Raw genomic sequence first — 57,671 nt, 5'->3', positions numbered from 1 at the left:
CAGGAAGTCATTGCGTTCGACGTCGCTCATGGCGTCCAGCCAGCCACGGCCGGCGGCCTGCTGGAACCAGTGACGGATCGCGTCCTCGCCGGAATGCCCGAAGGGTGGATTGCCGATGTCATGGGCCAGGCAAGCCGATTGCACCACCATCCCCAGGTCGCTCGGTTCGCACCAGTCGGGCAAGGCGCTGCGAATGGTCTCACCGACGCGCATGCCCAGCGATCGACCCACACAGCTGACTTCCAGCGAGTGGGTCAGGCGTGTGTGGATGTGATCGTTGCTGGTGACCGGGTGGACCTGAGTCTTGCGCCCGAGGCGGCGAAAGGCACCCGAGAAGATGATGCGATCGTGGTCTTTGTGAAAAGGGCTGCGGCCGAGTTCTTCCGGGCTGTGCAGAGGCTTTCCGAGGCGTTCGCGGGTAAGCAGGGTTTGCCAATCCAAGGCTGGACTCTCCGTCAGGTGACTGAGCCTCTAGCTTCCGGGTTCGTGCCTGCGCCTGCAAGCGGTACTAGAGCCCGGCGGCGTCGATGTCGATGAGCAGCAGTCGCTCGCCGTTGTCGAAAAATTGCCCGGCGGTGAGGCAATACTGATTGCTGGTGGCATCGCGGTAGGTCGTGGACAGTGTCAGGCGCCGCTCTTCCCAGCCCTCGGCCAGCAACTGATAGAAATAGGGTCGCCACGACCAGTTATGACCCAGGTAGCGGTTATCTGCCTCCCAGCCGTTGTTGCGCCATTCCAGATTGGGCGTCAACTGGGTGCCGTGACGGTCGCATTGATAGAAGCGCAATAGCCATGGAAACGCCTGCAGCTGTGGCAAGGCGTTCAGCGGCGCACGGGCCAGGGCCCAGGCTTGCAGGATCGCCATCAATTCGCAGAGTTGCTGGCGCATGATCATCAGTCGACCGCGTTCGCCCAGTTTCTGCTGAACATAACGCTGGCGCAGTTGCGCGAAACGTTCGACAAAGGCGTCGGTGGCGAAGAAGTCCTCCTGCGCCCGGGCAAAGAGAAATCCTTGTACGTAACGCGAGCCGCACTCCAGGGCGAAATTGAGCTGATCTTCGGTTTCCACTCCTTCGGCAATGATCCAGCACCCGGTTTTCTCGGCCATTTGCGCCAGGGCTTTCACCACGTCGCTGCTGGGGCCGCCCAATGCCGCGGCCTGGAACAGTCGCATATCGAGCTTGAGAATGTCCGGTTGCAGGGCCAGCACGCGATCAAGTTGCGAGTAACCGGCACCAAAATCATCGATGGCGATCCGTGCCCCGGCGTGTCGATAGCGTGCCACGACGTCGGCCAGGCGCTGGATGTCGCCCCCCAGTTCGGTGATCTCGAAGACGATGCGTTGCGGATCAACGTTGTGTCGGCTCAATTGCTTGAGGCTCGGTAGAGCCTGGTCCGGCCGTAAGCGGTTGATCCAGCGCGGTGATATGTTCAGGCTCAGAAACCAGTCCGATGGCGCTTCATGCAAACGGCTCAGCGCGTTATCGCGGATCTGCCGGTCAAGGCGGCGAAGGGCGATGGCGGGTGTTCGCGGGTCGGCGAACAACGGCCCCACCGAAGCCAGTTGACCGTCGGCCTGTCGCAGTCGACCCAGCGCTTCCACACCCGCGATACGGCCTGTGGCGGTATCGATAAATGGCTGAAAGCAGGCGAGCGGTTGCCCGTCGATCACGAGGCCTCCTTAGTAAGGTCTTGTTTTTGGATTGAGCTGTTCGCCGGGTAGGCACACAGGATTGAACCTCTCGATAAAGAGGTTAATCCCGGTGGTGTTGCAAGAATGCAGCCAGATAGTGGCTATTCAGTCTTTGCGCGAAGAACCCTGCATGACCAATTTGATCAGGGGGCCCAGCGTTGTGCCGAGGCGAACCAGCCGGGTCAGGCTGCCGGTACCGCCGTTCTTGGCACCTTTACCGGTCAGAAAACCGAGCAGCGTCACGGCGGCCATGCCCCAGAGCGGGGCGTGCTTGATGCCGAAGCCATCGTGCAGGTTTTTCGTCATCCCGCGTACCCGCTGCAGGGGTTGCAGCAATTGCGCGGATTCGTGACGGATTTCCTGGCGATGCATTTCCATGCGCAGGCGTATCAGCGCCTTGCGCATTTCGGTGCGCGAGCTGTTATGGGGCAATTCAGGCAGGCTCATGGCAGCAGGCGCTCCCTATCGTTGGCCAATTCTTCCAGGGTGCCGTGGAAGGGTGAGGACTCATCGAAAATCGCTGCTTTCAGGCGCATGGCGCAGAAAACTGCAGCCAGGGTGTAGAACACACAGAGTCCGATGATCGCTGGCAGACGGTAGGTGTCCCAGAACAGAATCAGCACCAGCGTCGACAAGCCCACCAGCAACAGCAACGCAAAGACCAGCGCCAGGCCTGCAAACAGCAGCAGGCTTACGGTGCGCGCTTTCTGTTCCTGCAACTCGATGCCGAACAGTTCGACATGGCTGTGCAACAGTCCAAGAAAAGCGGCACCCAGGCGCCGCGATGAAGAGCTTGTGCCCGTCGCGGACGAGCTGGATTCACCGATAGACATATCAGCGCCGAGTGGCCAGCAGGCCAATCAGAAAACCGACACCCGCCGCGATCCCGACCGATTGCCATGGATTGGTCTGCACGTAATCTTCGGCAGCGGTAACGGCAGCCTGGCCGCGTTCGCGCAGGGAGTCTTCGGTCAGCTTCAACGTTTCGCGGGCACGCAGCAGGCTGTCGTGGATCTGGGCGCGCAGCTCATCGGCCTGATCGCCAGCCAGGGTTGCGGTGTGTTCCAGCAACCGCTCGGTGTCGTTGACCAGAGTCTGAAAGTCGTTCATCAGGATATCTTGAGCAGTCTTTGCTTTGATGCGGGCCATTGGTGATCTCCGTAATTGGCTTCTGAAGCGTTCGAGTATGAGCGTTATGTGAAGGTTCAGTACAAATGACTGGTACAACTTTTGCTATGTCATGGTGCATCAGCCCGCGCCGTTGCGCTGTTGCCGGGCATGATTTCAGGAAAACCCTGATTCAAACAATTAAAACTCGCGTCTAGGTTTCAGCCTTGTGCGCCAAAGCGGTTCATGGGGATCAATGCCTTGATCCTGCGAGCCGCAACTTGGTGCACAAATTCCCTGCGCGAACCGCTTTGGTGCCTTTTAGCCTTCAGGTCTGCCAACCCATGGAAAATCTGCAAAGCGCTGTGGACAGTCTGGTCCATAGCTCCAATACGTTGTTCATTCTTATCGGTGCGGTCATGGTTCTGGCCATGCACGCCGGTTTTGCCTTTCTTGAAGTCGGCACGGTTCGACAAAAGAATCAGGTCAACGCCTTGTCGAAGATCCTCAGCGACTTCGCCATTTCGACCCTGGCCTACTTCTTTATAGGCTATTGGATTTCCTACGGGGTCACCTTCATGCAACCAGCGGCGGTGATCAATGCGGATCATGGCTACGGGCTGGTTAAGTTTTTCTTTCTGCTGACCTTCGCGGCGGCGATTCCGGCGATCATTTCCGGAGGCATTGCCGAGCGCGCCAGATTCGTTCCGCAGTTGTGTGCGACGGCGCTGATCGTGGCGTTCATCTACCCGTTCTTTGAAGGCATGATCTGGAACGGCAACTTCGGGCTGCAAGCCTGGTTGCTGGAACAATTTGGCGCCAGCTTCCATGACTTCGCGGGCTCGGTCGTGGTCCACGCCATGGGCGGATGGCTGGCCCTCGCGGCGGTGTTGTTGCTCGGCCCCAGGCAAGGGCGTTATCGCGAAGGGCGGCTGGTGGCGTTCGCACCGTCGAGCATTCCTTTCCTGGCATTGGGTTCGTGGATCCTGATCGTCGGTTGGTTTGGCTTCAACGTCATGAGTGCCCAAACGCTGCAAGGCGTCAGCGGATTGGTCGCGGTGAACTCGCTGATGGCCATGGTCGGCGGCACCGTGGCGGCACTGATCGTCGGACGCAACGACCCGGGGTTTCTGCATAACGGTCCACTGGCCGGGTTGGTGGCGATCTGCGCAGGTTCCGACCTGATGCACCCGGTGGGCGCGCTGGTCACCGGTGTGATCGCCGGGACCCTGTTCGTCTGGTGCTTCACCGCGGCTCAAGTCAAATGGCGCATCGACGATGTGCTGGGTGTCTGGCCGTTGCATGGTTTGTGTGGTGTCTGGGGAGGACTCGCCTGCGGCATCTTCGGTCAGAGTGCATTGGGTGGTCTGGGTGGGGTGAGCCTGATCAGCCAGTTGATCGGCACCTCGTTGGGTGTGATCGTCGCGTTGCTCGGTGGTTTTGTGGTGTACGGCGGGATCAAGGCGTTGCATGGTCTGCGCCTGAGCCAGGAAGAGGAGTATTACGGTGCGGACTTGTCGGTGCACAAGATCGGCGCCGTGAGCCAGGACTGATTCACTTTTCTTCATCGTCGCTCCCGGGATAAAAACCGTGCAGCAGACGATAACGATCATGCCGTATCTGGTCGGCCCGCTCCTGTACCTGATGCGCGGGTAAACCCAGCATGATCAGGGCGTGGGAGGCGAGCATCAGGCTCGATTCCAACAGCTCGGGCACGACTTCGCTGGCGCCGGCCGCTTTCAACTCGGTCAGTTGGCTGTCGTCTCGAGTGCGCACCAGGATCGGAATCTTCGAGTTCAATCGGCGCGCTTCCTGGAGAATCAAGAGCGCGATGTCGGTCTGGTCCACGGCAATCACCAGCAGCCTGGCCCGCGCCAGCCCTACCGCGAGCAGCAATTCACCGCGCCGCGAGTCGCCGTAATGCACACAGGTTTCATCCACGGCAGCTTCCTGGACACGCACCGGATCGGTGTCCAGCGCAAGGTAAGGTTGGCGCGCGTTGCGCAACGCGCGGCCGATCGACTGACCCACGCGACCGTAGCCACAAATCACAACGTGGTTGTGCAAGTCGGCGTTAAGCGCGCTGATTTCTGCCAGTTTTGCTTCTTCGTTGGGCTTGCGATGCAGGCGTGTCGCAATGTGGGGGGCGGCGCGCAGCAACAACGGTGTCACCAGCATCGAGCAGAATGTCGCGGCCAGCAGAAGACCTCCGAAGTCGGCGGGCATCAGTTTGTTTTGCTGCATCTGCGCCATCAAGGCAAAGCAGAACTCGCCACCCTGAGCCAATGCAAGGCCGCTGCGCCAGGCGGTTTCGCCGTCGCTGCCGCGCCATTTGACCAGCAGCGCGACCACTGTGCCCTTGATGAGCAGTAACCCAAGCGTCAGGCCGAGAACCATAAGGCCGTGGCTGACAAACAGCTGCAAGTCGATCAGCATGCCGATGCTGACGAAAAACAACCCGAGCAAGATGTCGCGGAACGGCCGGATGTCCGCCTCGATCTGGTGCCGATAGTGGCTTTCCCCCAGCAGCATGCCGGCGAGAAATGCACCCAGGGCAGGGGAGAGACCGAGCAGGTGAGTCAGCCACGCGGTCAGCAAAACGATGACCAGCGCCAGCAGCACGAACAGCTCCGGGGAGCGGGCGGCGGCAACTTCATGGAACAGGCGGGGCAACAACCATCGACTGGCCAGCAACAAACCACCGAACAGCACCAAGGTCTTGCCCAGCGTCAACGGCAATGCCCAATACCAGGCTTGATCGCTGTTGCCGGCGAACACCGGCACCAGGGTCAGCAACAGCACCGCCACCACATCCTGGAACAGTAACACGGCGATGGCATTCTGGCCGTGACTGCTGAATATCTCGCCGAGGCTGCTCAGCTCCTTGCTGACTATGGCCGTAGAAGACAGCGACAGACCGGCACCGAGTAACAACGCGGGCGTCGTCGGCATGCCGAACAGCATCAGCAATGCCCCCATCAAAATCCCGGACACCAACACTTGCAGGCTACCAAGGCCGAACACCACCCGACGCAGCTCGATCATCTTCGACAGGGAAAACTCCAGCCCAAGGGAGAACAGCAGAAACACCACGCCCAACTCGGCCAGGTCTGGCAACTCTTCGCTTTCATTCACCCAGTTGAACGCCGTCGGCCCGATCATCAGCCCTACGCACAGGTAGCCCAGCACCGGAGGCAAACGCAGGCGCTGGAACAATGCAATCACCACCAGGGAGGAGGCGAGAATGATCAAGAGGTTGGCGAACACGAAAAACTCCGGTGAGGGGCTGGCTACTCAAGCGTAGAAGTAAAAAAAACCTGAGCATCACGTAATTGGCCGCTGGAGCGACTGATATGCGTCAGGGTTTTACCGCCGCCCATTGCGATTTGTGCTCAAGGGCAGAAAATTCACTGGCTCGACGGCTTTTCGGAGCAAGCCTAGAATAGGTTCTTAATTTTTTAGGTTGAGCGCTCATGCTTCCTGAATGTCAGTTGTTCGGCACCCTTGGGTGCCACCTCTGTGAAGTGGCCGAAGCCATGCTGATGGAGTTTGTCGAACGTGGTCTGCTGGTGGAGCTGGTAGATATCGCTGAAGATGAAACATGGTTCGAAGCTTACAGCCTGCGTATCCCGGTGCTACGGCGGGTCGATACCGGCGCTGAACTGGGCTGGCCATTCAATGCCGACGAGGTGGTGGCGTTCCTGCGTTAAGCGGTTTTGTGGTTGGCGATGTCCCGTTTGTCGAACTTTGCGAATGATCCCCTTGGCTTAACCGATGCTCTTCGGATACTGTATGCGCATACAGTTATTCGTAATATTGCCGTTCGCCCCTGGTTTTCAGGTTCGAGCAGGCAGTATCGGGCGTGAGAGGGGAAGATCGTGGTCAATGTCGAACAATTGAAAAACAGCGTGAACCGGATGTCGGTTGATGTTGTGCGCGAGGCGGTCCTCGAATTGCGTCTGGATGGTCTGGTCACGGAAGGAAAAACACCCTTCAACAAACTGCACTTCAACACCTGCTTTGCCGAAATCGAAGCGTTGTTCCAGCGCGCGGGTTATCACCGCCAGCTCGATGTCGTGGGTTATCAGGGCTTGTTGTACGCGCTTTATGATCCAGGCCGCTGGGAAGCGGTCGATGTGCTGCGCTGGCTCAAGGAGTTCACCGAAGCGGCGGCGCGCAAGCAGATGCCGGCGTGAGGATTCTCTTCTAGGTTCGTTCCGGCCACTGTTGGATAATGCTGGCCTGTATTGAGGGTCAGAGCGTTTGTATGTCCACTTCATCTTTTTCTGCTTCGCACAACCAGGCCAGCACGCTCTATTTGCCGCCGGGTCCGTGGCAGACCGTGCTCGATTGCCTGTGCGACCACTTCAGCGCTATTGGTCGTGAACAATGGCTGGACAGGATTGCTCGTGGTCGCGTGCTTGACGGGCACGGTCAACCGATCGCTCTGGATCTGCGTTACAAGGAAGGCCTGCGGATTCATTACTTTCGTGAGGTGCCGGACGAAAAACCGATCCCGGTGGTCGAGTCGATCCTGTATGCCGACGAGCATCTGGTGGTGGCGGACAAGCCGCATTTTCTGCCAGTGACGCCTGCCGGGGAATACGTGGAGCAGACGTTGTTGCGGCGGCTGATCCGTCGCCTGGATAACCCGAATCTTGTGCCTTTGCATCGCATTGACCGGCACACGGCGGGACTGGTGTTGTTCTCAGCGAATCCTGAGAGTCGCTCGGCTTACCAGTCATTGTTTCCTACACGGAATATCGAAAAACGCTACGAAGCAATCGCCCGCGCATTGCCTGAACTCACCTTTCCACTGGTTCATAAAAGTCGGCTGGTCGATGGCGAGCCATTCTTTCGCATGCAGGAAGGTCCGGGTACCAGCAACACCGAGACGGCAGTTGAGGTTCGTGAGAAAAACGGCGATCTCTGGCGTTATGGACTTTATCCAGTGACCGGCAAGAAACATCAGTTGCGGGTGCACATGACTGCTTTGGGCGCCAGTATCTGCAACGACCCGTTCTACCCGCAGGTGCTCAAGGATGTCGAGGACGACTATGCCAATCCCTTGAAGCTGCTGGCTCAGGGTTTGCGGTTTGTCGACCCGATCACAGGTCAACCACGTGAATTCGAGAGCACCATCACCCTGCAATGGTGATCACAGTGCTTCAGGCACGAAAAAGCCCGCATCAAGCGGGCTTTTCTGTATCCGGTGGTGCCGTAACGATTACAACTCTTTAACGGTACGAACCTGATCCTTGTTGATGCGGGTGTGTTTGCCATCAAGCTGTTCGAACTCGTAGAAACCCGATTCGTCATCGTATTTTGGCGCGTCGACGGCCTGGATTTCGCGACCGTCATTCAAGGTGATCACTGTAGGCGATGCGCAACCGGCGAGGGTTGCAAGGCCCAGTGCGAGCATGAGAGTGGCGAGGGTCCGTTGAGTCATGAGTGTGTCTCCGAATATGAATTCTTTTGGTTACTGAGCTTGAGACGTATGCAACGCGCGCAAGTTCCTTCTCGTGTCAGTCTGACACAGTGTTGTGTGCACTTAACAGCTCCGGCGTGTTGAGGTTGGCCAGGCGAGGATCGTTATCGGGACATTGCAGGGCGGTAGCGCCCAATTTGCGCATGAGGCGTCCCGGACTGCGTTCGCCCTCATTCCAGGCTCTTTCAAACGCTGCCGAAAGCGCCACCGGGATGATGCACAGCAACGGCTCCCAGTGTTCGTTATGGCGCAGCATCAGCGGTTTGTCCGGATGCTGGCGGGCGGTTTCGCGCATGCTCTGGAGCAGGGCCGCATCGATGCGCGGCACATCGCACGGCAACACCAGCAGACAGGCGTGGCGGGCGGCCCTGAGGCCGGCGCGAATACCGGCCAAGGGTCCCGGGAAGTCGCCTTCATCGTCATGGACCAACTGGTCGGCAAAAGGCGCATATTTTTCCAGGTTCCTGTTGCAGGAGATGATCAGATCATCACTCAGCGCGCGGGTCTTGCGATGCAGGTGCGCGATCAGTGGCTCGCCATGCCATTCCAGCAAACCCTTGTCCTGGCCGCCCATGCGTTGGCCTCGACCACCGGCCAGGAGCAGAATGGAGCAGGGCGGCAAATGTGTACTCAAGGTCATGGCACGTCTCCATGGGGGCGGCGAAAAAACGGAGCGCTGTGATATAACACCGGGCTGTTTATCCTACAACTGGACGAGCCTATGAAAGCCAAGGCTGAAGTACCTTTCGCGCCGCTCAACATCGCGGTGTTGACGGTCAGCGATACCCGCACCCTGGAAACCGATACGTCAGGGCAGCTTTTCGTCGACCGCTTGAGCGCTGCCGGCCATCACCTGGCCGCTCGGGTTTTGCTTAAAGATGATCTCTACAAAATTCGCGCGCAAGTCGCCAACTGGATTGCCGAGGATGTCGTGCAGGTGGTGTTGATCACCGGCGGTACCGGGTTCACGGGGCGCGACAGCACACCGGAAGCGGTGAGCTGTCTGCTTGACAAGCAAGTCGACGGTTTCGGCGAGTTGTTCCGGCAGATTTCGGTCGCGGACATCGGCACTTCGACTGTTCAGTCCCGGGCCCTGGCGGGTTTGGCCAATGGCACGCTGGTCTGCTGTTTGCCGGGTTCGACCAATGCTGTGCGCACTGGCTGGGATGGCATTCTCGCCGAACAGCTGGATTCGCGGCACCGTCCCTGCAATTTCGTCGCTCACCTTAAACAGGCGGCACCCTGTGAATCCCGTGGGTAAGCCCGGCAAAGCCGGTAGCTTGATGGCGGTCGAAGTCGCGCTGGCGCGTTTGCTGGAAATGGCTGAGGCATCAACGATAGGTGAGCGTGAGCGCTTGCCGTTGGCACAGGTTGAAGGTCGCATACTGGCCGACGACCTGGTCTCGACGCTTGATCTGCCGCCCTGGCCGAACAGTGCCATGGACGGCTATGCCTTGCGCGTCGCTGACTGGACGGGCGAACCCTTAATGGTCAGTCAGAAGATTTTCGCCGGCCAGGCACCCGAACCATTGAAGCCAGGTACCTGCGCCCGAATCTTTACCGGTGCGCCTGTACCGGCAGGTGCCGATTGCGTCGAGATGCAGGAGAACGCCGAGGTTCAGGCGGACGAGCGCGTTCGTTTTATCGAGGCAATGACCCCGGGTCAAAATATTCGCCCGCAAGGCCAGGAAACTACCGTTGGCGAACTTGTTTTGCCGGCGGGCACCCGTCTGGGACCTATCGAGCAGGGCCTGGCGGCGTCGCTGGGATGTGCTGAGCTGAACGTGGTTCGCAAGGTTCGTGTCGCAGTCCTGTCAACCGGAGATGAATTGATAGAGCCGGGCCAGCCCCTCGGGCCGGGACAGATTTACAACAGTAATCGCGTGTTGCTGTGCAGTTGGTTGCAGCGCTTGGGCTGTGAAGTGATCGATGCCGGAATTCTTCCCGATGATTTAGCGGCCACTCGCGCCCGCCTTGGGGAATTGAAGGATGTCGATTTGATCCTTTCTACCGGCGGCGTGTCGGTGGGAGAAGCCGATTTTCTGGGCATTGCCTTGCGCGAAGAGGGCGAGTTGACCCTGTGGAAACTCGCCATCAAACCAGGCAAGCCGCTGACGTTCGGTCATTTTCGCGGCGTCCCCGTGATTGGTTTGCCCGGCAACCCTGCGTCGACGCTGGTTACATTTGCCTTGTTGGCCAGGCCCTATCTTTTGCGCCGCCAGGGTGTGAAAGAGGTCGAGCCATTAAAGTTTCAGGTGCCTGCAGGATTCGACTGGCCAAAGGCTGGTAATCGCCGAGAGTATTTGCGTGGACGCCTGGAGAATGGTCGGGCAATCATCTACAAGAATCAGAGCTCCGGGGTGCTCCGCAGTGCCGCTTGGGCTGATGGTCTGGTTGAAGTACTGGAAGACCGCACGTTGATCGAAGGCGATGACGTGAACTTCATTCCGCTGAGCGAAGTCCTGAGCTGATTCTGGCGAAAGTCTTGCCACGCAAGCCCGGTAGATCGTGCCGGAGCTTGCGTGTATGGCTAGCGTTTAACGAACCAGAAGTGACACGACCTGATCAAAGCGGCTGTTGGCGACCCAGCCCAGCAGCCCCAGGACCACGGCTGTTCCACCCGCAGAATAGGCCAGCCTGTGTTTGATGGATTTAACATCGCCACGGACCTCTTCCATGTCTCTTCGGATGTATTTGAGGTGTGTCTCGAGTTCAATGACGCGAGGTTCCATATCAACTCCTCCGGCGGATTTTGCGCTGTTATTGAATTCAGCCTGATGATTGGCGCGATTGCCTGCCGATGGCGCGACCTGACTGATCGGCAACCTGATGTCATGGCTTTGCATGGGCTGAAACGCTCCTTGCCTTCAAGCCCTTTGGATGGCCGACACTGGTGTTGATTGCGCTTTGTGTGGCCCTTGAAGAAGGTCTACTCATGGTTTTCACATCCCTGTGTATTGAATGTTGATGACTGATGCCGCGGACCTCAAGGTGTACCAATCGCCAAGGTTGGTCAATTGAGCCGATTCCGCACATGTTGTAAGAAAATTTCCCGCGCTGTAGGACCACAAGGCTGTACGGCTCAAAAAAATTCAAATCCTTGCGACTTTTATAGGCGGTGGTGAGGTCAACATCTCTCATACGGAGTCCAAACATGGGAGCGGCAATAATGAGTGAGCGCAAAGCGCTGTTGATTCTGCATGGCAAGCAGGCGCTCAACGAGGAGGTCCGTGCGGCCGTCGACGTTAAACGCCAGCAGGGCTGGGAGTTGGCCGTCCGACTGACCTGGGAGGCGGGTGACGCGCAGCGGCTGGTGGAAGAAGCCTTGAGCGCGGGCTATACGCAACTGATTGCCGGCGGCGGTGATGGCACCTTGCGTGATATCGCTGAGGCCATGGCAGCGCATTCGACGCAGGCCAGTCTGGTGCTGATGCCGCTGGGCACCGCGAACGATTTTGCGCGTGCCGCCGGTGTGCCGCTCGAACCCGCTCTGGCGCTGGACCTTCTGGAGGTTGCACCGCAAGCGATCGATCTGGGCGAGGTGGGCGGTCAAGTCTTTCTGAACATGGCCACCGGCGGCTTTGGCAGTCAGGTCACGGCGAATACCTCGGAAGACTTGAAGAAAGTCCTCGGGGGCGCGGCGTATCTGTTCACCGGGTTGTCGCGCTTCAGCGAACTGCATGCTGCCTACGGCGAGTTGCAGGGGCCGGACTTTCAATGGAGTGGTGAGCTTTTGGCGTTGGGTATCGGCAATGGCCGGCAGGCTGGCGGTGGTCATGTACTGTGCCCGGAGGCGCTGGCTGACGATGGGCTGCTGGATATCAGCATTTTGCCGGCGCCGCAGGAAGTGGTCGGTACGTTGAAAACGCTGCTGGCCGATGGCTTCGGCATCGACAACATGTTTGTGCGAGCTCGCCTGCCATGGGTCGAGATCAAAGTTGCGGAAGGCCTCTACATCAATCTGGATGGCGAACCTATCGAGGGCGAGAGCCTGCGATTCTCGGCGCGTCCAGCGGCATTGCGCGTGCATTTGCCGCAGAATTCGCCTCTGCTGAGCGCTTCGAAAACGGTCAGTCGTCCAGGCTGATGATTTGCTCGCGCACGGCAAACAGCACCAGGCCGGCCACGTCGTAGATCTGCAGGCGCTTCATGATCTGCGAGCGGTGGGTTTCAACGGTTTTGATGCTGAGGCCCAGGCCATTGGCGATTTCCCGGGTGGATTTGCCCCGAACAATCAGTCGCAGGATTTCCAGCTGGCGGGCCGTCAGGTTGTGTGAGTCCGCAGCCTCGGGTTGATGCTTCTGGTTACGAATCAGTGCCTGGTTGATGACTGTGTGGGCAATGGCCGGGCTCAGGTAACGCTCGTTGTTGCGCAAGGCATCCAGGGCATGTTCCAGCTCGGTGGCCGTGGTGTCTTTGAGCAAATAGCCATGGGCACCGGACTCAAGCGCCTGCATGATCAGGGCCGGGTCGGTGTGCATCGACAGGATCAACACCTTGCTTTGCGGGCGGACCTGCTTGAGTCGCTGCAAGGCTTCAAGGCCGCCGGTCTGCTTCATGGAGATATCCAGCAGAACGATGTCAGGGGACAGCTTCTCGACCATCTCGAGTAGCTGCGAGCCGTCATTGGCCTCACCAATGACCGCGTAGCCGGGAATATCCAGCACCAGAGCGCGCACGCCTGCCCTGATAAGCGAGTGGTCATCCACCAGAAGTAAGTTACAAGTCAATGCATAACCTTATTCGTACTGGCCCGTTCGAGCGCACGGGGCGCCCAGGGAAAGAGTGCTTCGATTTGAGTGCCTTTGCCCGGCTCGCTGGTCACGACCAGGGTACCGCCCAGTTGATCGATCCGTTCCACCATCCCGGCCATCCCGCGTTGCCCCTCTCGACCGGGGTCTGCGGCTGGTGCGAACCCCAGGCCGTCGTCGCTGATCAGCAGCGCCAAACCCTGGGGCATGCGTTGCAGGCGGATCAGCAGGTTATTCGCTTTGGCATGGCGAAGAATATTGGTCACCGCTTCCTGGGTGATTCGAAAGGCGGCCACCGCCATTTCTTCCGGTATGCCGGTCAGGCGTTGATGGCATTCCAGGCTCCAGTGAATTGAAGTATTGGCCAGGGTCTTGAGCAAATGCGCACGCAGGCTGGCTTCAAGTCCGAGGCTGGCCAACTGCCTGGGATTGAGAATGGCCGAGACATCGCGAACCTTGGCAAGGGTTTCGTCCAGTGTGTCGCAGAGCACCGTGCACTGGCCTTGCATGTCTTCAGGCATCCGGCGTTTGAGCCATTCACTTTGAAGTTTTGCCGCGGTCAGCAACTGGCCGATGTCGTCATGTAGTTCCCTGCTGAGACGATGACGTTCATTTTCCTGGACCTCAAGTAGACGATCGGCTAGTTCTTGTGGCTGAAATTTTATTGATTTGCTCGACAGGAAATGTTGTACCCAGACGCAGCCAAGTGCCGCCATGTTCAGCACCAGCAGACTCATCGGCACTGAAGCAGACAAGCTGAAAACCAGCAGGCTGCCGAGTGCCGAGGCGGTGCACAGCAAAAGCGTTAACCGCCGCGCATTTTTTTGGGAGGGGAGCCGTGGGGTGAATGACTTGAGGCTGGCGTACATAGCGGATGGAGCCAATGGATGTTCGCTGCGGGCAGACCGGCCATCGTGGATGACGGGTCTCTGTCTGAAATCTGTAGTGACTCGTCTCTAGCCGTGCAATCCAGGGCGGGGGCTGACAGCACCTTCAAATTCGGCCTGCACTCGTCTGGAGTCACTTTGACATTAGAATGGCGTCAACTAATGGTCGGCATAATACCATTTAAGCTACCGTTGGTCGCGTTCGGTATATATGTCTATTCAGTCAGGAATTAGGGGTTTAGGACGATAGTTCCATAATGGAAAAAGTTTAACGGAGGGAATAGTTATTTGTATCGAGCTGTCGTTGACATGAGCACACCCCAATTAATGAGCGGCATCATGACAATGATATTACGCAATAAGGCTTGGTTATCTGGCGAATTAAGCCTGCCGCTCCGAATAGGAAACAAGCGTGAAGGGTTTGGAATTAACCGGAGGCTGGAAATGACTTTGTCCGACCTGAAACGCAAAGGCTTCAATCAGGGAAGTCTGTTCACTTTCATCCAGGCTGAGTTGGCCGGTGGTCTGATCGATGAGTTCGAGTTGCCAGGCCATCAACGTAAAGCAGTCCTTCAACGCACACAGGGCCTGGTCGTGCAGTTGCATGTGGCCTTGGGCGTGGTTCAACAAGCCATGGATGTGCAGCGAAAATTCAGAAACCGCCTCCAGGGCCAGGGCATCCGCCTTACTCGCTAATTTGAGCAGGCTGCTGAGCATGCAATCGATTGCGTCTTTGTCATTGCTGATCAACTGCAGATGGCTAAGGCACTCTTCCGATTTGGCCAGGAGTGTTTCAGCCTCGACGAGGAACTCCGGAAAGCGCTGAGCCCACTGTTTAGTGTCGTTCGGCATGGTTATCTCCACAACGTCATGTCAAATGAGGGGATGTCGTGTGTGTCGACGAAGACGTCCAGCGTCCCGACGCTGCCGTGCCGGCATGAGATCGCGCTCCGGCTGGCCTGGGCGCAGGCTGGGGAACTCGAGAGGGTGGATGGCCACTTACCTGCGATCGCACACAAAAGCCTGACTCCGTTCATGCAATGAGAATGGCGTCACATTAATGGCTATTGGATATTGCGAATATCAGGTTGGGCCTGATTGTTACTAGGGGAATCCCTTACACAGGGGAACCTAACGTGCAAACCGAGGTCGCGCCGCAGGGGATGAAGCAGATGAAATCGCAGCGCCAGTAAAGCATGATGTTAATGTGACATCAATGCCCGATCATGGCATTTTGTCTCAGGGTCAAGGTCTGGCCAAAACTGCCGATAACCCTCTTTAGTGAATTCATCAGAACAAGCCCAGGAGTCATTAATGGCCGGCATTCTCGACACGGTAGACCAACGCACACAACTGGTGGGTGAGAATCGCCTGGAAATTCTCATGTTCCGGCTGGCCGGTCGGCAATTGTTCGCGATCAACGTTTTTAAAGTGCAGGAAGTGTTGCAACTGCCGAAGCTGACCCTAATGCCCCAGCGCCATCCGTTTGTCTGCGGCGTGGTCAACTTGCGTGGGCAGACGTTGCCGGTGATTGACCTGTCCCAGGCCATCGGCATGCGTCCGCTGGTGCCTGGCCCTACCAGTACGATCATCGTCACCGAGTACAACCGTTCAGTGCAGGCGTTCCTGGTTGGCGGCGTAGACCGCATCGTCAACATGAACTGGGAAGCCATTCTGCCGCCGCCGGCCAGCGCCGGCCGCCAGCATTACCTGACCGCCATCAGCAAGGTCGACGATCAGTTGGTGGAAATCATCGACGTCGAAAAAGTCCTGGCCGAAATCGTGCCGTACAACGCCAAGGTCTCGCGCGAGAAACTCGACGACCCGGTGCTGGAGCGCGCCCGTGGTCGTGAAGTGCTGTTGGTGGATGACTCCAATGTTGCCCTGTCGCAACTGCGCGACACCCTGGGCCAGTTGGGCGTGAAGATGCACATCGCCAGCGACGGCTTGAAGGCGCTGAACATGCTCAAGGCCTGGGCCGATACGGGCGTGTCGATGACCGACAAACTGCTGATGGTCTTTACCGACGCCGAAATGCCGGAAATGGACGGCTATCGCCTTACCACCGAAATCCGCAACGACCCGCGCTTGCGTGGCCTCTACGTGGTGCTGCATACGTCGCTGTCGGGCAGTTTCAACGACTCTATGGTCAAGAAGGTCGGCTGCGACAATTTCCTCTCCAAGTTCCAGCCGGACAAACTCGTCGACGTAGTGCGTCAGCGCCTGATGCTCGACGAAGTGCCGGCCTGACACGATTTAGGCTGCACACGATCAACCTGTAGCGAGCCTGCTCGCGAAGAGGCCATCACTGTCAACATTGATATTGGCTGATACATCGCCTTCGCGAACAGGCCCGACCCAAAAGGTAAACAGAGATCGGTTTTCTGCCTTTGATTCGGCGACCAAGCTCGTATAGGGTGGCATTTTTTGCCCACCAGGGAGCTGGCCATGTTGCGTCTGAGCGCGCTTTACCGTTATCCGTTGAAATCCGGCAAGGCCGAGGCCCTGCAGCAGATTTGTCTCGACAAACTGGGGCTGGACGGTGACCGACGCTGGATGCTCGTGGACGAGGCCAATGGGCGCTTCCTGACCCAGCGCACGGTGGGGAAGATGAGCCAGCTGTCGGCGTTATGGAATGCTGACGGCGGCTTGACCCTCAGTGCACCCGGGCGTCCGGCAATCGATATTGCCTTGCCGGGTAGCGGCGCTGAACTGCGGGGCGTGACGATCTTCAAAGACAGCCTGCGCGTGCCCGATGCCGGCGATGAAGCCGGCGCCTGGGTCAGTGAGTTCATTGGAAAGCCGACGCGCCTGGTGCAAATTCCTCTGGATCGCGCGCGCACCACACAAGCGGGCTATGGCCGGAATGACGATCAAGTGGCGTTCGCCGATGGCTTCCCGCTGTTGCTGATCGGGCAGGCGTCCCTGGAAGATCTCTCGAAAAATGTCGGGCGCCCGCTGGAAATGCTGCGCTTTCGACCAAACCTGGTGATCGAGGGCAGCGAGGCGTTTGCCGAGGACAACTGGAAGCGTATTCGCATCGGGGATGTTGAGTTCCGCGTGGTCAAGCCCTGTTCGCGCTGCATCCTGACCACCATCGACCCGCAAACCGGTGAGCGCAGCAGTGATCGCGAGCCTCTGGCCACGTTGCAGAAATACCGTTCCCAGGCGGACGGTGCAATGTTCGGGCAGAACCTGGTCAACGACAGCAATGGCCAACTTGAAGTCGGCATGCCAGTGACGATCCTGGAATAAACACACGAAATAAAAAATGCCCGGGTCCCAAGGGCCCCGGGCATTTTTTTGTCGCTGTGAAAACCCGGGGGTTTAGCCGCGGTATTCGCACAGGTAAGCGGTGTCGACGGCCACTTTCAGCTGGAATTTGCTGTTGGCAGGCACGTTGAACTGGCTGCCGGCGGCGAAGGTTTCCCAATCGGTGCTGTCAGGCAGTTTGACGGTGAGGGCGCCGGTCACCACGTGCATGATTTCACGCTGGCTGGTGCCGAATTCGTATTCGCCCGGAGCCATGACGCCGATGGTCGCAGGACCTTCAGCGGTGCCAAAGGCGATCGACTTGACGGTGCCGTCGAAGTACTCGTTGACTTTAAACATGGGCGATTCCTCGAAAAGGGCTAAAAAGGGCCGGCCAGTATGCACAAGGCCATGAACGCCGTCACCTCTCTGGCGGGAGAACCTGTGGCAACAGGCGCGCCGTATTGCGCGCATCTTCCAGCGCCCGATGCTGTTGGCCATTGAACTGCATGCCCGCCAGTTGCAGCGCGCCGTTGAGCCCCAGCGGGCGTTCCAGGCGCCGGGCCTTGGCAAAGCGCTGTTTGAGATTCATGTGCGGCACTTTCTCAAGCACGCTGCACAAATGCAGTCGCTGCCATTCCTGAAGCAGTTGCTTGCGGTCGTAATCGCCCCAACTGGCCCAGCCCTCCAGCTCCGATTGATGGCGCACGAGCCATTGCTCGAATGACGGCCAGACCTCACTCAGCGTCTGCGCTGCGTCGACGTTGGCCTGAGTGATGTGCGTCAGCTCCCGGCAAAACGGCGTCAGCAAAGGCCGACGCAGTGGCCGAACGAAGCACTGGAAACAATCCACCTCGCGCCCTTTTCGGTCCACCAGGGTGGCTCCGATTTCGATGATTTCCATTTCCGTAACTGGCCAGCCACCGTCATCGGTGGTGGCTTCCAGATCGATCACCAGCCAGTGAGGCATCGCAGGGTTCCTGGTATCCGCGTCCTGATAGGGCTTGAGCGTAGCCAAAGCCGGCGGATCCGCCTAGCGGCTTATTCGACCTCCAACAAAATTTGACGATTCTTGACCTGATCGCCGACTCGCACCTTCAAGCGTTTAAGCACGCCGTCGATCCCTGATTTGAGCGGGTGCTCCATTTTCATCGCTTCGAGCACCACCAGCAGTTGACCTTTGCTGACCGGGCTGCCCTCGCTGACCAGTACGTCGACGATCGCCCCGTCCATGGGTGCCTTGAGGGTGCCGGAGCTGACACTGGCCTGGCTGCTGACCAAGGCTTGGGTCCGATCGACCAGACGCAGGCTGCCGGGGCGGGTGAACAGCCAGAGTTGCCCGCCCGCGAGGCGGTAGGCATGGCGTTGGCGGATGCCGTCGATCATCAGGGTTGCCCAGTGCCCGTCGCATTGAATGACCTTCAATTCGAGGGTTCGGCTGCCGACTTGCAAGCGGTACGGTGAGTCAGGCGCTGCGTTCAGTTCCACCGGCCAGTCCTGGTCCTCCAGGCCGATTCGAAGATGCAGGGGCACGCTGGCGTTGTTTCGCCAACCGGCCAGCGGGGCGCGGTGTGCCTGCGCCGAGGCGTGATAGAACAACGCCGCCGCAATGGCCAGTTCTTCGACGCTCGGCACCTTCGGATGCAGACAAGGATGGTCGGCGAAACAGCTCGGGATAAACCCGGTGCTGAACTCGCCGCTGATGAACTGCGGGTGTTGCAGCAGGCTGGCGAGCAAGCGCTGATTGCTTTGCACGCCCAGCAACACGCTGTCCTGCACCGCCCGCAGCAGCTTGCGCCGCGCTTCTTCACGGGTGGCTCCGTGGGCAATGATCTTGCCCAGCAGCGGATCGTAGAACGGGCTGATGTTCTGGCCTTCGATCAAACCGTGATCGATCCGCACACCGTCTTGCAACGCCAGCTCCCACGCCTCGACTCGCCCGGTTTGTGGCAAAAAGCCCTGGGCCGGATCTTCGGCGTACAAACGCACTTCCATGGCATGCCCGTTGAGCTGCACTTCTTCCTGGCTCAACGGCAGCGGCAGGCCCTCGGCGACGTGCAGCTGCCAGGCCACCAGATCAAGGCCGGTGATCAATTCGGTCACCGGGTGCTCCACTTGCAGCCGGGTGTTCATCTCCAGAAAGTAGAACTGCCCGCGCGCGTCCAGCAAAAACTCAACGGTGCCGGCGCCCACGTAATTCACCGCGCGCCCAGCCTTCAACGCCGCTTCGCCCATGGCTTGGCGCAACTCGGTGGTCATCACCGGGCAGGGTGCTTCTTCGATGACTTTCTGGTGGCGACGCTGGATCGAACAGTCGCGTTCGCCGAGGTAGATCAGGTTGCCGTGCTGGTCGCCGAACACCTGGATTTCGACATGGCGCGGATCGATCAGCGCTTGTTCGAGAATCAGTTCGTCGCTGCCAAACCCGTGCAGGGCTTCGGAGCGCGCGGTTCGCAGCTGTTCCAGCAAATCGTCGGCGCTGTGCACCAGGCGCATGCCGCGTCCGCCGCCGCCGGCGCTGGCCTTGATCATCAGCGGATAGCCGATGCGTGCGGCTTCGCGGCTCAGGGTCGCATCGTCCTGTTCGGCGCTCTGATAGCCTTTGATGCAGGGCACGCCGGCCGCGAGCATGGCGAGTTTCGACAGGCGCTTGCTGCCCATCAATTCGATTGCTTCGGGGCTCGGGCCAATGAAGGTGATGCCGGCGTTTTGGCAGGCGAAGGCGAATTCGGCATTTTCCGAGAGGAAGCCGTAGCCGGGGTGTATCGCGTCGGCACCGCTGCGCCGGGCGGCGTCGATGATCGCCGGGATGTTCAGGTAGGACTGCTGCACCGGGGCCGGGCCGATGTTGACCGCTTCGTCGGCCATTTGGACGTGCAGGGCGTCGGCGTCGGCATCGCTGAATACGGCGACGGTGCGGTAGCCCAGGGCGTGGGCGGTGCGCTGGATGCGGCAGGCGATTTCACCGCGGTTGGCGATGAGGATTTTGCTGAGTCCGGGCATGGGTTGTTCCCTTGTTATTGCGGTGAATGTGATGGCCTCTTCGCAGGCAAGCCTCGCTCCTACAGGTACCGCGATTGCCGCGGGATTGGGCTCGGCACAAAACCTGTAGGCGCGAGGCTTGCCCGCGAAGCTTTTAGAGGGCCCACCCCGGTTTACGTTTTTGCACGAAGGCCATCGTCCCCTCGACCCCTTCAGCTCCGATCACCGCTTCGCTGAACCATCCGGCCGCTTCATCCAGCAACGCGTCCGAAGGCTGCCCCGCACTCGCCAACAACAGTTTTTTGGTCGTGGCATTCGCCCCCGGCGCGCAGCACAACACATGGGCCAGAATTTCATCGAGGCGTTCGGCCAAGGCTTGCGCGTCATGCTCGACGAAATGTACCAAGCCCATGCGTCGTGCCTGGGTGCCATCGAAGCGTGCGGCCGTCAGTGCCAGTCGACGCGCCTGGGTCAAACCGATGCGCTGCACCACAAACGGCGCGATCTGCGCGGGCAGCAGACCGAGACTGGTTTCCGGCAGACCGAACTGCGCCAGGTGATCGGCCAGCGCGACATCGCTGACGCAGGCCAGTCCCAATCCGCCGCCGAGCACCGCGCCTTGCAGCACCGTGATGACCACTTGCGGTGCGTGTTGCACCTCTTGCAGCAGCGCGCCGAACGCTCGGTTCAAATCGCGATAGGCGTCCGGGCCTTGAGCCCGGGCATTGGCCATGTCCTTGATGTCGCCGCCGGCACAAAAATGCCCGCCGGCACCGCCGATCACCAGCGCACGAACGGCTCGATCGTCACGCACCGCGGCGAGCACCGCACGCAGTTCGGCAACCATCTGCAAGCTCATGGCGTTGCGGCTTTCCGGGCGGTTGAGGGTGATGTGCAGCACGCCGTTATGGGATTCGAGCAGCAAGGTCTGGCAAACCGGCAGGGCGCTCATTTCTTTTTCCCCGGCAGGATGCCCATCAGTTTGCAGATGATGCCCAGCATGATTTCGTCGGCCCCGCCGCCGATCGACACCAGCCGCACGTCACGGTAAGCGCGGGCCACCGGGTTGTCCCACATGAAGCCCATGCCCCCCCAATATTGCAGGCAGCTGTCGCTGACTTCGCGACCCAGGCGCCCGGCCTTGAGTTTGGCCATCGACGCCAGGCGCGTGACGTCCTGGCCTTTGATGTACTGCTCGGTGGCCTGATAGACCAGCGCTCGCAAGCATTCGATTTCGGTTTGCAGTTCGGCCAGGCGAAAGTGAATGACCTGATTGTCGATCAGCGCGCTGCCGAAGGTCTTGCGCTCCTTGCAGTACTCGATGGTGCTGTCGACGCAGTATTCCAGGCCCTTGATCATGTTCGCCGCGCCGAACAGGCGTTCTTCCTGGAATTGCAGCATCTGCATCATGAAGCCCGCGCCTTCATGGCCGATGCGGTTGCGCTGCGGCACGCGCACGTTGTCGAAAAACACCTGGGCGGTTTCCGAACTGCGCATGCCGAGCTTGTCCAGGTGCGAACTGAGGCTGATGCCCGGGGTGTTCATCGGCACCATGATCAGCGATTTGTTGACGTGCGGTTTGTCGTCGGAGGTGTTGGCCAGCAGGCAGATGAAGTCGGCGCTCGGCGAGTTGGTGATCCACATTTTGCTGCCGTTGATCACGTAGTCGTCGCCGTCCTTGCGGGCGCTGGTTTTCAATCCGGCGACGTCGGAACCGGCACCGACTTCGGAGACGCCAATGCAACCGACCTGTTCACCGGTAATCGCGGGACGGAGGAATTCTTCGCGCAACTCATCGGAGCCGAAGCGGGCGAGGGCGGGCGTGCACATGTCGGTCTGCACGCCAATGGACATCGGAATCCCGCCACAATGAATCGTGCCGAACTCTTCGGCCGCCACGATCGAATAGCTGTAGTCGAGTCCCATCCCACCGAATTTTTCCGGTTTGGAAATCCCCAGCAAGCCGAGGTCGCCGGCCTTGCGGAAAATCTCGTGGATGGGAAAGCGCCCGGCCTTTTCCCATTCTTCGACGTGGGGATTGATCTCGTGATCGACGAATTGGCGGACCGTGCGACGCAGTGCTTCGTGTTCCTGGGTGAAGATCATTTTTATTGTTCTCCTGTGATCCGCGATCAGAATCTCGCGACACCAAAACTGTTGGTTTGCAGTGGCCGCACTTCGGCCTCATGACAGATGTCCAGCAAGTAACCGAGCAAGGTCCGGGTATCCCGCGGGTCGATCAGCCCGTCGTCCCACAGGTTGGCGCTGCCATACAGCGCGGTGGACTGGCTGTCGAGTTTCTGCGCGGTCACCTGTTCCAGCATGTCGAGCATTTTGGGGTCCGGCACCAGGCCGTCCTTGAGTTGTTTGGCCTCGGTGACGATGCGCAGCACCTTGCCGGCCTGGGCACCACCCATGACGGCGGTGCGGCTGTTGGGCCAGGCGAAGATGAAACGCGGGTCGAGGCCGCGGCCGCACATCGCGTAGTTGCCGGCGCCGTAGGAGCCGCCGACGACGATGGTCAGTTTAGGCACCCGGGCGTTGGCCACCGCTTGAATCATCTTCGCGCCGTGCTTGATCACGCCTTGCTGTTCCGACTCGGTGCCGACCATGAACCCGGTGGTGTTGTGGAAAAACAGCAGCGGCGTCCGGCTCTGGTCACACAGCTGAATAAATTGCGCCGCCTTGCTCGCCCCCTTGGGCGTGATCGGGCCGTTGTTGCCGATGAATCCACAGGCGCGGCCCTGAATGTGCAAATGGCCGCAGAGGGTCTGCTGATCGAACTCACCCTTGAACTCGAGGAAGCTCGAACCGTCGGCAATCCGCGCGATGATTTCGCGCACGTCATAGGGCTTTTTCGGATCGTCGGGAATCAGCCCGAGCAACTCGTCGATCGGGTAGAGCGGGTCTTCCCAATACCGGGCGGGCGCTACCGGCAGCCGTGAATTCCACGACAGCAGACTGACAATCTCGCGCACCTGGCGCACGCCATCGGCATCGTTCTCGGCCAGGTATTCGGCGGTGCCGGCGGTTTGTGCGTGCATCTCGGCGCCGCCCAGTTCTTCATCGGTGGCGACTTCTCCGGTGGCGGCCTTGAGCAGCGGCGGGCCGGCCAGAAACAGCTTCGCCTTGCCGCGCACCACCACCACATAATCCGAGAGCCCCGGCTGATAAGCCCCGCCCGCTGTGGCCGAGCCGTGGACCACGGTAATCTGCGGCAGCCCCATGGCCGACATCCGCGCCTGATTGGCAAAGCTACGCGCGCCTTCGACGAAAATCTCCGCCGCGTAATTGAGATTGGCGCCGCCGCTCTCGGCGAGGGTGATCACCGGCAGTTTGTTTTCCATGGCGATCTGTTGCAGGCGCAGGGACTTTTTCAGACCGCTGGGGGAAATGGTCCCGCCCTTGATCGCACTGTTATTCGCCACCACCAGCACCCGCACGCCGGACACGTAGCCGATCCCGGCGATCAAGCCGCCGCCGGCCGAGCTGCCGTCCTTGTCGTCGTGCAGTTTGTAGCCGGCCAGGCTCGCCAGTTCGAGGAACGGCGCACCAGGGTCGAGCAGCAGATTGAGGCGTTCACGGGGCAGCAACTGGCCGCGTTTGTCGAATTTTGGCTTGGCTTCGGCCGCCTTGTTCAGCAGGTTTTGTTCGAGCTGGCGGACCTGCTCGATGCCGACCAGCATGGCCGTGCGGTTCTGGGCGAACTGTTCGCTGAACGGGTCTACCTGGGACTGAATCACCGGCATGGTTTATTCCTTGTCCTTGAGCACATCAGGAAGGTAGGCGCGGTGAAAACCGTTGTACGACTCACTGTTCGTCGCCTTGTGAATCGGCCACGCCCGACCGCCGAGACTCGCGGCGCCGTCGATGCGCAGCGTGCTGCCGCTGATGAACGCGGCGGCCGGGCTGAGCAGGAACACGATCGCCGCGCTGACTTCGGATTCCGTGCCGATGCGCTTGAGCGGCACGTGCTCGCGCAAGGTTGGAATCACCGCTTTGAACGCACCTTCGTAGGTGTCCATACCGCTCGATGCCACCCAACCCGGCGCCACCGCGTTGACCCGCACCCCGGCATAACCCCATTCGAAGGCGGCAGTCTTGGTGAGGTTGTCCATGCCCGAGCGCGCCGCGCCCGAGTGGCCCATGCCGGGCATGCCGCCCCACATGTCGGCGAGCATGTTGACGATGGCGCCGCCGTGTTTGCTCATGGATTGGTTGAACACTTCCCGGGCCATCAGGAAACCGCCCACCAGGTTGGTGCGCATCACGGTTTCGAAACCCTTCTGATTGATCGAGGCCAGCGGCGACGGATATTGGCCACCGGCATTGTTGACCAATCCGTGGATCGGGCCGTGCTGGCGGATCAACTCGCTGACCAGATGCCTGACCGCTTCTTCTTCACGAATGTCGCAGGTGGCCCAGTCCGCCTTGCCGCCGTCTTCGGCAATCTCGGCGGCGACGTTTTTCAACTTGTCGGCCTTGCGCCCGACCAGCAGCACATGGGCGCCAAGTGCCGCCAGCTCATGGGCGGTGCACCGGCCGATGCCGCTGCCGCCACCGGTGACGATGATGGTTTGGCCTGCAAACAAACCGGCTTTGAAAATCGAATCGTAGGCCATGGCGACCGTCCTCTAGTTGACCTGGTCGGCGATGCCCTGGGGCACCGGAATCTGGATGTCCAGCAACTGCTGGGCGAAGGCTTTGCCTTGCGGATCGATTCGCAGGCTGGCCACGCCACCGCCGCCGAGGGCGTTCTCCAGGAGAAAATTGAAACTGTGGGTGCCGGGCAAATACCAACGCTCGACACGTCCGTGGATCGGGTCAAGTACATGGCTCATCCAGTCGACCATCACCTCAGGCGTCAGGGCTTCGGCGATCCATGGCAGATACTCGGCTTCCCGGGCCATGACGCCGATGTTGCTGTGATTACCCTTGTCGCCGGAGCGCGCGACGGCGAGTTTGATCAGGGCCACGCTGGCATCGGCGCGGCCTGTGGGTTGCGGCGGGTCGAACGGAACGGGCAAGTCATCTGGGTCGAGCACATCGACGGCGGGCAGGGCGCACGGGTGGCGTTGGCCCTGCAGATCAATTTCCAGCGTGCAGGCGGTTTTGTCGATGAGGAACGAGAACAGCCGGATCAGCGGATACACCGTCGGCCGTCCACCGACAATCCCGGTCAGTCCCGGCGCCATGCCGGTGGCGGCCTGGGCGATTTCCCGGGAGAACACGATCAATGCCTGTTTGTTCGGATGGCGCACCGCGAGTTTGATCACCACTTCGCGGCTGTCCTGGCGTTGGCCGTGGGCACCGTAAGTGGCCTCGCTGCCCAGGAGTTCGATGTTCACTTCACTGTAGGGCGCCCAGCCGCGCTGGCTGAAGATCTCCGAGGTCTTGTTGATGATTGCCTGGCCGACCCGTTCGGCCTTGGCCACGGCATCGATCCCGGCGATCAGGCAACTGGCGGTGCAGCGGAAACCGTCCGGGTAGGTCGCGCTGACCTTGTATTGATCGGTAGGCGGCAAGCCTTTGGCGCCATGCACCTGAACTGCGTTTTTACCTTGTTGCACGAGTTTGACCTGGGTGAAATCGCAGACCACGTCAGGCAGCAGGTAGGCCTGGGGGTTGCCGATTTCATAGAGCATTTGTTCGCCGACGGTCAACGGCGTGACCAGGCCGCCTGAGCCCTCGGGTTTGCTGACGATGAACTGGCTGTCGGCGCTGACTTCGACGATGGGGAAGCCAATGTGTTCGTAATCGGGCACATCGCGCCAATCGGTGAAATTGCCGCCGGTGCACTGGGCGCCACATTCGATGATGTGCCCGGCCAATGCGGCCTGGGCCAGTTTGTCGTAGTCATGCCAGGACCAGCCGAATTCATGGACCAGCGCGGCACTGACGACCGCGCTGTCGACGACGCGTCCGGTAATGACGATGTCGGCACCCAATCGAAGGGCTTCGACAATGCCCGGTGCGCCGAGGTAGGCGTTGGTCGAGACGCACATCGGCGGCAAGGGCGCGCCGCTGAACATTTCATGCAGGCCACGGCTGCTCAGCTGTTTGAACTGCGGTTGCAGGTCGTCGCCCAGCAACACGGCGATTTTCAGTGCCACCCCGGCCTTGTCACAAGCCGCTTGCAAGGCAGCGGCGCAGGCCTGTGGATTGACCCCGCCGGCATTGCTGATGACGCGGATGTTTTGTTCGGCGAGATGCCCAAGCAATGGACTGAGGACTTCGATGAAGTCGCCCGCATAGCCCGCCTGCGGATCTTTCATCCGTGCGCCGGCCATGATCGACATCGTGATTTCTGCCAAATAGTCGAAGACCAGATAGTCCAGACGCCCACCGTGCACCAGTTGCGCAGCAGCGGTTGAGGTATCGCCCCAGAACGCGCTGGCGCATCCGATGCGAATCGTTTCTGGCGCAGTCCTTTCCATAACCACCTCCGATAGAAGTGCATCGAGACTACCAAGCAAGCGCTTGGTTTGTAAACGACTGAAATATCTTCTGCCCGAGCGCTTGCTTGGTTGTCGTCGCCAGCTTAAATTGCCCGCGCAACCCCGCTGTTTTAGCGGCGGGCGGCGCATTTGATTGATCGACTGTAGGAGAGAATGGGTGGACGAGCAAAAAGCCCTGGGGGTGATGCGCGAATTGGTCGACAGCGGCCAATTGACCGACCCCGACAGCGCCCGCGGCAAACTGCTGCAAGTGGCGGCTCACCTGTTCCGTAACAAAGGGTATGAACGCACCACGGTGCGCGATCTGGCTGGCGCCGTGGGCATTCAGTCGGGCAGCATTTTTCATCACTTCAAAAGCAAGGACGAGATCCTGCGCGCGGTGATGGAAGAGACCATCCGCTACAACACGGCGTTGATGCACGCCGCCCTGGCCGAGGCCGGCAATGTACGCGAGCGGGTGCTGGCGCTGATTCGCTGCGAATTGCAGTCGATCATGGGCGGCAGCGGCGAGGCCATGGCGGTGTTGGTGTATGAATGGCGTTCGCTGTCCGAAGACGGTCAGGCGCAGGTGCTGGCGCTGCGCGATATTTACGAAGCGCTTTGGCTGCAGGTGTTGGGTGAAGCCAAGGACGCCGGTTTTATCCGCGGCGATGTGTTCATCACGCGTCGTTTTCTGACGGGGGCGTTGTCCTGGACCACCACCTGGTTTCGTGCCGGCGGCAGCATGAGCCTCGATCAATTGGCCGATGAAGCATTGATTCTTGTGCTCGAAGAGAAGTAATAAGGTGTCATGAGCCAGCAGGAAACTGGCTAAGTGGCCGAAACCGCCTAGCTTGAATGCATTGATGGGTATTTTTTGGGGAGTGGGTTGTTTTGATGTCTTCGCCAATTAGGACGGCCACGCGGCTTTTGCTGGCGTCGCTCGCGGCGGTTTGGGTATTGCCGTCCCAGGCTGCACAACTGGTGCGTGTCGGTGCCGCACATTTCCCTCCTTATACCGTGCGCCCGGAATCCGGTGCCGACACTGGCCTGCTGCCGCAATTGGTAGAAGCCTTGAATCAATCGCAGAGCGACTATCAGTTCGTCCTGGTGCCGACTTCGATTCCGCGGCGATTCGGTGATTTCAAGCAAGGTCGGGTCGACATGGCCATTTTCGAGAACCCGGACTGGGGCTGGAAGGACATTCCCCACGTCAGCGTCGACATGGGGCTTGAAGACGCCGAGATTTTCGTCGCGCAACGTGAGCCCGAGCGCCAGCAAAGTTATTTTGCCGACCTCACCGGCAAGCGTCTGGCGCTGTTCAGCGGCTATCACTACGAGTTCGCCAACTTCAATGCCGACCCGAAATTCCTCGCTCAGAACTACGACGCCACGCTGACCTATTCCCATGACAGCAACCTGCTGATGGTGCTGCGCGGGAGGGCAGACATTGCCTTGGTAACGCGTTCCTACCTGAGCGATTACCTACTGCGCAACGAGCTCGTGGCCGATCAGCTGCTGGTGTCGCAGCGCGTCGATCAGGTGTATCACCACTACGCGATCCTGCGTCCGTCCGCGCCCATCAGCGGCGAGGCGTTCGGCAAGTTGCTGCAAGGGTTGCGGGATAATGGGCAGATGCTGAAGATTTTCGATCCATACAAGATTGCAGTGGTGGCGGTGCCCAAGCCCTGAATGACACCGCAGGTCGCGCCAATTCGCGACTTCACTTAAATTTCCTGCCCCGGCTCACGTCACAGGGTTGAACTGTCGACGATTATCGTGAGCCCGACCCATGCCCAATCTGAATGACCTGACTGCCCTGGCCTTGCCCAACGGACGCCGTCTTGTAGCTGATGAAACCCAGAGTCGCCTGCACCTCAGCCTGGAAGGGCAGCCGCTGATCGAGCTGCGCCTGACCCGCGAGCCCGATGTGCAGGTGCAGGTCGAAAAGCGTTTCGACACGCCTGAAAGTCAGGCGCTCTGGGCCACCTGCTATTGGCTGTTTGCCCGTGATCCGGCGTGCCAGCACCTGACGTTTCAACTGCAGCAATCGCCTGCCGACGCCTTGGCGAGCGGTTTGCTGATTCCCACCGACACCGCCGGCCAATACCGTTGCGAACGCACGCTGTTCTGGCAGTTGCCCCAGCCGTGGCTCAGCCAGGCGCAGGCCGACACTTATCCGCAGCAAATGGTCATCAGTGGCGCCAAGCGTCATCCGCTGCGCCCGCTAAAACCACGCGGTGAAGTTTATCGTCGCTTCGATGCGCGGCTCGGTGGCTGGATTTCCCTGCGCACGCTGGACATCGATCTGGACCTGGGGCGTTTCAATCGCTGGCAGAACAGCCCGCGGGTCGCGAGTTTCTGGCAGGAGGAGGGCAGCCTCGAGCAGCACCGCGAGTACCTGAGCAAACTCGAAGCCGATCCTCACACCCTGACCCTGATCGGTTGTTTCGATGATCAGCCGTTTGCCTATTTCGAAGCCTACTGGGCCAAGGAAGATCGCATCGCGCCGTTCTATGACACCGGCGATTACGACCGTGGTATCCACATGCTGGTGGGTGAAGAAAATCACCGTGGCCCGCATAAGGTGGCGAGCTGGTTATCGGCGTTGACGCACTACCTGTTTCTCGACGATCCGCGCACCCAGCGAGTCGTCGCCGAGCCTCGCGCCGACAACGGGAAGATGATCAAGTACATGCAGGATCAGGGTTACCACTGTGAGAAAGAGTTCGACTTTCCGCACAAGCGCGCGGCGTTGATGATGCTGGGGCGGGAGCGGTTTTTTGCTCGGTGCAAGTTGGCGTGATGCTTATGGCTCAAGGTCTGCACTGACCTTGAGTGCCCCATCGCGAGCAGGCTCGCTCTCACATTGAATCTCCAGTGAACACACAATCGGTGAACACCCAAGATCAAATGTAGGAGTGAGCCTGCTCGCGATCGGGGTCACCGAAAATTTGAGCTTTTAGCGACGGGCAAAGGTATCTACACGATTGCCCGACACCTTGCGGCAGTGCACCAGCGCATCGCGAATCATGAAGTTCACCAGGGTCGGCGAGACGCCGAGTTCCTTGGCGATGTCCTTTTGCGGCACGCCGTGCAGGCGGTACATCTCGAAGGCGTAACGGGTACGGCTCGGCAGCTCCGTCAGCGCATCGGCGATGTTTTCCAGGGTCGAGAAATTGATGTGCGAGGTTTCCGGCGAAGCGCCCTGAATCACCACGTTCAGACCTTCCTCTTCCGGCCCGGAGTATTTCTGCTCCAGCGCCTGCTTGCGATAGTGGTCGATCGCCAGGTTGCGCACGATCTGGAACAGATAACTGAGCTGAGCCTTGAAGGATGACGTGATTTGCGGCGCCGATTGCAGCCGGAAAAACGCATCCTGGACCACGTCTTCAGCACGCGACCGGCAACCGGTAATCCGCGCTGCAATCTTGACCAGAATCAGTCGGTTGTCGACAAAGGCCTGAAGTAGCGGTGAATCGCACCTGCTTGTGGATACTTGTTCCGTCATGGAAATCACCTTGCTGCCAATAGGTTGGTGGGGCGGCGGGGGGTGGCCGTCCTACACATCGAGCGACAAATTATGCTGAATGATAATGATTGTCAATTGAGAAAGAGAACTAATGCTCCTCAGTGGTGCAGAGTGAGAACTGCGACACGCTGTCGCACTCGCGTGCAGCACTTGGTTCCGTTGACGATCGACCCTGCCGACTAATTATTTCAAGACGTCATCCGTTCTCATTGGTGAAAGGCGCTGGGTAAATCCCGGCCAAAACCGCACTCCCAATGCCTTGCGCAGTCGGCGAAGACCGCGTCCTGCATGCCCTTTAGTGGGCGTGACGTAAGAAAACCGATTTCATTTGCAAGCCGAATTCAGGCAGGAAACCTCATGACCGACGCGTTCGAACTCCCAAGCAATCTGGTCCAAGCCCTCCAGCGCCGAGCGGCCCTGACGCCGGATCGGGTGGCCTTGCGTTTTCTCGCCGAAACCCCGGAGCAGGCCGTGGTCCTCAGTTATCGCGAGCTGGATCAGCGGGCGCGAACCATTGCCGGTGCGTTGCAGGCCGAGGCTGAGTTCGGCGATCGCGCCGTGCTGTTGTTTCCGAGCGGCCCGGATTACGTCGCGGCGTTTTTTGGTTGCCTGTACGCCGGAGTGATCGCGGTGCCGGCTTATCCGCCGGAGTCGGCTAAACGTCATCACCAGGAACGTTTGCTGTCGATCATCAACGATGCCGAGCCGCGCCTGCTGCTGACCAGCGCCGGCCTGCGTGACGCCTTGCAGCAGATTGAAGGTGCGCCGCCGCTGCTGTGCGTCGACACCCTCGACGGTGCCTTGGCCGCCAGCTGGGTCGCGCCGAACCTGGCCGGCGACCACATCGCCTTTCTGCAATACACCTCCGGTTCCACCGCGTTGCCCAAAGGCGTGCAAGTCAGCCACGGCAACCTGGTGGCTAATGAACTGCTGATCCGTCATGGCTTCGGTATCGATCTGAACCCGGATGACGTGATCGTCAGCTGGCTGCCGCTGTACCACGACATGGGCCTGATCGGCGGTCTGTTGCAGCCGATTTTCAGCGGCGTGCCGTGTGTGTTGATGTCACCGGCGTACTTCCTCGGCCGGCCGTTGCGCTGGCTGGAAGCGATCAGCGAATACGGCGGCACCATCAGCGGCGGCCCGGATTTCGCCTATCGCCTGTGCAGCGAGCGCGTCAGTGAGTCGGCGCTGGAACGCCTCGACTTGAGTGGCTGGCGCGTCGCGTATTCCGGCTCCGAACCGATTCGTCTCGACACCCTGGATCGTTTCGGCGAAAAGTTCGCGGTGTGCGGTTTCACCACTGACAGTTTCATGGCGTCCTACGGGTTGGCCGAAGCCACCTTGTTTGTCGCCGGAACCCCGCGCGGTCGGGGCATCGGCAACCTGCGCGTGGACGATCAAGCCCTGGCCCAAAACCGCGCAGAGCCTGGCGAGGGCAGCGCGATCATGAGTTGCGGCATCAGTCAGCCGGATCACGCGGTGTTGATTGTCGACCCGGTCGCGCTCAACGAACTCGCCGACAACGCCGTCGGCGAAGTGTGGGCTGCCGGGCCTAGCATCGCCCATGGCTACTGGCGCAACCCCGAGGCCAGCGCCAAGACCTTCGTCCAGCACAACGACCGGACCTGGCTGCGCACGGGCGACCTGGGTTTCATGCGTGACAGTGAACTGTTCATCACCGGGCGCCTGAAAGACATGCTGATCGTTCGCGGTCACAACCTGTACCCGCAAGACATCGAACAGACCGTCGAACGCGAAGTGGAAGTGGTGCGCAAAGGTCGTGTCGCGGCCTTCGCGGTCACTGTCGATGGCCAGGAAGGCATCGGCATCGCCGCGGAAATCAGCCGCAGCGTGCAGAAAATCCTCGCGCCCGACGCGTTGATCAAAGCCATCCGCCAAGCGGTGGCCGAGGCGTATCAGGAAGCGCCGAGCGTGGTGGTGCTGCTCAATCCGGGCGCATTGCCCAAAACCTCCAGCGGCAAACTGCAACGTTCGGCCTGCCGCAATCGTCTGAAGGACGGCAGCCTCGACAGCTACGCGCTGTTCCCTTCGGCGGACGTTCAGGGCGAATCCGGCACAGCGTCGGGTTCCGAACTGCAAGCCTTGATCGGCCAGATCTGGAGTGAGCAACTGCAGGTCAAACAGGTTAACGCCGACGATCACTTCTTCCTGCTCGGCGGCAATTCCATCGCCGCCACTCAAGTGGTTGCGCGACTGCGTGAAACACTCGGACTGGAGCTGAACCTGCGCCTGCTGTTCGAAGCGCCAACCCTCGGCGCCTTCACTGCCGCTGTCGCTCAGCTGCAACAGGACGGCGGCCTGGCCCAAGGCGTGATTACTCCGCTGTCGCGTCACGAACCGATGCCACAGTCTCTGGCGCAAAACCGCCTCTGGATTACCTGGCAACTCGATCCGCACAGCAGCGCCTACAACATTCCCGGGGCCTTGCGCCTGCGTGGCGAGCTGGACGAAAACGCCTTGCGCGCCAGTTTCCAGCAGCTGATCGAACGTCATGAATCCTTGCGCACACGCTTCTTCGAACGGGACGGCGTGTCGCTCCAGCAGGTCGATGCGGCGGGCGAATTCAACCTGCAATTGATCGACATCAGCGAACTGCCCGCCGAGGAGCGCGAAGCCCGCGCGCTGCACATCCGTGAGGACGAAGCCCGCACCCAATTCGATCTGGAGAAAGGCCCGCTGCTGTGGGTGACGCTGGTGCGCCTCGACGACGATGACCATCAACTGCTGGTGACGATGCATCACATCATTGCCGATGGCTGGTCGCTGAACGTGCTGATCGACGAGTTCTCGCGCCTGTACGCCGCGGCTTCCCAGGGACAAAAGGCCACGCTTCCCGCATTGCCGACCCAATACGCCGATTACGGCAGCTGGCAGCGTCAATGGCTGGCGCAAGGGGAGGGCGAGCGTCAACTCGCCTACTGGAAAACGCAGTTGGGCGAAGAGCATCCAACGCTGAACCTGGCCACCGATCATCCGCGCTCGGCGCAGCACGTTCACAGTGCTGCCCGCCACTCGATAAAGCTCGCCGCGACCCTGAGCGATGCCATTCGCCAGACCGCCCAGGCGCATGAGTCGACGCCGTTCATGCTGTTGCTCGCCGCCTTCCAGAGCCTGTTGCACCGCTACAGCGGCCAGCGCGACATCCGCATCGGCGTGCCGAATGCCAACCGCCCGCGCCTGGAAACCCAAGGGCTGATCGGCTTCTTCATCAACACCCAGGTGCTGCGTGCCGACGTGGATTCGCGCCTGCCATTCGTTGAGCTGCTGGCGCAAGCCCGCCAGGCCGCGCTGGGGGCGCAAGCGCATCAGGATCTGCCGTTCGAACAACTGCTCGAAGCGTTCCCGCAGGCGCGCGAACAAGGCCTGTTCCAGGTGATGTTCAACCACCAGCAACGGGACTTGAACGCGCTGCGCCGCCTGCCGGGATTGCTCGCCGAAGAACTGCCGTGGCACAGCCGCGAAGCCAAGTTCGACCTGCAACTGCACAGCGAAGAAGACCAGAAGGGTCGCTTGAGCCTGTCCTTCGACTACGCCAGCGAGCTGTTCGACGCGACGACCATCGAGCGCCTGGCCGAGCATTTCAGCCACCTGCTGCGAGCCATTTGCGAGCAACCGTCCACCGCCATCGGCGATCTGCCACTGCTGAGCGCAAGCGAACACGACCAACAATCGTCCTGGAGCGCCGCGCCGTGCACACCGGCCAGCCAATGGTTGCCGGAACGGCTCAACGAGCAAGCGCGCCAGGCCCCGGAACGCACCGCGCTGATCTGGGACGGCGGCAGCCTCGATTTCGCCGAACTGCACATCCAGGCCAACCGCCTGGCCCATTACCTGCGCGACAAAGGCGTCGGTCCGGACGTCTGCGTGGCCATCGCCGCCGAGCGTTCGCCGCAGTTGCTGATCGGCCTGCTGGCGATCATCAAGGCTGGTGGTGCCTATGTGCCGCTGGACCCGGATTACCCGGCCGAGCGCCTGGCCTACATGCTCAGCGACAGCGGTGTGGAGTTGCTGCTAACTCAGACCCAATTGCTCGAACGCCTGCCGGCCACCGATGGCGTCAGCTTCATCGCCATGGATGCGCTGCATCTGGAGAACTGGCCAAGCCAGGCGCCGGGCCTGCACCTTCACGGCGACAACCTCGCCTACGTGATTTACACCTCAGGTTCCACCGGTCAACCCAAGGGCGTCGGCAACACCCACGCGGCGCTCGCCGAGCGCCTGCAATGGATGCAGAACACCTACGGGTTGAACGACACCGACGTGCTGATGCAGAAAGCCCCGATCAGTTTCGACGTGTCGGTGTGGGAGTGCTTCTGGCCGCTGATCACCGGCGCCCGCTTGCTGATTGCCGGTCCCGGCGAGCACCGCGATCCGCATCGCATCGCGCAGCTGGTTCAGCAATACGGCGTGACCACGCTGCACTTCGTGCCGCCACTGCTTTCGTTGTTCATCGACGAGCCGCTGACCGCCGAATGCACCAGCCTGCGCCGGGTCTTCTCCGGTGGCGAAGCCTTACCCGCCGAGCTGCGCAACCGCGTGCTGGAACAACTGCCGGCCGTGCAATTGCACAACCGCTACGGGCCGACCGAAACCGCAATCAACGTCACCCATTGGCACTGCGTCCGCGCCGATGGCGAGCGCTCGCCGATTGGCCGTCCGTTGGGCAACGTGGTGTGCCGCGTGCTCGACAGCGACCTCAACCCGGTGCCGGCCGGGGTGCCGGGTGAGCTGTGCATCAGCGGCATCGGCCTTGCTCGTGGTTACCTGGGCCGTCCGGGACTGACCGCTGAACGTTTTATCGTCGATCCACTGGGCGAGCAGGGCGCGCGTCTGTACCGCACCGGCGACCGTGCGCGCTGGACGGCGGATGGGGTGATCGAATACCTCGGTCGCCTCGACCAGCAGGTCAAACTGCGCGGCTTCCGTGTCGAGCCCGAAGAAATCGAAGCGCGCTTGCTGGCCCAGGAAGGCGTTGCCCAAGCCGTGGTGCTGGTGCGCGAAACCGCCGCCGGTGGCCAATTGATCGGTTACTACACCGCCACCGATTCCATTGAACAGGTTGATGTTCAAACCGCACGCCTGAAAGCCGCACTGGCGGCTGAGCTGCCGGAATACATGGTCCCGGCGCAGCTGATGCGCCTGGACGAAATGCCCCTGAGCCCGAGCGGCAAACTCGACCGTCGTGCCTTGCCCGAACCGCAATGGCAAGTGCGCGAACACGTCGAGCCGGTCACAGCGCTTGAGCAGCAAATCGCCGGCATCTGGCGCGAAGTGCTCGGCCTTGGGCAGATTGGCCTGCGTGACGATTTCTTCGCCCTCGGCGGTCATTCGTTGCTGGCCACGCAAATCATTTCCCGCACCCGTCAGGCCTGCGACGTTGAGTTGCCGCTGCGGGCACTGTTCGAAAACAGTGAGCTGGGCGCGTTTGCCGAACAGGTGCAACTGATCCAGGCCAGCGGCAAGACCAACCAGCAACCGCCCATCGAGAACGTCGACCGCCGCCAACCGGTGCCGCTCTCTTATTCCCAGCAACGCATGTGGTTTCTCTGGCAAATGGAGCCGGACAGTCCGGCCTATAACGTCGGCGGCATGGCACGGTTGCGCGGTGTACTCGATGTCGGGCGTTTCGAAGCGGCGTTGCAAGCGCTGATCATGCGTCACGAAACCCTGCGCACCACGTTCCCGAGCATCGACGGCGTGGCCCGGCAACAGGTGCATGCGCAAACCGGCATGCGCATGGACTGGAAGGACTTCTCGGCGCTGGAGGCCGACAGCCGTGAGCAACGGGTGCAGCAACTGGCTGACGACGAGGCACATAAACCGTTCGATCTGGAAACCGGTCCGCTGCTGCGCGCCTGTCTGGTCAAGACCGCCGAGCACGAACACTATCTGGTGCTGACTTTGCACCACATCGTCACCGAAGGCTGGGCGATGGACATCTTTGCCCGGGAACTGAGCGCGCTGTACGAAGCGTTCGTCGATGACCGCGAATCGCCGTTGGCACCGCTGCCAGTGCAGTACCTGGATTACAGCGTCTGGCAGCGCCAGTGGCTGGAATCCGGCGAGCGCCAGCGCCAGCTCGACTACTGGACCGCGCAACTGGGCCGCGAACATCCGCTGCTGGAATTGCCCGCCGACCGTCCACGTCCGCCGGTGCAAAGCCATCAGGGCGAACTGTTCCGTTTCGACCTGAGCGATGACCTCGCCGCACGGGTGCGCGCCTTCAACGCGCAAAACGGCCTGACCCTGTTCATGACTATGACAGCCGCACTGGCCGTGCTGCTTTATCGCTACAGCGGCCAAAACGACCTGCGCATCGGCGCGCCGGTGGCCAACCGGATTCGCCCGGAAAGCGAAGGACTGATCGGGGCGTTCCTCAACACCCAAGTGCTGCGTTGCCAGCTCGACGGGCAGATGTCCGTCGGTGAATTGTTCGAGCAGGTGCACCACACGGTGATCGAAGGCCAGTCCCATCAGGACTTGCCATTCGATCACTTGGTTGAGGCCTTGCAGCCACCGCGCAGTGCCGCGTACAACCCGCTGTTCCAGGTGATGTGCAACGTGCAACGCTGGGAATTCCAGCAAAGCCGCACCCTGGCCGGCATGACCGTCGAGTACCTGGCCAACGATGCCCGGGCGACCAAGTTCGACCTCAACCTGGAAGTCACCGACCTCGATCATCGACTGGGTTGCTGCCTGACTTACAGCACCGATTTGTTCGATGAACCGCGCATTGCACGCATGGCGGGGCACTGGCGCAATCTGCTGGAAGCGCTGCTGAGCGATCCGCAACAGCGACTCTGCGAGTTGCCGTTGCTCGACGCCACGGAACAGCAAAAGCTGTTGGACAGCCTTGGCGTCGAACCGGGGGAGCATCGCCTCGATCAATGCATCCATCACCTGTTCAGCGAGCAAGCCCTCGCCCGCAAAGACGCACCGGCGTTGACGTTTGCAGGTGAAACCCTGAGCTACGCCGAACTCGACAGCCGCGCCAATCGCCTGGCCTGGATGCTTCGCGAACGCGGTGTCGGCCCGCAGGTTCGCGTCGGCCTGGCGCTTGAGCGTTCGCTGGAAATGGTCATCGGCCTGCTGGCGATCCTCAAGGCCGGCGGCGCTTATGTGCCGCTGGACCCGGAATACCCGCTCGATCGCCTGCATTACATGATCGAGGACAGCGGCATCGGTTTGCTGCTCAGCGATGCGGCGATGTTCGACGCGCTCGGCGAATTGCCGGCCAGCGTCGGCCGTTGGTGCCTCGAAGAGGACGCCGCCGCGTTGGCCCATTACCCGGCCACCGAACTGCCCTTTATCAGCCTGCCGCAACATCAGGCGTACCTGATTTACACCTCGGGTTCGACCGGCAAACCGAAAGGTGTGGTGGTGTCCCACGGTGAAATCGCCATGCATTGCCAAGCGGTCATTGAGCGCTTCGGCATGCGCCCGGACGATTGCGAACTGCATTTCTATTCGATCAACTTCGACGCTGCGACCGAGCGTTTGCTGGTGCCGTTGTTGAGTGGTGCGCACGTTGTCCTGCGCGCCCAAGGCCAATGGGACGCGGAAGACATCTGCGGGCTCATTCGTCGCCACCACATCAACATCCTCGGCTTCACCCCAAGCTACGGCAGCCAATTGGCGCAGTGGCTGGCGACCCAGGGCGAAATCCTCCCGGTGCGCATGTGCATCACCGGCGGCGAAGCCCTGACCGGTGAACACCTGACGCGAATCCGTGCGGCGTTCAAACCAAGCCTGTTTTTCAACGCCTACGGCCCGACCGAAACCGTGGTCATGCCATTGGCCAGTCTCGCACCCGAACAGTTGGAAGAAGGCTTGGCCAGCGTGCCGATCGGCAGCGTGATCGGCGCGCGGGTCGCCTACATCCTCGATGCCGACCTGGCCTTGGTACCGCAAGGCGCGACCGGTGAGTTGTTCGTCGGTGGCGCCGGCCTGGCGCAGGGTTATCACCAGCGACCAGGCATGACCGCCGAACGGTTTGTGGCGGATCCATTCGCCGCCGATGGCGGACGTCTGTACCGCACCGGCGACCTGGTGCGCCAGCGTGCCGATGGCCTGGTGGAGTATCTGGGGCGTATCGACCATCAAGTGAAGATTCGCGGGTTCCGCATCGAGTTGGGCGAGATCGAAACCCGTCTGCTGGAGCATGAGTCGATCCGCGAAGCCGTGGTCCTGGCCCTCGACGCGCCGAGCGGCAAACAGCTGGTCGGCTATCTGGTGACCGAGGTCGCCGAGCAGGATGAAACGCAACAAGCGGCATTGCGTGAAGCGCTGAAGCATCACCTCAAATCGCAACTGCCGGATTACATGGTGCCGACGCACCTCATCCTGCTGGCCAGCATGCCGCTGACCACCAATGGCAAACTCGACCGCCGCGCCTTGCCAGCGCCGGACCCGGAACTCAACCGTCAACACTACGTGGCGCCAAGCAACGAGCTAGAGCTGACCTTGACCGGCATCTGGTGCGAGGTGCTGAACGTCGAGCAAGTGGGCCTTAACGACAACTTCTTCGAACTGGGCGGCGATTCGATTCTGTCAATCCAGGTGGTCAGCCGTGCGCGGCAGCAGGGCATTCATTTCAGTCCGCGTGACCTGTTCCAGCACCAGACCGTGCAAACCCTGGCCGCCGTGGCCACCCGCACCGAGCAGGTCACCGCCGAGCAAGGCCTGCTCAGCGGTGAGTCGCGTCTGACGCCGATTCAGCACTGGTTCTTCGACACTGACATTCCCGAGCGTCAGCACTGGAACCAGGCATTGCTGCTGGAGCCGACTGACGCGCTGGAACCCCATCGCCTGGAGCAAGCGCTGCTGGCGGTAATCGAACAGCACGATGTCTTGCGGTTGCGTTTCAGCCAGACCAACACACAATGGCGCGCCGAGCATCAGGCGATTTCCAACGTGCCGGTGCTATGGCAAGTTCGAGTTTCGTCCATGGACAAATGCGCTGCGCTGTTCGCCGATGCCCAGCGCAGCCTCGACCTCGAACAGGGGCCGCTGATGCGCGTGTTGCTGGTCGATGGTCCCGAGGGCGTACAACGGCTGTTCATCGCCATTCACCACTTGGTGGTGGACGGCGTTTCGTGGCGGGTGCTGCTCGACGATCTGCAAACCGTTTACCGTCAACTGGACGCCGGGCAGTCGGTCAAACTGCCGGCGAAAACCAGCGCTTTCAAGGATTGGTCCGCCCGTTTGCAGGCCTATGCCGGCAGCGAATCCCTGCGTGAAGAACTGAGCTGGTGGCAGTCGCAACTGACCGGGCCGAACGCCGAATTGCCCTGTAATCGTCCTGAGGGCGGGCGGCAGAACCGGCATGCGCAAACCGTCAGCGTGCGCCTCGATGTCGAACGTACTCGACAGTTGCTGCAACAGGCGCCGAGTGCCTATCGCACGCAGGTCAACGACCTGCTGCTGACCGCGTTGGCTCGGTTGCTGTGCAATTGGAGCGGAGAGGAGTCGGCGCTGATTCAGCTTGAAGGCCACGGCCGCGAAACCCTGTTCGACGAGATCGACCTGACCCGCACCGTCGGCTGGTTCACCAGCGCTTATCCGTTACGCCTTATGCCGGCGAACGGGCAGGGCGCCTCGATCAAGGCGATCAAGGAACAACTGCGTGCCGTGCCGCACAAAGGCCTGGGTTATGGCGTGCTGCGTTATCTGGCCGATGATCTGAGTCGTCAGACCCTGGCCGCGTTGCCGGTGGCGCCGATCACCTTCAACTACCTCGGCCAGTTCGACCAGAGCTTTGGCCCTGACGCCTTGTTCCGTCCGCTGGACGAGCCCGTCGGCGCGGCCCACGATCCTCGCGCGCCGCTGCCCAATGAACTGAGCGTCGACAGTCAGGTGTATGGCGGTGAGCTGGTGCTGCGCTGGACCTTCAGCGCCGAACGCCACGATCCGCAAGCCATCACCGACCTGGCCAACGCTTATCTTGGCGAACTGCAAAGCCTGATCGAACATTGCCTGCGCGACGATGCGGGAGGCCTGACGCCGTCGGACTTCCCGTTGGCGAAACTGACCCAGCCGCAAATCGACGCGTTGCCAATCCCGGCCGCCGTCATCGAAGACGTCTACCCGCTGACCCCGATGCAGGAAGGCATGCTGCTGCACACCTTGCTGGAACCGGGCACCGGCCTCTACTACATGCAGGATCGCTACCGCATCAACAGCGAACTCGACCCGCAACGTTTCGCCCAAGCCTGGCAAGCGGTGATTGCCCGCCACGAAGCCCTGCGCGCATCGTTCTGCTGGAACGTTGGCGAAGACATGCTGCAAGTGATCCACAAACCCGGCAGCACGCCGATCGAGATCCTCGACTGGACGCAAATTGCCGAAGCCGAGCAAGAGCCGAAACTGCAAGCACTGCTCAAAAGCGAGCGTGAAGCCGGGTTCGATCTGCTCAATCAGGCACCTTTCCACCTGCGCTTGATCAAGGTCGGCGCGGCGCGTTACTGGTTCATTATGAGCAACCACCACATCCTGATTGATGCCTGGTGCCGCTCGCTGCTGATGAACGATTTCTTCGAAATCTACACCGCCCTCGGCGAAGGCCGGGAAGCGCAACTGACCGTGCCCCCGCGTTATCGCGACTACATTGGCTGGCTGCAACGCCAGAGCCTGGCCGAGGCGCGGCAGTGGTGGAAAACCAATCTGAAAGGTTTCGAACGGACCACGCCGATCCCGAGCGACCGGCCGTTCCTGCGTGAGCATGCCGGTGAAAGCGGCGGCATGATCGTCGGTGACCGCTACACAAGGCTTGATGCTCGCGACGGTGCGCAACTGCGCGAATTGGCGCAGGCGCATCAACTGACCATCAACACCTTTGCGCAAGCGGCGTGGGCCTTGGTGCTACGGCGTTTGAGCGGTGATCGTGACGTGCTGTTCGGCGTCACGGTGGCCGGGCGTCCGGTGGACATGCCGCAGATGCAGCGCACCGTCGGGCTGTTCATCAACAGCATCGCGCTGCGGGTGAAAATGCCCGAGGACGATCAGCGTTGCAGTGTGCGCCAGTGGTTGAGTGGTTTGCTCGACAGCAACATGCAACTGCGTGAGTACGAATACCTGCCGCTGGTGAGCATTCAGGAAAACAGCGAACTGCCCAAGGGCCAACCGCTGTTCGACAGCCTGTTCGTGTTCGAAAACGCCCCGGTGGAAGTCTCGGTGCTGGACCGTGCACAGAGCCTCAATGCCACGTCCGATTCGGGCCGCACCCACACCAACTTCCCGCTGACGGCGGTCTGCTATCCGGGGGATGACCTGGGGCTGCACCTGTCTTACGACCAGCGTTATTTCGACGAGTCGACCGTCGAGCGCATGCTCGGCGAGTTCAAGCGATTGTTGCTGGCGCTGGTCGAAGGCTTCCATGGCGACATGGCCGATCTGCCGTTGCTGGGCGACGAGGAACAGGATTTCCTGATCCACGGCTGCAACCAGAGCGAGCACGATTACCCGCTGGAACAAAGCTATGTCGCGTTGTTCGAAGCGCAGGTCGCTCGGCATCCGCAGCGGATTGCCGCCAGTTGCCTGGATCAGCAACACAGTTATGTCGAACTGAACCGGCGCAGCAACCGCCTCGGTTATGCGTTGATCGCGGCCGGGGTCGGGCTGGATCAACCGGTGGCATTGCTGGCTGAACGTAACCTCGATCTGCTCGGCATGATCATCGGCAGCTTCAAGGCGGGCGCGGGTTATCTGCCGCTGGACCCGGGGCTGCCGAGTCAGCGCCTGAGCCGGATCATCGACCTGAGCCGCACGCCATTGCTGGTCTGCACGCAAACCTGTCGTGAACAGGCGGTCGCGCTGCTGGAGGCGTTCAGTTGCGCCAACCGGCCGAAATTACTGGTCTGGGAAGAGGTGCAGGCGAGCGATGTATCGGTGGCGAATCCGGGTGTTTACAGCGGCCCGGACAACCTCGCCTATGTGATCTACACCTCCGGCTCCACCGGTTTGCCCAAAGGCGTGATGGTCGAACAGCGCGGCATGCTCAACAACCAGTTGAGCAAGGTGCCGTACCTGAATCTCAGCGAGGTTGATGTGATCGCCCAGACCGCTTCGCAAAGCTTCGACATTTCGGTCTGGCAGTTCCTCGCCGCACCGCTGTTCGGGGCGCGGGTGGACATTGTGCCGAACACCATCGCCCATGACCCGCAAGGGTTGCTGGCGCACGTATCGGCCCAGGGCATTACGGTACTGGAAAGCGTGCCGTCGCTGATTCAGGGCATGCTCGCCCAGGAACGCATGAGCCTCGACGGCCTGCGCTGGATGCTGCCGACCGGTGAAGCGATGCCGCCGGAACTGGCGCATCAATGGCTGCTGCGCTACCCGGAGATCGGGCTAGTGAATGCCTATGGCCCGGCGGAATGCTCGGACGACGTGGCGTTCTTCCGCGTTGACATGGCCTCGACCCGTGGCAGTTACCTGCCCATCGGTACGCCGACCGACAACAACCGTTTGTACCTGCTCGATGGCGCGCTGGACCTGGTGCCGTTGGGTGCGGTGGGCGAGTTGTGCGTCACCGGCACCGGGGTCGGGCGTGGTTACGTCAGCGACCCGTTGCGCACCGCCCTGGTATTTGTACCGAACCCGTTTGGCGCGCCGGGGGATCGTCTGTATCGCACCGGCGACTTGGCCCGACGTCGCAGTGACGGCGTGCTGGAATACGTTGGGCGTATCGACCATCAAGTGAAGATTCGCGGTTACCGCATCGAACTGGGTGAAATCGAAGCACGCCTGCATGAGCAACCGGAAGTGCGCGAAGCGGCGGTCGGTGTGCAGGAAGGCGTGAACGGCAAGCATCTGGTCGGCTATTTGGTCGCGGCGGATGCTTTGATCAAGCCAACGGAGCGACTCGAACGCATCAAGCAACGCCTGCGTACCGAACTCCCGGAATACATGGTGCCGCTGCACTGGTTGTGGCTGGAGCGGATGCCGCTCAATGCCAACGGCAAACTCGACCGCAAGGCGCTGCCGGCGCTGGAGATCGGCCAGTTGCAGAGCCAGGATTACCAGGCGCCGCGCACCGAGCTGGAGCAGACACTGGCGAATATCTGGGCCGAGGTGCTGAAGGTCGAGAAGGTCGGCGCGCAGGACAACTTCTTCGAACTGGGCGGGCATTCGTTGCTGGCGACGCAGATTGCTTCGCGGGTGCAGAAAGCCTTGCAACGGGATGTGCCGTTGCGGGCGATGTTCGAGTGCAGCACGGTGGCGGAGTTGGCCGAGTACATCAACGGGTTGGCGGCGAGTGACATCACCGAGGAGAAGGTGGATCGCCTCAATGACTTGATGGCGGAGTTGGAGGGGTTTTGATTCTTTAGCGTCTGTGCGGGGCCTTTCGCGGGCAAGCCTCGCTCCTACAGGATTTGTGTCGTTCGCAATTTTTATGATCGACACCAGACCTGTGGGAGCGAGCCTGCTCGCGAAGGCGTCATCGAAATTTGCGCGAATTTGCGCGTTGACTGCCGCTTCGGACCGGCTCAGGCTGCCTCTGCTTTTTTTGTTGAATTCCCTTCAAAAAGGAGACAGTTAATGCCCTTTGTAACGATTGACGGACAGCCCCTTCACTACATCGATCAAGGCACCGGCCCGGCCGTATTGCTGGCCGGCAGCTACCTGTGGGACCAGGCCATGTGGGCACCGCAGATTGCTGCGTTGTCGCAACACTATCGGGTCATTGCCCTGGACCTGTGGGGCCACGGTGAATCCGGGCCACTTCCCGAAGGCACGAAGTCGCTGGATGACATCGCCCGCCAGGCCTTGGCGCTGCTCGATCATCTGGACGTTGATCGTGTCACGCTGGTCGGTCTGTCGGTCGGTGGCATGTGGGGCGTGCGACTGGCGCTGTCAGCGCCACAGCGGATCAATGGCCTGGTGCTGATGGACACTTACGTCGGCGTCGAGCCGGAACCGACTCGCCAATACTATTTCTCGCTGTTCAAACAGATCGAAGACACCGGCGTGATCGCGCCGCAGTTGCTCGACATCGTGGTGCCGATTTTCTTCCGTCCGGGCATCGATCCACAGTCGGCCCTGTATCAGGATTTTCGCGCGAAACTGGCGGCGTTGCCGTCCGAACGTCTGCGTGAAAGCATTGTGCCGATGGGGCGGATTACGTTTGGGCGGGATGATCTGTTGCCGCGTCTGGGCGAGCTGAACCCTGCCACCACGCTGGTGATGTGTGGCGATCAGGACAAACCGCGGCCGCCGTCGGAAACGAAGGAAATGGCCGGGTTGATTGGCTGCCCGTATGTGCTGGTGCCGGAGGCGGGGCATATCTCCAATCTGGAGAATCCGCCGTTTGTGACGGAGGCGTTGTTGAAGTTTTTAGCCGAGAGAAATTAGTCGATCTTGCTGGCCCCATCGCGAGCAGGCTCGCTCCCACAGGGGAATGCATTCAAATGTGGGAGCGAGCCTGCTCGCGATGGGGCCGGTGTGGTCACCAAGTCTCTGCAGCAAACTACTTGGGCCCGAGAATCTTCACCAACTTGTCCGGCGAAGGCGCGCCTTGCTGCTGTTGCAGCTCGCCCTTGTCGTCCATGTAGAAAATCGCCGGGGTGGCCTGCAATTCCAGGTCTTCCATCAACTGCATGTTCGCCGCCAATTTCGCCTGAATCGCCGGCGGCACGTCCTTCAGGGCTTTCAGCGAACTGCCCTTGCCGGATTTTTCGTGATCTTCCAGCGCCTTGCTCGGGTCCTTGGCGGCTAGCAGCGCGGCGGATTTGCCCGGGCTGTCTTCGCGAATGATCCCGACCATGATGTGCCGCAGCTGCACTTTGCCGGCATTGACCCACGGCCGAGCCTGTTCCCAGAACATGTTGCAGTAGGGGCAGTTCGGGTCGCTGAACAAGTACACGATGCGTGGCGCATCTTTTTTGCCGTCGGCGATCCAGTTGCTGGCTTCCATCTTGGCCCAGACTTCCTTGGACATCGGCGCGTAGACCAGTTTCTGCAACGGTGCACTGCTCAGGTCGTTGCCCTCGGCGTCGTACAGATTGCCTAGCAGTACATGCTTGCCGTCCGGGGTCAGGTACAGCGCGATACCGCGGTTCTGGTACTGGGCGGCGTAACCGCGCAGCCCGTCGGGTGCGTCGAACTGACCGACGATTTTCGCGCCCTTGGCTTCGATCTTCTTGATCGCTTCAGGCAATTCTTCGGCGGCCTGCACCGACGGCAGGTGCAGCAGCGCTGCGCCCAGAGTCAGCGTCAGCAGGTGGCGGAGGCGGGGCATGGCAGTTTCCTTGAAGAGGTGGCCGGTACGGCAGGAGAAGGGGTGTCGAAGTTTTCCAGGGCGCGGGCCAGGCTGGCATCCGAGAGTTCACCCAAATGGCTGCCCAGCAATCGACCGTCGGGGCTATAGAAAAGCGTAGTCGGCAATGCCATGGAACCCACGGCCTGACCCAGTCGACCGCTGCCGTCGAACAGCACATTGGTCAGGCTCAGGCCTTGGGTTTCGAGGAAGGTGCTGACGCTTTGCATGCTTTCGGCCTGATTGACGAACAGGAAGGTCAGGTCCGGGCGCTGTTGCTGGGCGTTTTCCAGCACCGGCATTTCCCGGCGGCACGGCGGGCACCAGGTGGCCCAGAGATTGATGACCAGCGGCCCACCCTTGTAGTCCGCCAGTTGCACGGTTTCGCCGGCGGCGTTGCGCAGGGCGATTTCCGGCAGGCGCGTGCCTTGTTCGTAAATACTCAGAGAGAAAGTCGCCAGCAGCCAGAATGCCAACCCGCTGGCCACGCCAAACCCCAGCGGGCGGCGCAAACCCGGTCGGCGCCAACCGCGATACAGCGCGGTGAGCAGCAGCACAATCACTCCGGGCCAGGCGAGGAAACCGCCATCGCGCAGGTCGATGATCTGCCACGGATCGTTGCGATAGTGGGCCCAGTAGGCGCCGACGAACCCGACCCGCGCCGCCAGCATGCCCAGCAAAAAAAGGCTGAACAGCGCCGACTCGGGGTTCTCTCCACCGCGCTTGGCCACCCGCCAGCCGACAAACGTCGCCAGCGCCAGGGCACTGATCAGCAGCAGATGGTTAAGCGCGATGGCAAAAGTGCCGAGGGTAAAGGTCAGCATTAACGGGCGTCTCGGGTGGTGGTCCAGCGTTGCAGGAAAGTGTCGGCATCGACCTCGCCGGTGATGCGCTGACTGCGGCGCTCCTGGCCGTCTGTGCCGATCCACAGAAAACTCGGTGGCCCCGGCACTTTATAACGGCCGAGCAGTTCGCGGCTGTCGGCATTGTCGGCGGTGACGTCCAGCCGTAGCAAGCGCACATCGCTCAGCGCTGCCATCACATGGGCTTTGCCGAAGACCTGTTTTTCCATGACCTTGCACGACACACACCAGTCGGCGTAGTAGTCCAGCAGCACCCATTGGCCCTGGGCCTGGGCGGCGTCCAGTTCCTGTTGCAGCGCTTGCGGATTGTTGATCGTGGTGAAGGCCTCATGGCCGGTCGGGCGAGCGGCATTGCCGGAAGAGGCGGAAGCGCTGTAGACCTGCAACGGTTTGAGCAAGTCATCACTGCCCCCGGCGGCCCCGATCATCAGCAGACCGCCCCACATCCCGAGCAACAGCGCACTGGCGCCGAACAGATGGGCGACGCGGCCAAAACCTTCCGACTGTTTCCAGGCGCTATAGGCGGCAATCAGCAGCAAGGCGCCACACAAACCGATCCACAGCGATTGATCCAGCACCGGGCGCAGCATCAGCAGGGCGGTGGCGAGGAACAGGAAACCGAACACGCCTTTGAGCAGGTTCATCCAGGCGCCGGGTTTGGGCAGGAAGCGATTGCCCACGGTCACCAGCAACAACAGCGGCACACCGATGCCGATGCCCATTGCGAACAGAATCAGCCCGCCATGCAACGCATTACCGCTTTGTGCGATGTAGAGCAGGGCGCCGGCCAATGGCGCGGTCATGCACGGGCCGACCAGCAGCCCCGACAAGGCCCCGAGCACACCGGCACCGATCAGACTGCCGCCACGCTGATTGCGCGACACATTTTCCAGCCGATCACGCACCGCCACCGGCAGTTGCAGCTCGAAGAAACCGAACATCGGCAACGCCAGCAGGACAAATATCGCCGCGAAGCTGCCCAGCAGCCACGGGTTCTGCAGCAGCGCCTGAAGGTTCGCACCAAGCAGCGCGGCCAGCACACCCATCGCCGCATACACCAGCGCCATGCTCACCACGTAGCTCGTCGCCAGGGCGAAACCGCGTTTGGGCGTGGCGCCGCTGCCGACGATCAACCCGGCCAGTATCGGCAGCATCGGCAACGAGCAAGGGGTGAAGGCCAGCAGCAGGCCCAGACCGAAGAACACCAGCAAGCTCCAGCCCAGCGCCCGTTGTTGCAGGCCGCTGGCCAGGGCCTGATCCGGTGCTTCGTTGGTTGCGCCCGCAACGTTGCCACCCAGGTCCACGACCTGGGTTTGCGGCGGATAGCACAATCCGGCATCGGCACACCCTTGGAAGCCCACCTTGATCTGCCCGGTGGCGCCCGCCGGAATCTTCAGCTCCAGGCCTTGGCGATACACCGGTTGTTCGCCGAAGAATTCATCACTGTGCGCTTCACCTTCGGGTAATGGCGGCTGTTGCTCCGAGGGCAGCCCCTCGAATTTCAGGCGTTTCTGGTAAAGGTAATAGCCGTCGGTAATTTGCCAAAAGAGCTGTGTTTCACCCGATTCAAGGCGCTCGGAAGTAAAGACAAAGGCCTTTTCCACCGGTAAAAATTCAGGTTTGGTATCGAACGGATTGGTCCCTGCCTGGGCCACACCCGAGATCAAGAGAACAAAAAGAAGAAACAGTCGACGCATGGGTAAGCCTTATCCCTGTGCAAGTGAGGTGCACAATGGGAGGCGGCGATTAACCGATGATTAACCGCGAGTCGACGGATTCTCAGTCTCGTAGCAATCCGGGCCAATTCACCTCATTCACCGGGTGCGGGCCAGAATGCATACGATTCATTTGCAGGTTGTAGATGATGTATTCGTTGCCAGTCAGGAAGATGTAGAAATAATTGTCGTCACTATTACTGTCTTTTTGCACGCCGGTAATAATTCGGTCGAGGTAGGGGGACAGTCCGCTCCAGACGGTCGGGGAGATGGAGGGTTGATTGTAATAGTTGCTTTTGTAGTTGAATTGGAAGTGCTTTCCGTCGCTCATGATGAACTTAAATATGTGGCCCGTTTCGTTTAGAGTCCACCACGTCACTGCGATGATACGATCGAAATAAGGAAGAATGGGAGCCCATCCAGTATTTTTCACAGGCTTTATATAACTGACTCTATCGGTGTCTTGATTATACTTGCAGACGGTCGGTGTAGTGCCTTCGTAAAAAAACAACCATGTTGCGTCAGAGTCATAACCTTCAGACTCATTGATCAGATCAGTGGTGGTTAAGCCAAAGCGTAGGTTTTTGGCATGGGAGTGGAAGTCATTCCAGTTGCCGTATGAAATATCGCTCGGGTATCCCTTTGGAACTTGCCTGTCGCCAAGGCTGTATCGAGAGTATTTATTTATGTCTTTGAAGAAGAAATGAATTCCATCTTTGCCAGAGCGCCAGTCGACGGTGACAAAGTTTTTCAAGATTGGCATGTTGTTGTTCCTTTCAATAGTTAAACGTTTGTTGGTTGTTCAAGAGCAGGTTTGTGGTCGGGTTGTCATGTTTTGGTGTTGTGAATTAGTTGCGGGCTGAGCTTATCGCTTTACGAAAATCAATAAGAGTTTTTTTTGAGGTTGTTTGTGTCGCTTTGCAACTAAGGTGAATGAATAAGTTTGATTTGGTTGGGTGACAGAAAGCCGGGCTATTCGTCATCCCTCGCAATTGACATAATTGCGCCTTAATCCACATCTGCTTGACTCGCGTTTTTACTCATGGAGCGCCCATGCACGTACTGGTTTGTGAAGATGATGAGCTGATCGCCAGCGGCATTGTCGCCGGCCTCACCGCACAGGGCCTGACGGTGGAGCACGTCGCCACGGCATCGGCTGCCCGGGCGATGCTCAAGGTGGCTGAGTTCGACGTCATGGTGCTCGACCTTGGTCTTCCCGATGAGGACGGCCTGAAGTTGTTGCAGCAGTTGCGCCACAGTGGCCTTGAGATTCCGGTGCTGATTCTCACGGCGCGGGATTCGGTCACCGACCGCGTCGATGGCTTGCAGGCCGGCGCCGACGATTACCTGCTCAAACCGTTCGACCTGCGTGAACTCGCCGCCCGTCTGCACACCTTGTTGCGACGCGTGGCGGGGCGCAGCGTCAACCTGATCGAACACGGCCGTCTGACCTACGACCCGAGCAGCCGGGAAACCATGCTCGGCGGCCAGTCCGTCGACCTTTCGCGGCGTGAACAGTCGCTGTTGCAAGCCTTGCTGCATAACCGTGGCCGAGTGCTGTCCACCGAACAATTGAAGGACAGCGTCTACGGTTTCAATGACGAACTGGAAAGCAACGCCCTCAACGTGCATATCCATCACCTGCGGCGCAAACTCGGCAATGGCATTGTCGAGACGGTGCGCGGCCTGGGTTATCGCCTGGGGCCTGCCGATGGTGGAGAGGAAATGAAAAAGTGATGAGCCTGCGTTTGCGCCTGAGCCTGACACTCGGCGCCGCTTTTGCGCTGATCTGGGCCCTGGCGGCGGCCTGGATGCTCAGCGACCTGCGCAACCAAATGATGTTTTCCCTCGACCAGCGGCTGGTGGCATCGGCGCGCATGGTCGCCGGCCTGATGGAACAATTGCCCGCGTTGCCGAGCAAGGGCGAGGGCACCCATTTCAGCGCGGAACAACTGAATATTCCGGGTGGGATGGCCTGTCAGGTCAGCTCGTTGCGCGGCGAAATCCTCGCCCGCAGTCACACCGATCCGCAACAAACCCTGGAAGCCGAGAAAATGGGCTTCCACGATCAGATGATCGACGGCGCGCCGTGGCGCAGCTTCACCCTGGCTCGCGGTGATCTGCGCATTACCACGGCGGATCGGCAGATCGAGCGTGAGGCGCTGAACATGTCGATCCTGCTGGCCGCTTCGGTGCCGGTGGGCGTCGCGTTGCTTGGCTGCCTGTGCCTGTTGTGGCTGGGGATTGGCCAGGGGCTGGCGCCGCTCAACCGGATGCGCGATGCCTTGATGCGCCGCAGCGCCGATTCGCTCGAACCTTTGCAGATCCAGCCGCTGCCCAGCGAGCTTCAACCGTTGCTGGACACCCAGAATCAGCTGTTCCAGCGCATCGGCAAGACCATCGAGCGCGAACGCCGCCTGACCGGCGACGCGGCCCACGAATTACGCAGCCCCCTGACCGCAATCAAAACCCATCTGCAAGTGGCGCGCATGACTGATGGCGCGGCCCGGGATCAGTCCCTGGCACGGGCAGAAGAGGGCGCCGACCGCATGCACCGCACGCTGGAGCAATTGCTGCTGCTGGCGCGGGTCGAGGGCAGTCTGTCGTTCGACGACGGGGTGCAATGCAGCGCCGAACAGGTGGCGAAACTGGCGATTCAGGATGCGGCCAGCGGGGATCGTCGGCGGATCAAGCTGCACATGCCAGCGAAGTTCTCCGATGCCCCGGTGCAGATGCCCGCGGTGCTGTCGATCGCCGCATTGCGCAACTTGCTGGACAACGCCCTGCGCCATACCCCGGGCGACGGATCGGTGGAACTGAGCCTGGAAACCACTGGCAGTCGCGCACGCTTTCTGGTCCGCGACCACGGCCCGGGCATTGCCGATGACGACCTGCAACACCTGACCCAGCGTTTCTGGCGCAACGGCCAGAGCACCGGCTGCGGATTGGGCCTGGCGATTGTCCAGGCGATTGTTCAGCGGTGCGGTTGTACCCTGCATTTCGACAGCCGACCGGATGGGTTGCGGGTTGAATTGACCATGCCGCTACAACCCCTCTAACCAACACCGCAACTTCCCCTGTGGGCGTGAGCCTGCTCGCGATGAGGCCATAACATCCAACATCCATGTTGACTGTTACACCGCCATCGCGACCAGGCTCACTCCCACAAGGGAGGCTGTGTTGCACATCAAATGTAACTTCTCTCCATTAGTCAGCGACTCGCCACAGCGCTATCGTCCCCGGCAGCTTTTTCTCAATGGATTGAGGTAACAGCGCCATGGATGCATCGATTCACATCTGCAAGGCAACCCCCGCCGACGCCGGCATCATCAGTCGGATCGTCGAGCGCTCCATTCGTGTCGGCTGCGCGCTCGACCATCGCAACGACCCGAGAACCGTCGCCACCTGGACCCACAACAAAACCATCGAGCACGTGCAACCGTGGCTGACCGACCAACGGTTGTACCTGAACATCGCCCTGTTGCAGGACAAACCGGTCGGTGTCGCCATGGCGGCGATCAGTGGCAAGGTCGCGTTCTGCTATGTGCAGCCGGAATGGTTTCGTCGCGGTGCCGGAGAGGCGCTGGTTCACGACCTCGAAGGCTGGTTGATCAATCAGGGACTGGGCCAGGCTCGCCTCAACAGCACCCGCACCAGCGAGGCTTTTTATCGCCATTTGGGGTACCGGCCCTGCGCTGAAATCTTCATCGTGGCCGGGCTCCATGCCATTCCCATGCATAAGGCACTGACACCGCCTTCATAGAAAGCTGATCGAGGGTCTAAATCCTCGGCGCCCTGATGCGTTTCCAGAACAGGAAAACCTTATTGAGGGGTCGAGAGATGTCAGTCGCTACCAGCCTTATGGAAGATCAGTCGGCCCGGATCGCTCCGGCGCCGGTCGAGACGCTGTATCAGTTCAACGAATCGCCGTTGCTGGCCCGTCAGAACCAGCAGGAATCGAATGCCCGCAGTTACCCGCGACGCATTCCCCTGGCGCTCAAGCGCGCCAAGGGCATTTATGTCGAAGACGTCGAAGGCCGCCGTTTCATCGACTGCCTGGCGGGTGCCGGGACATTGGCCCTGGGGCATAACCATGCGGTGGTGATCGAAGCGATCCAGCAAGTGCTGAGCGATGAGTTGCCGCTGCACACCCTCGACCTGACCACGCCGGTCAAGGATCAATTCGTCCAGGACCTGTTCGGTTTGCTGCCGACGGCGTTGGCTGCTGAAGCCAAGATCCAGTTCTGCGGCCCCACCGGCACCGACGCGGTGGAAGCCGCCCTGAAACTGGTGCGCACCGCCACCGGACGCAGCACCGTATTGTCGTTCCAGGGCGGTTATCACGGCATGAGCCAGGGCGCGCTGAGCCTGATGGGCAGCCTGGGGCCGAAAAAGCCGTTGGGCGCTTTGCTCAGCAACGGCGTGCAGTTCATGCCGTATCCCTACGATTACCGCTGCCCGTTCGGCCTCGGCGGCGCGCAAGGGGTGAAGGTCAACCTGAGCTACCTGGAAAACCTGCTCAATGATCCAGAGGCCGGCGTGCAATTGCCGGCGGCGGTGATCGTCGAAGCGGTGCAGGGCGAGGGCGGAGTGATCCCGGCCGATCTCGATTGGCTGCGCGGCCTGCGGCGCATCACCGAACAGGCCGGCGTGGCGCTGATCGTCGATGAAATCCAGAGCGGTTTCGCTCGCACCGGCAAAATGTTCGCCTTCGAGCACGCGGGGATCATTCCGGACGTGGTGGTCATGTCCAAAGCCATCGGCGGCAGTCTGCCGCTCGCCGTCGTGGTTTACCGCGACTGGCTCGACACCTGGCTGCCGGGCGCTCATGCCGGGACTTTCCGCGGTAATCAGATGGCCATGGCGGCGGGTTCTGCGGTGATGCGTTACCTGACCGAACACAAGGTCTGCGAGCACGCTGCCGCCATGGGCGAGCGCCTGAGCGAGCACCTGCGCATTCTGCAGCGGGACTTCCCGCAATTGGGCGACATTCGCGGGCGCGGTTTGATGCTCGGCGTCGAGCTGGTCGATCCGACGGGTGCGCCCGATGCATTGGGGCATCCGCCGATCTTCGGTCGCCTGGCGCCGCTGGTGCAGCGTGAATGCCTCAAGCGCGGGCTGATTCTTGAGCTGGGTGGGCGTCACGGCGGCGTGGTGCGTTTCCTGCCGCCGCTGGTGATTACCTCCGCGGAAATCGATCGGGTGGCCGAGATTTTCGGCCGGGCCATGGCCGCAGCCACCGCCAGCCTCTAAATTTTTCGCGCCGCGCAACGTTCCTTCTACATACCGGCTGCGCACGCCGCGCAGCCCACCCTACAGCGATGGAGACATAGCATGACGTCAGTATTCGACCGCGAGGACATCCTCTTTCAGGTCGTGGTCAACCACGAAGAGCAATACTCGATCTGGCCCGACTACAAAGCGGTGCCTGCCGGCTGGCGCACCGTGGGCAAGAGCGGCCTGAAAAAGGAATGCCTGGCCTACATCGAAGAAACCTGGACCGACATGCGCCCGTTGAGCTTGCGTCAGAAGATGGACGAGCAGGCGGCAGTGGCTAACTAAGGCACGACGCAAAAGGAAGCCCGCTGGACTGGTGACAGTCAGCGGGCTTTTTCATGTCTGGAATGTGTCTCGCCTGTCAGGCCGCCTTCGCGAGCAGGCTCCCTCCTGCATTGGATCTATGGCGTGACACAAATCCCCTGTGGGCGCGAGCCTGCTCGCGATGAACGATAACGCGGACTCACTGACGTTAAACCCCGCTCAACCCCTTGATCACCCGATCCACATTCCCTTCAAGCTCAGCCACCGGATCCGCCGCGTCGACACTCAACACCACCAGCCGACTGCCTGCCTCTGCAATCACCGCTTTCACCGCATCAGACGGCTGGCGATGATGCAACACCACCGCCACGTCATTGTCCTTCAGCGTCGCGCCCAATTGCTTGAGTGCTTCAGGTGTCCACTCGGCGTCCGGCCGTGCATCGAGGCCGATCAGCTCCAGGTTCAACCCGCCGATCAAGTAGCCGAAGTGATCGCTCAGGCTCATTACAGTGAGGTTATCGGCACTGGCCAATTGCGCTTCGCTGTCCGCGCTGAGCTTGAGCAAGCGCTGTTTCAGTGCCGCCAGGTTAGCCTCGATCGCAGGCTTGGCCTCGGGCGCCAGGCGCACCAGGTCCGCCGCCATCACATCCGCCATCCGCCCCATGTTGTTGCTGGAAAGCCACGGCTGGCTGTTCAAGCCGTCGACCTTATTGCCCGGCTGCACGGCGATGCCGGGCAGGGCGCCGTCCACCGGGCGGGCGGCGTCAACTTCAACGATACGAATGTTGCTGCGCCGGGCAATCGGGTACAGCGGATCGTCTGCCCACAGTGAGCGCAGACCGATCACCGCATCGGCGTCGGTCGCCAGTCTGGCCAGCGCCGGAGCGCCACGACCGGTGAAGTACGCGGTCTGACGGCTGCCCGGCAGGTTCGCCGGCGCAGCACGCTCAAGGTTGACGTCGGTGCCCTTGAGCAAGACCTCACCCAGCCCGTAAGTGATCGGCAAGGAGGCCAGCACGCGCAGGGGTTTTGTGTCCGCTGCAAAGGGGGTAGTGACCAGCCCGCACAGGGCGACGGCCAGGGTCAGTTGACGCAGAGAAAAAGACATTTATCCGATATTCCCTTTCAGGCTTGGGACAACGCCACGGGCGATGGCGGCGAGGGCGAAGGCGATACCGGCGACCAGAATGATCGCGGCACCGGACGGAATGGGCAGGTCGAAGACGATCGGCGCGAGGATCCCGCACAGCGTGCTGACCGTGGCGATCAGCACCGAGCACCAGAAGAAACCCTTCAGCGACTGGCTGAGCAAGCGTGCCGCTGCGGCGGGAATCACCAGCAGCGCACCGACCAGAATCGCGCCGATGACTTTCACTGCGGCCACGGTGATCAGGGTCACCAGAATCACAAACAGATAATCCAGGGTCTTCACCGCCACACCACGAACCGCCGCCAGCTGCGGGTTGAAACTGGCCAGCATGATGCGGTTGTACAGCGGCAAGGCCAGCGCCATGACCAGCGAACCGACGATGGCCAGCACCAGCAGATCGTTACCGTTGACCGTCAGCACCGAACCGAACAGCACGTTTTCGAGGATGTGCACGTTGATCTTGCCCGCCAGGATCAGCAGCAGGCTCGCGCCCAGGGCCAACGACACCGAGAGGAACACACCGATCAACGTATCCGGCGCCAGCCCGGTGCGGTTGCGCAGGTAGTTGAGCAGGATGCCGAACAGCAGGCAGTAACCGAACAGGCTGCCGTAAGGCCCGGTGTAAGGTTCGCCGAGCAGGATGCCGACGGCCACGCCGGTCAATGCCGCGTGACCCACCGCTTCGGAGAAAAACGCGAAGCGCTTGACCACCACCAGCGTGCCCAGGCCGCCCAGCACCGGGCCGATCAGCAAACCGGCGAGCAGGGCGTTGACCACAAAACCATAGGCCAGCGCTTCAGGCAGATAACCCGAAGACGCCCAACCCTGCACCATCAAGCGAAAGGCTTCATAACTCATCAGGCAGCGCTCCGTGGATGGGTCGAGAACAGGGTCAGCAGGCGTTCCGGGGTCAGCGCCTGTTTAGGCGTGGCATCGAACAGCACCCGGCGATTGAGTCCGGTCACCCGGTCGGCCAGACGCCCGACGGCTTCCAGATCATGCTCGATCCATAACACGGTGATGCCGCTCTGGCGCCAGTCGCCGAGCAATCGCTCGAACACTTGGATACCGGCCTCATCGAGGGCCGACATCGGCTCGTCGAGCACCAGCAACTGCGGCGCCGGGATCAACCCTTGAGCGAGCAACACGCGCTGACGCTCCCCACCGGACAACGCGCCCATGCGCCGCTTGCGCTTGTCCTGCAGGCCGACCCGTTCCAGCGCTTCACCAATCGCGGCTGCGTAATGCTTGCTCACACCGAGGAACGCCGGACGACGCTGACACATCGCAGCCATGAAATCGTCGACGGTCATGGGCAGGCCGCGGTCGAATTCCAGCGCCTGAGGCACATAACCGATGGTCCCGGGTGTGCCCGGCCATTGCAGGCTCAAGCGACCTTGATGTGGCATCTGTCCGAGCAGAGTCTTGATCAGCGAGCTCTTGCCGCCACCGTTCGGGCCGACCAGCGCATGCACGCTGCCGGGCTGGACCTGGAAGGTCACGTTGTCGAGGATCGTCGTGCGCCCCAGCGTCAAACTGACCTGCGCAAAATCCAGCGTCGGCCCCGAAACCTGTGGGAGTGACGGCGCGACGATTTGACCTGCTCGCGATTGTGGTGGGTCATTTAGCGATGATGTCGAATGACTGGACACCTTCGCGGGCGTGGTCGCTCCCACAGCCACAGGCGACTCGCTGATGGTTTCTTTCGCCGTCATTTCCCCGACTCCTGAATCGCCCGAACCACGGTGTCGAGGTTGCCGGTCATTTCCTTTTCGTACTTGTCGGCGGTGTATTCGCCATAGGAAATGTGCGACAGCGGGTACAGCTTCACCCCGGACTCACGCTGGATGGTGTCGACGTAGCTGGACGGGAAATCCATCTCGGAGAAGATCACCTTCACGTCCAGTTCCCGCAGTTGATCGATGGTCTTTTTCAGCTGGCTTGGGCTCGGCTCGATGCCGTGGGCCGGCTCGACCACGGCGGTCACTTCGAGGCCGAATTCGCGCAGCAGGTAGTCATAAGCCGCGTGCACCGTGGCCACTCGCAGTTCGGCGTTCGGTGCCTGGGTCAGTTTCGCCAGGGCGTCGGCGCGCATTTGCCGCAGGCGCTTGCCGTAGGCGCGGGCGTTCTGGGTGTAGGCCTTGGCATTGGCCGGGTCGAGCTTGCCCAGTTCCCGGGCAATGTTGTTGACCTGGGCAATGGAGGCGCTGATCGACAGGAAGGTGTGCGGGTTCACCACCTTGCCGGCCCCGCGTGCGGCGGTGCCAGTGGCCGCCAGCAGCGGCACGTTTTCGTTGGCTTCGATCACCGGGACGTTCGGCGTTTCGCTGGCGGCGATCATGCGGTCGGCGAAGTCGTCATGACCGACGCCATTGAGCACGACCACGTCGAGCCCGCTGATGCGCTTGATGTCTTCGGCGCGGGGCTCATAGGCGTGCGGGTTGAAACCGGCCGGAATCAGCGGCACCACTTCGGCCTTGTCACCGACGATGTTGGCCACGTAGCTGTAATAAGGGTGCAGGGTAATGCCGATGCGCAGGCGCTTGGCATCCTCGGCGCTGGCCAGTGGCGTCAGCAATAAGGCAAGCAGGCCGACCAGCAGCGGGCGCAGGAATGAGCGTTGAGATGAAATAGGCATGGGAAAGCGGTCTTCTCTCGGGTGAAGGCGAGGGTTCAGTGCCGGTGCTGGCGGGTCACGCCGGCATCGAATTGCGCGACGATCTGCTGCCAGCCGGCGCTTTCGAGCGCGGTGTCAGTGAGATCGGTCGGGGCCGCGAGGGCTTTGTCGCGATTGAGCCAGACGTCAGGGGCATCGTCGCCAGCAGTCAGGCGCATCAGAAACGAACCGGCCACGGCGGGCGTCTGGCTTTGACCGAAATAGGCCTTGGCGTCGAGCAGCTGCCAGGCATGGCCGCCACGGCTGACGGAACTGGCGTCCTGGGCAAATGGTGCAAAGCCTTCATCGGCAAGCGTTGCGGGCGTCGGCAGCGCTTGCT

At 60.7% G+C, this 57,671-nt stretch carries 49 protein-coding genes (2 of these 49 running past the window's edge); 19 read left to right on the top strand and 30 right to left on the bottom strand.

The window, feature by feature from the left end; translation table 11 throughout:
- The 5 genes from AB4N91_RS17615 to AB4N91_RS17595 form a co-directional block, all read right to left on the bottom strand.
- Nucleotides 1–441, bottom strand: partial view of a deoxyguanosinetriphosphate triphosphohydrolase gene (locus AB4N91_RS17615; protein ID WP_010461269.1) — the beginning only. Its footprint begins 891 nt before the window's first position; 441 of the gene's 1,332 nt are visible here — the first part of the coding sequence; it begins with the start codon at nucleotides 439–441; its stop codon lies off the left edge, out of view.
- A gap of 67 nt (nucleotides 442–508) precedes the next feature.
- Nucleotides 509–1,672, bottom strand: a complete 1,164-nt coding sequence (locus AB4N91_RS17610) for an EAL domain-containing protein (protein ID WP_145308630.1) — start codon at nucleotides 1,670–1,672, stop codon at nucleotides 509–511.
- Nucleotides 1,673–1,798: 126 nt separating this feature from the next.
- On the bottom strand, nucleotides 1,799–2,140 hold the full coding sequence (locus AB4N91_RS17605; RefSeq protein WP_010461265.1) for a hypothetical protein: 342 nt from the start codon (nucleotides 2,138–2,140) through the stop codon (nucleotides 1,799–1,801).
- A complete protein-coding gene (locus AB4N91_RS17600; protein ID WP_042932237.1) occupies nucleotides 2,137–2,526 on the bottom strand; it encodes a phage holin family protein in 390 nt (129 codons plus the stop codon). The genes AB4N91_RS17605 and AB4N91_RS17600 overlap by 4 nt, the downstream gene beginning before the upstream one ends.
- A gap of 1 nt (nucleotide 2,527) precedes the next feature.
- Complete coding sequence (locus tag AB4N91_RS17595; protein ID WP_010461262.1) at nucleotides 2,528–2,842, bottom strand: ElaB/YgaM/YqjD family protein; 315 nt, start codon at nucleotides 2,840–2,842, stop codon at nucleotides 2,528–2,530.
- Nucleotides 2,843–3,144: 302 nt separating this feature from the next.
- Here AB4N91_RS17595 and AB4N91_RS17590 point away from each other — a divergent pair, with 302 nt between their 5' ends.
- Nucleotides 3,145–4,353 carry an ammonium transporter gene (locus tag AB4N91_RS17590; RefSeq protein ID WP_010461260.1) on the top strand — a complete coding sequence of 403 codons (1,209 nt, stop codon included), beginning with the start codon at nucleotides 3,145–3,147 and terminating at the stop codon, nucleotides 4,351–4,353.
- Nucleotide 4,354: 1 nt separating this feature from the next.
- Here the strand turns inward: AB4N91_RS17590 and AB4N91_RS17585 are convergent, their stop codons facing one another.
- Entirely contained in the window at nucleotides 4,355–6,067 is a 1,713-nt protein-coding gene (locus AB4N91_RS17585) for a cation:proton antiporter (protein ID WP_010461257.1), read from the bottom strand.
- A gap of 206 nt (nucleotides 6,068–6,273) precedes the next feature.
- Between AB4N91_RS17585 and AB4N91_RS17580 the strand changes: the two genes are divergently transcribed.
- The 3 genes from AB4N91_RS17580 (at nucleotide 6,274) to AB4N91_RS17570 (ending at nucleotide 7,958) form a co-directional block, all read left to right on the top strand.
- Complete coding sequence (locus tag AB4N91_RS17580; RefSeq protein ID WP_010461255.1) at nucleotides 6,274–6,510, top strand: glutaredoxin family protein; 237 nt, start codon at nucleotides 6,274–6,276, stop codon at nucleotides 6,508–6,510.
- 168 nt (nucleotides 6,511–6,678) lie between these two features.
- On the top strand, nucleotides 6,679–6,996 hold the full coding sequence (locus AB4N91_RS17575; RefSeq protein WP_010461253.1) for a transcriptional regulator: 318 nt from the start codon (nucleotides 6,679–6,681) through the stop codon (nucleotides 6,994–6,996).
- 71 nt (nucleotides 6,997–7,067) lie between these two features.
- A complete protein-coding gene (locus AB4N91_RS17570; protein ID WP_077747908.1) occupies nucleotides 7,068–7,958 on the top strand; it encodes a pseudouridine synthase in 891 nt (296 codons plus the stop codon).
- Between the two features lie 69 nt (nucleotides 7,959–8,027).
- Here AB4N91_RS17570 and AB4N91_RS17565 read toward each other — a convergent pair whose 3' ends face one another.
- The gene (locus AB4N91_RS17565) at nucleotides 8,028–8,249 is read right to left on the bottom strand and encodes a YgdI/YgdR family lipoprotein (RefSeq protein WP_010461249.1); all 222 of its coding nucleotides are present in this window, start codon (nucleotides 8,247–8,249) and stop codon (nucleotides 8,028–8,030) included.
- Between the two features lie 76 nt (nucleotides 8,250–8,325).
- A complete protein-coding gene (gene mobA, locus AB4N91_RS17560) occupies nucleotides 8,326–8,928 on the bottom strand; it encodes a molybdenum cofactor guanylyltransferase MobA (RefSeq protein ID WP_010461248.1) in 603 nt (200 codons plus the stop codon).
- An 81-nt stretch (nucleotides 8,929–9,009) separates the two neighbouring features.
- On the opposite strand from mobA, the gene moaB reads away from it, so the two are divergent.
- Nucleotides 9,010–9,549, top strand: coding sequence for a molybdenum cofactor biosynthesis protein B (gene moaB / locus AB4N91_RS17555; RefSeq protein ID WP_010461247.1), 540 nt, complete (start codon nucleotides 9,010–9,012; stop codon nucleotides 9,547–9,549).
- On the top strand, nucleotides 9,533–10,759 hold the full coding sequence (locus tag AB4N91_RS17550; protein WP_145308620.1) for a molybdopterin molybdotransferase MoeA: 1,227 nt from the start codon (nucleotides 9,533–9,535) through the stop codon (nucleotides 10,757–10,759). Before moaB ends, AB4N91_RS17550 begins: the two co-directional genes overlap by 17 nt.
- Nucleotides 10,760–10,825: 66 nt before the next feature.
- Here AB4N91_RS17550 and AB4N91_RS17545 read toward each other — a convergent pair whose 3' ends face one another.
- Nucleotides 10,826–11,134: a hypothetical protein gene (locus tag AB4N91_RS17545; protein WP_010461243.1), complete on the bottom strand. Its 309-nt coding sequence runs from the start codon at nucleotides 11,132–11,134 to the stop codon at nucleotides 10,826–10,828.
- Nucleotides 11,135–11,457: 323 nt separating this feature from the next.
- Between AB4N91_RS17545 and yegS the strand changes: the two genes are divergently transcribed.
- Complete coding sequence (yegS, locus tag AB4N91_RS17540) at nucleotides 11,458–12,375, top strand: lipid kinase YegS (RefSeq protein WP_102593938.1); 918 nt, start codon at nucleotides 11,458–11,460, stop codon at nucleotides 12,373–12,375.
- On the opposite strand, the gene AB4N91_RS17535 is transcribed toward yegS, so the two are convergent.
- The 3 genes from AB4N91_RS17535 to AB4N91_RS17525 form a co-directional block, all read right to left on the bottom strand.
- Nucleotides 12,359–13,018 (bottom strand): response regulator, encoded by a 660-nt coding sequence (locus AB4N91_RS17535; protein WP_010461240.1) that lies wholly within the window; start codon nucleotides 13,016–13,018, stop codon nucleotides 12,359–12,361. The two genes, yegS and AB4N91_RS17535, sit on opposite strands and share 17 nt — an antisense overlap.
- Nucleotides 13,015–13,908 carry a sensor histidine kinase gene (locus AB4N91_RS17530; RefSeq protein WP_077747904.1) on the bottom strand — a complete coding sequence of 298 codons (894 nt, stop codon included), beginning with the start codon at nucleotides 13,906–13,908 and terminating at the stop codon, nucleotides 13,015–13,017. Before AB4N91_RS17530 ends, AB4N91_RS17535 begins: the two co-directional genes overlap by 4 nt.
- Nucleotides 13,909–14,307: 399 nt before the next feature.
- Nucleotides 14,308–14,778, bottom strand: a complete 471-nt coding sequence (locus AB4N91_RS17525) for a hypothetical protein (protein ID WP_010461234.1) — start codon at nucleotides 14,776–14,778, stop codon at nucleotides 14,308–14,310.
- A gap of 462 nt (nucleotides 14,779–15,240) precedes the next feature.
- On the opposite strand from AB4N91_RS17525, the gene AB4N91_RS17520 reads away from it, so the two are divergent.
- Together AB4N91_RS17520 and AB4N91_RS17515 are read left to right on the top strand one after the other, a co-directional pair.
- Complete coding sequence (locus tag AB4N91_RS17520) at nucleotides 15,241–16,176, top strand: chemotaxis protein CheV (RefSeq protein WP_010461233.1); 936 nt, start codon at nucleotides 15,241–15,243, stop codon at nucleotides 16,174–16,176.
- Between the two features lie 198 nt (nucleotides 16,177–16,374).
- Nucleotides 16,375–17,181 carry an MOSC domain-containing protein gene (locus AB4N91_RS17515; protein ID WP_077747902.1) on the top strand — a complete coding sequence of 269 codons (807 nt, stop codon included), beginning with the start codon at nucleotides 16,375–16,377 and terminating at the stop codon, nucleotides 17,179–17,181.
- 72 nt (nucleotides 17,182–17,253) lie between these two features.
- On the opposite strand, the gene ppnP is transcribed toward AB4N91_RS17515, so the two are convergent.
- The 8 genes from ppnP to AB4N91_RS17475 form a co-directional block, all read right to left on the bottom strand.
- Nucleotides 17,254–17,538: a pyrimidine/purine nucleoside phosphorylase gene (ppnP, locus tag AB4N91_RS17510; protein ID WP_010461229.1), complete on the bottom strand. Its 285-nt coding sequence runs from the start codon at nucleotides 17,536–17,538 to the stop codon at nucleotides 17,254–17,256.
- 61 nt (nucleotides 17,539–17,599) lie between these two features.
- The gene (locus AB4N91_RS17505; protein WP_010461227.1) at nucleotides 17,600–18,148 is read right to left on the bottom strand and encodes a 3'-5' exonuclease; all 549 of its coding nucleotides are present in this window, start codon (nucleotides 18,146–18,148) and stop codon (nucleotides 17,600–17,602) included.
- A gap of 71 nt (nucleotides 18,149–18,219) precedes the next feature.
- Entirely contained in the window at nucleotides 18,220–20,181 is a 1,962-nt protein-coding gene (locus tag AB4N91_RS17500) for an acetyl/propionyl/methylcrotonyl-CoA carboxylase subunit alpha (RefSeq protein WP_154913319.1), read from the bottom strand.
- A 133-nt stretch (nucleotides 20,182–20,314) separates the two neighbouring features.
- Nucleotides 20,315–21,112, bottom strand: coding sequence for an enoyl-CoA hydratase/isomerase family protein (locus AB4N91_RS17495; protein WP_154913324.1), 798 nt, complete (start codon nucleotides 21,110–21,112; stop codon nucleotides 20,315–20,317).
- Complete coding sequence (atuD, locus tag AB4N91_RS17490; protein WP_083374689.1) at nucleotides 21,109–22,266, bottom strand: citronellyl-CoA dehydrogenase; 1,158 nt, start codon at nucleotides 22,264–22,266, stop codon at nucleotides 21,109–21,111. Before atuD ends, AB4N91_RS17495 begins: the two co-directional genes overlap by 4 nt.
- A 26-nt stretch (nucleotides 22,267–22,292) precedes the next feature.
- Nucleotides 22,293–23,909 carry a geranyl-CoA carboxylase subunit beta gene (gene atuC / locus AB4N91_RS17485; RefSeq protein ID WP_010461216.1) on the bottom strand — a complete coding sequence of 539 codons (1,617 nt, stop codon included), beginning with the start codon at nucleotides 23,907–23,909 and terminating at the stop codon, nucleotides 22,293–22,295.
- 3 nt (nucleotides 23,910–23,912) lie between these two features.
- The gene (locus AB4N91_RS17480; protein WP_077747897.1) at nucleotides 23,913–24,782 is read right to left on the bottom strand and encodes an SDR family oxidoreductase; all 870 of its coding nucleotides are present in this window, start codon (nucleotides 24,780–24,782) and stop codon (nucleotides 23,913–23,915) included.
- A gap of 12 nt (nucleotides 24,783–24,794) precedes the next feature.
- Nucleotides 24,795–26,597, bottom strand: a complete 1,803-nt coding sequence (locus AB4N91_RS17475) for an acyclic terpene utilization AtuA family protein (protein ID WP_102593931.1) — start codon at nucleotides 26,595–26,597, stop codon at nucleotides 24,795–24,797.
- A gap of 178 nt (nucleotides 26,598–26,775) precedes the next feature.
- On the opposite strand from AB4N91_RS17475, the gene AB4N91_RS17470 reads away from it, so the two are divergent.
- From AB4N91_RS17470 to AB4N91_RS17460, 3 genes are all read left to right on the top strand, one after another.
- On the top strand, nucleotides 26,776–27,399 hold the full coding sequence (locus tag AB4N91_RS17470; RefSeq protein WP_010461210.1) for a TetR/AcrR family transcriptional regulator: 624 nt from the start codon (nucleotides 26,776–26,778) through the stop codon (nucleotides 27,397–27,399).
- A 95-nt stretch (nucleotides 27,400–27,494) separates the two neighbouring features.
- Nucleotides 27,495–28,289 carry a substrate-binding periplasmic protein gene (locus AB4N91_RS17465; RefSeq protein ID WP_172792463.1) on the top strand — a complete coding sequence of 265 codons (795 nt, stop codon included), beginning with the start codon at nucleotides 27,495–27,497 and terminating at the stop codon, nucleotides 28,287–28,289.
- Between the two features lie 100 nt (nucleotides 28,290–28,389).
- A complete protein-coding gene (locus AB4N91_RS17460; RefSeq protein WP_154913326.1) occupies nucleotides 28,390–29,403 on the top strand; it encodes a GNAT family N-acetyltransferase in 1,014 nt (337 codons plus the stop codon).
- A 156-nt stretch (nucleotides 29,404–29,559) separates the two neighbouring features.
- On the opposite strand, the gene AB4N91_RS17455 is transcribed toward AB4N91_RS17460, so the two are convergent.
- Nucleotides 29,560–30,108: an RNA polymerase factor sigma-70 gene (locus AB4N91_RS17455; RefSeq protein ID WP_010461205.1), complete on the bottom strand. Its 549-nt coding sequence runs from the start codon at nucleotides 30,106–30,108 to the stop codon at nucleotides 29,560–29,562.
- Between the two features lie 378 nt (nucleotides 30,109–30,486).
- Between AB4N91_RS17455 and AB4N91_RS17450 the strand changes: the two genes are divergently transcribed.
- A complete protein-coding gene (locus AB4N91_RS17450; protein WP_460111349.1) occupies nucleotides 30,487–43,470 on the top strand; it encodes a non-ribosomal peptide synthetase in 12,984 nt (4,327 codons plus the stop codon).
- A gap of 219 nt (nucleotides 43,471–43,689) precedes the next feature.
- A complete protein-coding gene (locus AB4N91_RS17445) occupies nucleotides 43,690–44,502 on the top strand; it encodes an alpha/beta fold hydrolase (RefSeq protein ID WP_077747891.1) in 813 nt (270 codons plus the stop codon).
- A gap of 115 nt (nucleotides 44,503–44,617) precedes the next feature.
- Here the strand turns inward: AB4N91_RS17445 and dsbG are convergent, their stop codons facing one another.
- From dsbG to AB4N91_RS17425, 4 genes are all read right to left on the bottom strand, one after another.
- Nucleotides 44,618–45,388, bottom strand: a complete 771-nt coding sequence (dsbG, locus tag AB4N91_RS17440; protein ID WP_077747890.1) for a thiol:disulfide interchange protein DsbG — start codon at nucleotides 45,386–45,388, stop codon at nucleotides 44,618–44,620.
- Nucleotides 45,364–46,230, bottom strand: a complete 867-nt coding sequence (locus AB4N91_RS17435) for a TlpA disulfide reductase family protein (protein ID WP_077747889.1) — start codon at nucleotides 46,228–46,230, stop codon at nucleotides 45,364–45,366. Before AB4N91_RS17435 ends, dsbG begins: the two co-directional genes overlap by 25 nt.
- On the bottom strand, nucleotides 46,230–47,966 hold the full coding sequence (gene dsbD / locus AB4N91_RS17430; protein ID WP_083374683.1) for a protein-disulfide reductase DsbD: 1,737 nt from the start codon (nucleotides 47,964–47,966) through the stop codon (nucleotides 46,230–46,232). Before dsbD ends, AB4N91_RS17435 begins: the two co-directional genes overlap by 1 nt.
- A gap of 82 nt (nucleotides 47,967–48,048) precedes the next feature.
- Nucleotides 48,049–48,747 carry a hypothetical protein gene (locus AB4N91_RS17425; protein WP_460111344.1) on the bottom strand — a complete coding sequence of 233 codons (699 nt, stop codon included), beginning with the start codon at nucleotides 48,745–48,747 and terminating at the stop codon, nucleotides 48,049–48,051.
- Between the two features lie 290 nt (nucleotides 48,748–49,037).
- Between AB4N91_RS17425 and AB4N91_RS17420 the strand changes: the two genes are divergently transcribed.
- The 5 genes from AB4N91_RS17420 to AB4N91_RS17400 all read left to right on the top strand — a co-directional run bounded on the left by AB4N91_RS17420 (nucleotide 49,038) and on the right by AB4N91_RS17400 (nucleotide 53,546).
- Entirely contained in the window at nucleotides 49,038–49,721 is a 684-nt protein-coding gene (locus tag AB4N91_RS17420; protein WP_010461191.1) for a response regulator, read from the top strand.
- Nucleotides 49,718–51,043 (top strand): ATP-binding protein, encoded by a 1,326-nt coding sequence (locus AB4N91_RS17415; protein ID WP_077747886.1) that lies wholly within the window; start codon nucleotides 49,718–49,720, stop codon nucleotides 51,041–51,043. The genes AB4N91_RS17420 and AB4N91_RS17415 overlap by 4 nt, the downstream gene beginning before the upstream one ends.
- A gap of 218 nt (nucleotides 51,044–51,261) precedes the next feature.
- Nucleotides 51,262–51,747, top strand: coding sequence for a GNAT family N-acetyltransferase (locus tag AB4N91_RS17410; protein ID WP_010461187.1), 486 nt, complete (start codon nucleotides 51,262–51,264; stop codon nucleotides 51,745–51,747).
- A 77-nt stretch (nucleotides 51,748–51,824) separates the two neighbouring features.
- A complete protein-coding gene (locus AB4N91_RS17405) occupies nucleotides 51,825–53,237 on the top strand; it encodes an aspartate aminotransferase family protein (protein ID WP_288109358.1) in 1,413 nt (470 codons plus the stop codon).
- Nucleotides 53,238–53,318: 81 nt separating this feature from the next.
- Nucleotides 53,319–53,546, top strand: a complete 228-nt coding sequence (locus AB4N91_RS17400; protein WP_010461182.1) for an MbtH family protein — start codon at nucleotides 53,319–53,321, stop codon at nucleotides 53,544–53,546.
- 187 nt (nucleotides 53,547–53,733) lie between these two features.
- Here AB4N91_RS17400 and AB4N91_RS17395 read toward each other — a convergent pair whose 3' ends face one another.
- The 5 genes in view from AB4N91_RS17395 to AB4N91_RS17375 are tightly spaced (at most 35 nt apart) and all read right to left on the bottom strand, a layout consistent with a single transcriptional unit that may run on beyond the window.
- Nucleotides 53,734–54,633, bottom strand: coding sequence for a metal ABC transporter substrate-binding protein (locus AB4N91_RS17395; RefSeq protein ID WP_460111342.1), 900 nt, complete (start codon nucleotides 54,631–54,633; stop codon nucleotides 53,734–53,736).
- Nucleotides 54,634–55,533: a metal ABC transporter permease gene (locus AB4N91_RS17390; protein ID WP_010461179.1), complete on the bottom strand. Its 900-nt coding sequence runs from the start codon at nucleotides 55,531–55,533 to the stop codon at nucleotides 54,634–54,636.
- Nucleotides 55,533–56,390: a metal ABC transporter ATP-binding protein gene (locus AB4N91_RS17385; protein ID WP_460111339.1), complete on the bottom strand. Its 858-nt coding sequence runs from the start codon at nucleotides 56,388–56,390 to the stop codon at nucleotides 55,533–55,535. Before AB4N91_RS17385 ends, AB4N91_RS17390 begins: the two co-directional genes overlap by 1 nt.
- Complete coding sequence (locus AB4N91_RS17380; RefSeq protein ID WP_200668001.1) at nucleotides 56,387–57,313, bottom strand: metal ABC transporter substrate-binding protein; 927 nt, start codon at nucleotides 57,311–57,313, stop codon at nucleotides 56,387–56,389. The genes AB4N91_RS17385 and AB4N91_RS17380 overlap by 4 nt, the downstream gene beginning before the upstream one ends.
- A gap of 35 nt (nucleotides 57,314–57,348) precedes the next feature.
- Nucleotides 57,349–57,671: the 3' portion of a DUF6162 family protein gene (locus tag AB4N91_RS17375; protein WP_010461172.1), read on the bottom strand. It continues 250 nt past the right edge of the window; only the last 323 of its 573 coding nucleotides appear in the window; its start codon lies beyond the right edge, outside the window; its stop codon occupies nucleotides 57,349–57,351.

This window comes from Pseudomonas sp. H3_D04 (genome assembly GCF_054669175.1).
This window is presented reverse-complemented; position numbering and strand designations above follow the sequence as displayed.

Bases quoted from the DNA above. Each gene is read 5' to 3' on its own strand.
- AB4N91_RS17390 (WP_010461179.1), bottom strand. From the start codon at position 55,533: ATGAGTTATGAAGCCTTTCGCTTGATGGTGCAGGGTTGGGCGTCTTCG.
- AB4N91_RS17395 (WP_460111342.1), bottom strand. From the start codon at position 54,633: ATGTCTTTTTCTCTGCGTCAACTGACCCTGGCCGTCGCCCTGTGCGGG.
- mobA (WP_010461248.1), bottom strand. From the start codon at position 8,928: ATGACCTTGAGTACACATTTGCCGCCCTGCTCCATTCTGCTCCTGGCC.
- AB4N91_RS17600 (WP_042932237.1), bottom strand. From the start codon at position 2,526: ATGTCTATCGGTGAATCCAGCTCGTCCGCGACGGGCACAAGCTCTTCA.
- AB4N91_RS17465 (WP_172792463.1), top strand. From the start codon at position 27,495: ATGTCTTCGCCAATTAGGACGGCCACGCGGCTTTTGCTGGCGTCGCTC.
- AB4N91_RS17515 (WP_077747902.1), top strand. From the start codon at position 16,375: ATGTTGCGTCTGAGCGCGCTTTACCGTTATCCGTTGAAATCCGGCAAG.
- dsbG (WP_077747890.1), bottom strand. From the start codon at position 45,388: ATGCCCCGCCTCCGCCACCTGCTGACGCTGACTCTGGGCGCAGCGCTG.
- AB4N91_RS17435 (WP_077747889.1), bottom strand. From the start codon at position 46,230: ATGCTGACCTTTACCCTCGGCACTTTTGCCATCGCGCTTAACCATCTG.
- AB4N91_RS17570 (WP_077747908.1), top strand. From the start codon at position 7,068: ATGTCCACTTCATCTTTTTCTGCTTCGCACAACCAGGCCAGCACGCTC.
- AB4N91_RS17525 (WP_010461234.1), bottom strand. From the start codon at position 14,778: ATGCCGAACGACACTAAACAGTGGGCTCAGCGCTTTCCGGAGTTCCTC.
- AB4N91_RS17530 (WP_077747904.1), bottom strand. From the start codon at position 13,908: ATGTACGCCAGCCTCAAGTCATTCACCCCACGGCTCCCCTCCCAAAAA.
- AB4N91_RS17455 (WP_010461205.1), bottom strand. From the start codon at position 30,108: ATGACGGAACAAGTATCCACAAGCAGGTGCGATTCACCGCTACTTCAG.
- AB4N91_RS17425 (WP_460111344.1), bottom strand. From the start codon at position 48,747: ATGCCAATCTTGAAAAACTTTGTCACCGTCGACTGGCGCTCTGGCAAA.
- AB4N91_RS17475 (WP_102593931.1), bottom strand. From the start codon at position 26,597: ATGGAAAGGACTGCGCCAGAAACGATTCGCATCGGATGCGCCAGCGCG.
- AB4N91_RS17420 (WP_010461191.1), top strand. From the start codon at position 49,038: ATGCACGTACTGGTTTGTGAAGATGATGAGCTGATCGCCAGCGGCATT.
- AB4N91_RS17580 (WP_010461255.1), top strand. From the start codon at position 6,274: ATGCTTCCTGAATGTCAGTTGTTCGGCACCCTTGGGTGCCACCTCTGT.
- dsbD (WP_083374683.1), bottom strand. From the start codon at position 47,966: ATGCGTCGACTGTTTCTTCTTTTTGTTCTCTTGATCTCGGGTGTGGCC.
- atuC (WP_010461216.1), bottom strand. From the start codon at position 23,909: ATGCCGGTGATTCAGTCCCAGGTAGACCCGTTCAGCGAACAGTTCGCC.
- AB4N91_RS17590 (WP_010461260.1), top strand. From the start codon at position 3,145: ATGGAAAATCTGCAAAGCGCTGTGGACAGTCTGGTCCATAGCTCCAAT.
- AB4N91_RS17595 (WP_010461262.1), bottom strand. From the start codon at position 2,842: ATGGCCCGCATCAAAGCAAAGACTGCTCAAGATATCCTGATGAACGAC.
- AB4N91_RS17445 (WP_077747891.1), top strand. From the start codon at position 43,690: ATGCCCTTTGTAACGATTGACGGACAGCCCCTTCACTACATCGATCAA.
- AB4N91_RS17495 (WP_154913324.1), bottom strand. From the start codon at position 21,112: ATGAGCGCCCTGCCGGTTTGCCAGACCTTGCTGCTCGAATCCCATAAC.
- AB4N91_RS17410 (WP_010461187.1), top strand. From the start codon at position 51,262: ATGGATGCATCGATTCACATCTGCAAGGCAACCCCCGCCGACGCCGGC.
- AB4N91_RS17500 (WP_154913319.1), bottom strand. From the start codon at position 20,181: ATGCCCGGACTCAGCAAAATCCTCATCGCCAACCGCGGTGAAATCGCC.
- atuD (WP_083374689.1), bottom strand. From the start codon at position 22,266: ATGATCTTCACCCAGGAACACGAAGCACTGCGTCGCACGGTCCGCCAA.
- AB4N91_RS17505 (WP_010461227.1), bottom strand. From the start codon at position 18,148: ATGCCTCACTGGCTGGTGATCGATCTGGAAGCCACCACCGATGACGGT.
- AB4N91_RS17565 (WP_010461249.1), bottom strand. From the start codon at position 8,249: ATGACTCAACGGACCCTCGCCACTCTCATGCTCGCACTGGGCCTTGCA.
- moaB (WP_010461247.1), top strand. From the start codon at position 9,010: ATGAAAGCCAAGGCTGAAGTACCTTTCGCGCCGCTCAACATCGCGGTG.
- yegS (WP_102593938.1), top strand. From the start codon at position 11,458: ATGAGTGAGCGCAAAGCGCTGTTGATTCTGCATGGCAAGCAGGCGCTC.
- ppnP (WP_010461229.1), bottom strand. From the start codon at position 17,538: ATGTTTAAAGTCAACGAGTACTTCGACGGCACCGTCAAGTCGATCGCC.
- AB4N91_RS17520 (WP_010461233.1), top strand. From the start codon at position 15,241: ATGGCCGGCATTCTCGACACGGTAGACCAACGCACACAACTGGTGGGT.
- AB4N91_RS17450 (WP_460111349.1), top strand. From the start codon at position 30,487: ATGACCGACGCGTTCGAACTCCCAAGCAATCTGGTCCAAGCCCTCCAG.
- AB4N91_RS17380 (WP_200668001.1), bottom strand. From the start codon at position 57,313: ATGCCTATTTCATCTCAACGCTCATTCCTGCGCCCGCTGCTGGTCGGC.
- AB4N91_RS17385 (WP_460111339.1), bottom strand. From the start codon at position 56,390: ATGACGGCGAAAGAAACCATCAGCGAGTCGCCTGTGGCTGTGGGAGCG.
- AB4N91_RS17605 (WP_010461265.1), bottom strand. From the start codon at position 2,140: ATGAGCCTGCCTGAATTGCCCCATAACAGCTCGCGCACCGAAATGCGC.
- AB4N91_RS17480 (WP_077747897.1), bottom strand. From the start codon at position 24,782: ATGGCCTACGATTCGATTTTCAAAGCCGGTTTGTTTGCAGGCCAAACC.
- AB4N91_RS17460 (WP_154913326.1), top strand. From the start codon at position 28,390: ATGCCCAATCTGAATGACCTGACTGCCCTGGCCTTGCCCAACGGACGC.
- AB4N91_RS17400 (WP_010461182.1), top strand. From the start codon at position 53,319: ATGACGTCAGTATTCGACCGCGAGGACATCCTCTTTCAGGTCGTGGTC.
- AB4N91_RS17405 (WP_288109358.1), top strand. From the start codon at position 51,825: ATGTCAGTCGCTACCAGCCTTATGGAAGATCAGTCGGCCCGGATCGCT.
- AB4N91_RS17545 (WP_010461243.1), bottom strand. From the start codon at position 11,134: ATGCAAAGCCATGACATCAGGTTGCCGATCAGTCAGGTCGCGCCATCG.